Consider the following 57,671-nt stretch of genomic DNA (forward strand, 5'->3'; position numbering starts at 1 on the left):
ACCGTTCTTATCAAGACCGACTTGAACTGTGTGTGTGCCATTGTTATTGTCGATAACTTTAGCTAGTGGAGATTTTCCATCCTTACCGTCTTTAACGATGGTAGATGAGGTTACTTCATCTGGATCCAACTGACCGTTGCCATTCTTATCAAGTCCAACTTTAACAGTATGAGTACCGTCGTTGTTGTCTACGACTTGAGCCAATGATGGCTTACCATCTTCTCCTTTTGCTCCGGTCGCGCCTGTAGCACCAGTGGCACCGGTTGCGCCAGCTTTTCCATCCTTACCGTCTTTAACGATGGTAGATGAGGTTACTTCGTCTGGATCAAGCTCACCATTACCGTTCTTATCGAGACCGACTTGAACTGTGTGTGTGCCATTATTATTGTCGACAACTTTAGCTAGTGGAGATTTTCCATCCTTACCGTCTTTAACNATGGTAGATGAGGTTACTTCATCTGGATCCAACTGACCGTTGCCATTCTTATCAAGTCCAACTTTAACAGTATGAGTACCGTCGTTGTTGTCTACGACTTGAGCCAATGATGGCTTACCATCTTCTCCTTTTGCGCCTGTAGCTCCAGTTTCACCTTTATCGCCTTTGGCTCCGGTCGCGCCTGTTGCTCCAGTAGCTCCAGTAGCACCGGTTGCGCCAGCTTTTCCATCCTTACCATCTTTGATGATTGTAGATGATGTTACTTCGTCTGGATCAAGCTCACCGTTACCGTTCTTATCAAGACCGACTTGAACTGTGTGTGTGCCATTGTTATTGTCGATAACTTTAGCTAGTGGAGATTTTCCATCCTTACCGTCTTTAACGATGGTAGATGAGGTTACTTCATCTGGATCCAACTGACCGTTGCCATTCTTATCAAGTCCAACTTTAACAGTATGAGTACCGTCGTTGTTGTCTACGACTTGAGCCAATGATGGCTTACCATCTTCTCCTTTTGCTCCTGTAGCTCCAGTTTCACCTTTATCGCCTTTAGCTCCGGCCGCACCTGTAGCACCAGTGGCACCTTTGTCACCTTTTGGTCCTGCTGCGCCTGTAGCTCCGGTGGCACCGGTTGCGCCAGTTTCACCTTTATCGCCTTTTGGTCCTGCTGCACCGGTGGCTCCCTTATCACCTTTCGGTCCTACTGCGCCTGTGGCTCCTGTAGCTCCAGTTTCACCTTTGTCGCCTTTAGCTCCGGTTGCACCGGTTGCGCCTGTTTCACCTTTATCGCCTTTTGGTCCTGCTGCACCGGTGGCTCCGGTTGCGCCAGTTGCGCCCTTATCGCCTTTTGGTCCTGCTGCGCCTGTGGCTCCAGTTGCTCCAGTTGCACCTTTATCGCCTTTTGGTCCTGTTGCGCCAGTAGCGCCCTTATCACCTTTTGGTCCTGCTGCACCGGTGGCTCCGGTTGCGCCTGTAGCACCCTTATCACCTTTTGGTCCTGCTGCACCGGTGGCTCCGGTTGCGCCAGTTGCGCCCTTATCACCTTTTGGTCCTGCTGCGCCTGTGGCTCCGGTTGCGCCTGTAGCACCCTTATCACCTTTTGGTCCTGCTGCACCGGTGGCTCCGGTTGCACCAGTTGCGCCTGTTGCACCTTTATCACCCTTAGGTCCAGTTGGTCCCGCATTACGTTTGACAACCATGATGGTATCTACAGGATCAACGTAATTGTGTCCTTTAAATCCTCTTACAGTTCCACCATTTTTAAGTGTCTCAAGTTCTTGAGCTGTAAACTTAGGATTCGGTACGTCATTTAGGTTTTCTGGTTTTGGTCCTACAACAATAACTTGTCCGTCTTTACCTTGTTGGTAAACAATCTGAGAACCAGTTTGATTGTCGAAGGCGCGTTTTTGATCTGGAGTGGCATTCTCATAATCTACGACTCTGACATTATGTGGAATATCCATGACAAATCTGTCATAAGATTTTTCTGGTTCTGGTGCTGGAACTTCATTGACATATGCTGCAGGAGTATAAGTCAAATTAGGGTTAGTTACGACGTTATTCGCTTTTACGTTGGTATTAAATGAGAACCATTGGCGAATTGGGCGTGGCCAGTGCTGACCAGGGTTAGTTGTAGCAATATCAAAGCTCAATGATGTCCCACTTGTAACTTTTGCAGCACCCGCTCCCCAGAATTCATTTGGATTACCTTGTTGGTCCCATTGATATTCAGTTTGGCCTTTATAAGAGTTGTTCTTACCATTTGCATAGTACCAACCATTTGCCTGTGGAACGATAGAAGAACCTACAATTTGTACATTCTGCATATTTGAGCTCAAATTACCATAAATTTCAGCGTAAATATCATTCCCGTGGTGATTACGTGAAGCGAAAGAAACAACACCAGGTGTTCTGCCAAAGTCTACCTTAGTGCCATCCGCATAATAGAATTCCCATTCCATATGCAATTGGTTACCAGTTCCTTTACGATCATAGCTGGATCCATTCCAAACTGTCATAGTTGGGTCTTTATGGATAGCCATTACCATACTATCATCATAAGCAGAACTCTTCTTAGGCGTATATCGAGCAATAGCTTTCGTAATAGGTCGACCACCTGCAAATGAGTTGTGCAAGGTGTACTCTACTGTTGTAGTTCTACCAACTTGCGTATGAACCATGTAGTAAGCATCTGTTTGATCCTTGATGATTCGCTCTGCTGCCGGTTGGCTTGTATCGGCTCTAGTGATAACTGCATTCGGTTGAGTAGTTGTCCCGTCTCGCCACTCAGTGTAGCTTCGACTATCCAAAGCTTCACGAACATATTGATTTCGAGATGTGAGCGTACTGTCTTTGACAAACCAGTCTCCTTGTGCCAGCCTAATCTTAGCTGTTGCATTTGGCTCATCAGAGAAAACGAGGTTTTGAGGAGCAATTTGTTGCAAGCTTCCTTCTCTACCTGTTAATTGTTGAGCTCTTTGTTTAGCCGTCAAGTAATCAGAGATTTTTTTATTCATTGCCTGAGCTTCAGCATTTTGAAGATCAGCTGCTTGACGTTCTAATCTGCGTCTTTCTTCGTCAGTTGTTGCGGTTCCAAAATTTCTAAGCTGGTTCGGTGTAACTGGCAAGTTCTCTGACGCTGCTCTATCCAACTGAGTTTTCAAGGCATTAGCTTGAACTGTAGCTAGATTACCGTCTTGGGTAACAGTATAGTCAGATCCTTGACGAGTAGCACCAGTATTTCGGAATCCTGATGTACCGCTAACACTTCTGAATCCTGATGTGCCTGAACGCTTAGGTTGTGCGGCTGCACTAGTTTCAGAACTTGCAGTTTTTGGCTCTGATTTTTCTTCTTTTGGCTCAGCCTTTTCTTCCGCTTTAGCTTCTTTCGGAGCACTTGTTTCTTCTGACTTCTCGTCTTTTGAAACAGCAGCTTCTTCTGCTTTAGCTACTTCTTCAGTACTCGGTGCAGCTTGTTCCTTAGCTTCAGTTGCTTGAACATCTGCACTTACTGACGCAGCATTCTTTTCGGGTTCAGCTTGTGCTTCAGTCACCTGTTTCTCAGACTCTTTTTCATCTGAAACTCTAGCAGCTTCTGCTACTTGAGTTGCTTGGTCTTGTGCAGAAGGACTAACTTCTTGCGCACTTGCAACTCCCCCTCCTAGAAAGAAAATACTTGATCCTAGAAAAACTGAACATGCACCCCATGCTCTCGTCTTACGAATTGTAAAACGTTGCCTTTCTATTTTCTTCCAGTCTTGTCCCATGTATTGGAACCCTCCTTATTATTCTAAAATTGTCACTCTCTCAAGTGTACCATATAAGTAAGATTTAAGCAATTTTACAGCCCTTTAATTAATTAATCATTTTTAGCATAACTGTCTAATTTTTAAGTTTTACTATTTCAAAATTCACAGTAAATTTTATAAGTGTTTCTGATCTATTCGGATAGAATTTTTATTCGTTTTTAGCTTGTAGATTTGATTAATTATTCTAGGCATATAAAAAATCCTGAAAATAAATTTCAGGACTCTGATATTTTCATATGATCAAAGAAAAACTTTTTTAGGTTTATAAGATTCTTCTCTTTTTTCTAAGATGGCGATAAGCTTACCTTTATGAAAACCAGCCAAGATTGTTGCCGCATTTTCAATGAAAATAAAGCGACCAAAGCGGACTTCCTCTAGCTGCTCTACCGTTAGTTCAATCTTGGGTAGATCACCTGTCCCCAACTCCAAAGGCTGAAGAAATGTAAAATCCTCCACTGCTACTCGCTCCGCTATTTCATCCAAGGTCAAAGCATCATCCAAGCTCATACCTGCTGAAGAAGTCCTTGTCAGCTGGGACATGTGACTGGCAAAGCCCAGCTTCGCTCCTAAATCAACAGACAGGGTTCGAACATAGGTTCCCTTGCTGCACTTGACTCGAAAACGAAAACGAGCTTGCTCATCTTCATAGGAAATCGGACTTGTGCGCTCGAAACTATAGATGGTCACCTGCCGCTCTGGGCGCTCCACTTCTTGACCTGCACGCGCATACTCATAAAGCTTACGGCCATTTACCTTGACTGCTGAGTACATGGGCGGTATCTGGCGAATCTCACCAGTCATGGACTCCATGGCTTCATTGATGAGAGCTTCTTCTAAAAGATCCGTCACTGGCGTCCGCTCAAGAATGTCTCCGCTGGCATCCTCTGTCGTCGTTGAGCAGCCCAGAGTAATCTCCCCCTCGTAGATCTTTCCTTCCTCCTGCATAAACTCGACCAAGCGTGTCGCCTTTCCCACAGCAATCGGAAGTACTCCAACTACATCTGGATCCAAGGTGCCCCCGTGACCAATTTTCTTCGTTCCTAAAATTTTGCGCAGCTTAAATACCGCATCATGCGAAGTCATTCCCGCTTCTTTTCTTAAGTTGATAATTCCGTTCATTGTCTTGTTTTCTTACTTCTCCTTTAAAGCTTCAAACTTCGCTTTCATAGTAGGATTTTTGCGTGTCAATTTTTTGACAGAGACGTCGTCCAGTTTATTATTAGCCAAGCGCAGCTGGTTTTCAGAGGTCGTCAGGAATTTCTTGATTTCTTCCATCCGACGGATGGCCTTGTCAATCTCATCGATGGCCTTGCCGAAATTGGTCGAAGCAGACTGATAGTTCTTGGCAAAAGCAACTTTAAAGGCATCCAAATCTTCCTCAAAATGCGTAATATCAATGTTCTGCTCCCGCACCAAGGCCAGTTCCTGCTTATACTGGAGCGAGTTGAGCGCAGCATTACGCAAGAGGGTAATCATAGGCAGAAAGAACTGAGGCCGGATGACATACATCTTCTCATAGGCATAAGACACATCGACAATACCTGAATTGTAGAGCTCGCTGTCAGCCTCAAGAAGTGTCACAAGAATAGCATATTCACAGCTTTTCTCACGCCGATCCTTATCCAGCTCTTTGAAAAAATGCTCATTTTTCTTCTTGGTCGCCGTCTCGTCACCTTCATTTTTCATCTCAAACATGATGGAGAGGATTTCTACACCATTTTCATCCACCTCTCGATAAATGTAGTCACCCTTGCTGCCTGTTCTTGCATCATTGTCCTTGCCAAACTCCGCTCGTGGGAACATAGCCATACGGTTCTTGTTAAACTCGTACTCACAGTGCTGCTCTAGGCTTTCACCAATCATCTTAGTAGACTGCTTAGCTTTGAAATCCTTGTAGAATTCGATCGTTTCATCTTTCTGCCGCAGCTCTACCTCATAGCGCTCTTTAAGAGAGGTCTGAGCCAGCGCTGCTTCCTTTTCTTGCAAGACTAGCTGGTTCTTAACCTCGTCTCGCTCTTTTTCCAGCGCAGACAAGGTCTTTTGCAGTTGATTTTCATGCTCCAAGCGCAGAGTTGTCAGCTGACTTTCCAATTGCTGAACTTCCTTATCCTTCTCCTGCAATTGAAGACTAGCTGCCTGCTCCGCCTCTTTCTTTGCCAATTCCTGCTGGGTCTCAAACTGAGCAATCTGACTTTGAAGATTGCTAATTTCCTGCTCTTTCTGCGATAGCAGGGCTTGTTGGGCATTCTGGGATTTTTGCTCTGCTAAAGCCAGCTCCTGCTCAATTCGAGCATGGATTTCCTTGTCAAACTCCGCTGTCCGCACCTGCGACAAAAGCTCACTGTACTGGCTTTCATTGACTGTAAAAACCTCCCCGCAGTTGGGGCATTTGATTTCGTTCATGGCCACCTCATTCAAGATTTTTCTCTACTTCATTATACCATTCTTCCCTTTAAATGAAAAACAGCAAGCCGCTGGCCTGCTGTTTCAGTTTATCACTCCCCCATCTCAATCCGCCAGCTGGCGGCTGTTTTTCTTTCTTGGATAAATTTGCTGTAGATACCTTGTTTGGCCAGTAAGTCTTTGTGTTTGCCTTGCTCGACAATGCGGCCTTGATCCAGCACCAGAATCTGGTCTGCATGCTCAACCGTCTTGAGTCGGTGGGCAATCATGATAATGGTCTTATCGCGAGTCAGAGCCTGAATAGCCTGCATGAGGGCTTCTTCGTTTTCTGGATCAACATTGGCCGTTGCTTCATCCAGAATGATAATAGGCGCATCCTTGATAATTGCTCGTGCAATGGAAATTCGCTGACGCTCACCTCCAGAAAGACTGGCACCTCCTTCACCAATCTTGGTATCATAGCCATCAGGCAGCGAGAGGATAAAGTCATGACAGGCAGCTTTCTTGGCAGCCTCTATTACTTCTTCCTGACTGGCCTCCGGCTTGCCAAAACGAATGTTATTAGCAATAGTATCCTCAAAGAGATAGACGCTTTGGAAGACAAAGCTGAAATTATGAATCAGGCTGTCATAGCTGTAATCTCTAACATCATGTCCGTCCAGACTGATACTTCCCTGGTCCACATCCCAGAAGCGGGCGATGAGGTTGCAGAGCGTTGTTTTGCCTGATCCAGAAGGTCCAACCAGTGCAGTTATCGTTTTTTCTGGAATAGTGAGGGAAACTCGGTCAATGATTTTCTTATTTCCATAAGAAAAGCTAACATCTCTCAGCTCAATCAGGCTGCTCTTAGGCTCAATATCCTGACCGCTGATGTCCATCGGCTGGATAGCCAAGACTTGATTGACCATATCAACCGACAAATCAACAATGCGCAGGAGAGAAGAGAAGGACCCAACGCCGTCTAGATTTTCATAAATCATAAAACCACTGACAATCATCATAATGGTTACCAGCAGCTCCATACTGCCATTGAGATAAAAGTAGATAGAGAAAAGCCCCATAAAGAGACCGGTCAGCTTGGTCACTATTCCTTGGAGGGCAATGTAAGGTGAGGTCACGAGTGTCATTTTGGTATCTAGCTGACTCTTGCCTTCAATAGCCTTGGACAGCTTCTTGGCAGAACGGTTGACCAGATTGTAGTTCTTAACTTCAGCAATCCCTTGGCTGTACTCCAAAACGACGGCTACCAGGTCCATATCTGCCTGATACTTGTCATCAGAAACCTTGCCAACTTGCCAACGCATGAGGGTATTTGGCAGGAGAAAGAGGACGAGACCCACCAAGAGAACCAGACCAACCCGCCAGTCATAGAGAAAGACCAAAACGGTGATGAGACCGGTCGTCAGAAATCCTTGCACTGTCATCATAACCACTCGCGTAGCCACATCAGACAGTCCTTCCAGCGTATTGGTCGTAACACTGGTAATCTTGCCCAAGCTATTTTGATTAAAGTAACCCATGGGCAAATAGCGCATGTGCTCGGCAATTTCAATCCGCTTCTGAGCACAGGTATGATAGCCCGCTTCCGTCTGCAGCATGGTAATTTTCAGGGTAATCCAGACGTTTAGCACTGTGGATACCATCATGATGCCCAGAGCCAGCCAGAAAGTCTGCATTGAGAGATTCTTCTCAATCAGTCCCATAACGACTAAGCCGATCGCTGGGATACGCAGAGCGATGATAAAGGACTTGATGACGCCCAGATAAATGGATTGATAAAATTTCCTACGGTCCTCTGCCGTACAGAAATCAAAGAATTTCTTCAGTATATTAAGCATGAGTCAACCCTCCTTCCATCTCATCACTATCCCTGGTAGCAATATGGGCCTGCCACATGGAAGCATAAAGCGGACTGGCTGCCAGCAACTCTTCATGCCGGCCTCTAGCTTCAATCCGACCATCATTGACCAGGACTATCTGGTCTGCACTCATAATCGTAGACAACCTGTGGGCAATGACAATCAAGGTCCGTCCCTCAATCAGACGAGCTAGACTGGACTGAATCCGTGCTTCATTTTCCGGATCTGTATAAGCAGTCGCTTCATCCAAGATAAGAACCGGCGCATCCTTAAGCATGGCACGGGCGATGGCAATCCGCTGACGCTCCCCACCAGATAGATGACCACCGCCAGAGCCTACCTGAGTCTCAAAACCATCTTCCAAGTTCATGATAAAGTCATAACAGCCACAGCGACGGGCAATTTCGATGACCTCTTCATCAGAAGCTGCTGGATTGCCCATCCGGATATTGTCCATAATAGTCTCATCAAAGAGATAGTTATCCTGGGTCACGTAAGCAATCTGCCGACTATAATAGTCTAGCGGAAGCTGGCGAATGTCCAAGCCACCATAGGTAATCTGACCAGAACTGACATCCCAGAAAGAAGCCAGAAGCTTAGCAATTGTAGACTTACCTGAGCCTGATGGACCGACTAAAGCATTGATGCTGCCAGCCTTAATATCTAGCGAAATGTCGTGCAGTACTTCCTCTTCATCTGTATAGCCAAAGCTGACATCCGTCATGACCAGATCCCTTCCTTTTGGAAGTTCTCTCAGCTCCTGAGGCCTTTTCAAATCAGGCTTTTCCAAAATATCAATGACTTGGCCAAAAATAGTCCCGATTTTCCGTAAATCGTCCATATAACTAGCCACTAAAATCAGAGGAGTCAGCAGACTGAGCGACAGAATAATCATCAGAATGAAATTGCCAGCAGACAAACTGCCTTGCAGATAGAAATAACAGCCAGCCGGCAGCAGAAAGAGCAAGCCTGATGGCAGAAAAGCAGTCACAATGCCCATCTCTAGATTGAACTTGCGCATCCATTCAATAAAGCAGTCTGCTCCTTCTCTAGCAGCCGTCACAAACTTATCGTAAGAAAATTTTTCTTTGCCAAAAACCTTGATAACCTCAATCCCATTGATATATTCCACTGCTGTATCATTGAGTTTTTTGGTCTTGGCCAGAGTATTTTGATAGTCTGCTTCGCTATTGGCAACCATCCGCATATAGGCCAGTACCACAATGGGAATAGTCAGGAGAGACAGCAAGGTCAGCCGCCAATCTATAACTAGCATAGCAATGAGGACAATAATCGGACCAAAAATCCCAGCAGTAAACTCTGGAATCAGGTGAGCCAAGGTTGTTTCGGTCGCATCCACCCGCTCGACAATGATGTTTTTATAACTGCCTGATGACTGACTAAGCACTGTACCTAAAGGCAGCCTAGCCAGCTTATCTGTCAGGCGGCGCCGCATTTCCGCTAAAATTTTAAAAGTAGCCGTATGTGACAGCATGGTGGAAATACCGTGAAATCCCCAGTATCCAATCCAGGCCAGACCTGCCCAAGCTGACTGCTGCAAGTAGAAATTCCAGTTTTTATTGCCATCCAAGAGCTGATTAATCATTCCACCAATAAAGAAATAAGGCAGAAATCCTGAAAGCACAGAGACAAAAGCAAAGATCAGACTGAGCACAAAATACATCTTATGAAGGGAAACAAAGTCCCAGATCCAAGCAAGAACAGATTTTTTCTTCATAAAATTTCCTTCTTTCTATCAAAAACCGAGCAAACCTCCCCAGTCAAACAAGTCCATGATGGAATGGCAAAATTCCAGCGCCTGCTCTTGGGGCCAGTCTTGAGCCAAGGGCTCAAATACAGCTGTGTAATAAGCTGTCATGCACGATCGCAGAAACTCGTGTTTGACCAAATGATTGATCTTACCCTCTTTGTATGCCAGCTCCAAATAGCGATAAGTCTCGTCTGCAGCCAAATGAGGCAGACGCATCCTAAAGTCCGCTTGCGAAGAACCCTGAGATTTAAAGAGCAAAAGCTGCATAATATCCTTATGCTCATAGAGAATCCTCATCAGGGACTGGAGATCTTCCAAGCGATGGGCCCACATGTCAGACAGGTGTCCCTCTTCTAGGAAAGCATAGTCACGTCGCTTCTGCTCTTGTCCATACTGATCTGAGGCTGTCAGTGTAGGCTCAAGCAGAGCTGTAAAGAGACTGTCCTTACCCTCATAGCGCTTATAAAGAGCCCCGGTCGTCAAGCCAGCAGCGCGACAAATTCTCCGCAGTGAAGCATCCTGATAGCCATAAGCCAAGAACTCACTCCTCGCGCTTTCCAAGATTTTTTCGTTTAACTCATCTGTTTCTTTTTTCATAGTTTCAATTCGATAACACTGTTATCACCTTTCTTCTTTTATTATAAATTCTGATAATTTAACTGTCAAGGAAAAACTAGAGAAAAACGGGCTAAGCTGTTGATTTTTAAATCTACTTCTTCTTAGAGCAAAGTCTCCATCTATATCATCCACAGGTTTACTTTCACTTGACTTAGTAAGGATAAGTTTTTTGAAAAATAAAAAGACACTCGTACTGGCTTTAAATAAGCCATCTACGAGTGTCTCTCTGCACTACTTAAATGATGATGTATCATATCGCTTTACGATTCTATTTTTTTCAAAAGAAGCAAAATGACAATCACCCTACTTACCAAGTTCCTGCGTCCGTTGATATGCTGCTTGAACGGCGGCCATGACTGTTCCTCGAAAGGCATTTTCTTCCAAACTAGCCACCCCGGCAATGGTCGAACCGGCCGGACTGCAGACCTGATCTTTGAGCTGAGCCGGATGTTGGCCACTGATCTGACTTAATTTAGCAGCGCCTAAAAGGGTCTGATTAGCTAGCTGAAGCGATATGTCGCGACTGAGTCCTGCTCGGACACCTGCATCCGCTAAAGCCTCTATAAAGAGATAGACGAAGGCTGGTCCACAGCCAGCAAGAGCTGTCGCCGCATCCAACTGCTTTTCCTCTAGTTTGACTAGAAGGCCAGCAGATGACAGAAGCTCCCGCAACAAATCTTCATCCGCTTGATTCGCCTGCTGGGATAAAGCATAGGTAATAACGCCCTCGCCAACAGCTACTGGTGTATTAGGCATGATCCGAATCCAACGATGGTGGTGAGGTGTCAATTTTTCCAATCTTTCCAAGGGCAGACCAGCAGCCATGGAAACCAGCAAAAGAGACTCCCGCTTTTCTAGAATTTCCTGATACTCAGCCAACAAGTCAGCAAATTGAGCTGGCTTTATGCCCAGAAAAATCACCTCTGCCTGAGCAAAAACTTCTGCATTACTGACCGGCTGGCCACCAACTTCCGCAGCAATCTTTTCAGCCTTTTCAAGACTGCGATTAGCCAGTAGTAAATCGTTTCTGTATCTTTCATCTTGGGCAACTAGGCGAGTAAGACTGCCGCCCATATTTCCCAGACCGATAAATCCAATTTTCATCTTTATTTCCTCACTTGACCAGTTCCTTGGATGACGTATTTATAGCTGGTCAATTCTTTTAGTCCCATAGGACCTCTGGCATGCAGTTTCTGTGTGGAAATCCCCATTTCGCAGCCGAGTCCAAATTGACCGCCATCTGTAAAGCGGGTTGAAGCATTGACATAAACCGCTGCGCTATCCACCTGCTCTGAGAAGTAAGCTGCCGCTGCATCGTTCTCCGTCACAATGGCATCCGAGTGATGAGTGCTGTGAGCCTCAATATGCTCCACCGCTTCTTCCAGCGAGGAAACCAGCTTGACCGCTAAGACATAGTCCAAGAATTCGGTATCAAAATCTTCCGATTTAGCTTGTATTCCCGAGATATACTGAGCCGTTTTCTCATCCAAACGTAATTCAACAGACTTCTCTTGTACAGCATCACGATCAGTCACCAAGATCTTCTGCAAACGTGGCAAAAATTCAGCTGCAATTTCTTCATGAACCAGCAGTACTTCCATGGCATTGCAGACAGAAGGGCGACTGGTCTTAGCATTCTCAATAATCGCCAAAGCCTTGTCCTGATCAGCATCCTTATCTACATAGACATGGACAATTCCAGTACCTGTCTCAATAACCGGCACAGTCGCATTCTCCACGACTGCCTGAATCAATCCCGCGCCACCACGAGGAATGAGCAAATCCAGATAACCTTTGGCCTTCATCATTGCCTGAGCTGAAGCCCGACTGGTATCAGAAACCAACTGGATACAACCCGGCGCAATCTTGGTCTGAGTCAAACCTTCTTTCAAAGCTGTGACAATAGCTTGCGCAGTCTGATAGGCATCCTTGCCACTTCTGAGAACGACTGCACTGCCACTTTTTAGGGCAAGAGCCGCAGCGTCAGAGGTGACGTTAGGCCGACTTTCGTAGATAATGCCAATCACGCCCATAGCCACTCGCTGTTTACTGATGACGAGGCCGTTATCAAGCTCGGTACTTTCCAAGACTTGACCTACAGGATCCTCCAAATCAATCAGCTGGCGAATACCTTCTGCCATGGCGGCAATCCGCTCCTCATCCAGATAGAGGCGATCCAGAATTACATCTGAAATTTTACCTTTTGCCGCTGCCATATCCAGTTTATTGGCTGCTAAAATATCAGCTCGAGAAAGCCAGAGCTGCTTTGCCATTTCCTCTAATGCTTGATTTTTCTCAGCAGTCGTAGCCGTGTTGATTAATTTTTTTGACTTTTTAACAATTTCAAATAATTCTTGTGTCGAAGTCATAGCGCCTCCTTTCGTAAGATACAATAATTTCTTTTTTCTATTGGCGAAGATGTTGGAGAGTTCGGGTAAAGGAAATAAGTAAGCTCCTATTTCCTCTTAAAATTCAGAAAAGAGCAGTTGGAGCTCTGGAGTAATAGAAATCCAATCGTCCCGATGAATCACGACTCCCTTTGGCTTGCTAGATCGCAGCATGTCCTTGAGGGCAGGTTTACCAAAGCGCACGCGCCCCTTTCCTAAAATCGCACCAGTCTCCTCTTCGTACACTGTCACCGTATCCTGGTAGGAAAAATGCCCCTCTAACCTAACAATTCCTGATGCCAGAAGGCTTTTACCATCGTAGCGCATAGCCTGTGCCGCTCCCTGGTCTACATAGATGGCGCCTTGGCTCTTAGCATAGAAGGCTAGCCACTGCTTTTGCGTCTTCAAGCCCTTAACCTGCGCTGAGAAAAAGCTCCCGTCTCGAGTCTGGCTCGCCGCCTCCAATAAAGCATTGCTTTTTAGCGACGAGCAAATATAAACTGGTACACCAGACATGGTCGCCAAAGTTGCTGCCTTGATCTTGGTCAGCATGCCACCAGTACCATTGCTGGAGCCTGCCCCGCCTGCCATGTCAATCAAATCGCTCGAGATCGCCTCAATTCTTTCAAGACGTTGGGCAGTTGGATCTGAAGCTGGGTTGGCCGTGTACAGCCCATCAACATCTGTCAAAAGTACTAAAAGATCCGCCTGAACCATGGCTGCCACCTGAGCACTAAGCGTGTCATTATCACCCACTTTTAGCTCCTCGATAGAAACTGTGTCATTTTCATTGATAATGGGAATGGCACCCCGATTAAGGAGGACTGACAAAGCTTGGTGGGCATTTTTGTAACGCCGTTTATCCGCAAAATCATCCTGCGTCAGCAAAATCTGGGCAGATACAATCTTCTTCAAGAGCAGATTGGTGGTGTACTCCTCTAGGAGAAGCCCCTGACCAACAGCAGCCGAAGCCTGTTTGTCGGCTACTTTAGTTGGGCGTTTTTTAAAGCCCAGAGACGAAAAACCTGCCGCAATGGCTCCAGACGATACCAAAATCAACTCATGTCCTGCTTCATGCAAGACCGATAATTGATGGGTAATTTCCCGCACCTTTGCCCGCGACAGACTGCCGTCAGGATTTGTCAATGAGCTCGTTCCAACTTTAAATACGATTCGCTTTGCTTTCATAGATTCTCTTTTCCTTACTAGATTTTCTTATTATACCACAAGGCTTGAAAAATGAAAAAAACAAGCTTTTTCCATTTCTGCTCTCCTAGCAATAGAAAATATGCTATAATATTCACAAATACTATTGGAGAAAAACTATGATTAAACTTATTGCCCTTGATATGGACGGAACCTTGCTAACTGAGGACAAAAAGATTCCTAAAGCTCATATTGATGCCATTCACCAAGCTATCCAAGCTGGAGTCAAGCTGGTCCTCTGTACAGGTAGACCGCTCGTGGGTGTCAAGCCTTACTTTCAGGAGCTGGGCTTGGAGAATGAAAATGAATATGAATATGAATATGTCATCGTAGACAATGGCTGCGCTATCCATCAGACTAGCGATTGGCAGCTTGTTGATTGGCAAGAATTAAATCCAGATGACATTCGCTACCTCTACAGTTTAGCGGAACAGAGCCAAGTGCAGTTGACCTTATTTGATGAAGAGCATTACTTCGTCGTAGGAGAAAAAGCCAGCAAAATTGTGACAGATGATGCTGCCCTCGTCTTTACGACTCCTACTGAAATCAGCCTTGAGGAAGCTTGCGGTGGCCAGCATCGAATGTTTCAAGCTATGTTCCTAGGAAATCCTGAGCAGGTCGATGATTTTGAGAACAAGTTCGCTCAAGAACTCTGCCAGCGATTCAGTGGCGTCCGCTCCCAGCTTGTCATCTACGAGGCGATGCCAAAAGGTGTTACCAAAGCCTTTGCCCTAGAGCGTCTGGCGCAACGTCTAGAAATCAAGCCTGAGGAAATCATGGCACTGGGCGATGCGAATAATGATATTGAAATGCTGCAATTTGCTGGCTTGGGTGTTGCCATGGGGAATGCTAGCCAACATGTCAAAGACTTGGCCGACTATGTAACAGATAGCAATGAAGAAAATGGTGTCGCCACAGCCATTGCTAAGTTTATTTTAGAGCACTAATCCTGTACGACCATCCCATTTCCATAAATTAAAAAGACAGTTGTAGGAGAGAGCAACTGTCTTTTTTTGATATAAATCAACTAAGTTTAGAGAGTGAACTGTTTTCCTTTAGCTTAAAACAATTCTTTGTATAAAGCAATGGTTTCTTCCAAAGTCGGCATGAAAGGATTGCCAGGTGCGCAAGCATCAATCAAGGCATTCTTAGAAAGGTATTCAAAGTCAAAGTCCTTTTCTTCAATACCAAGCTCGGTCAATTTCTTAGGAATACCGACCGTTTCGGACAAGGTTTCGATTTCAGAAATGGCATATGCCGCACATTCTTCATCAGTCTTGCCTTCGGTATGCAAGCCCAAAGCTTTAGCTACATTTCTAAAGGCTGCTGGTACACGTTTGGCATTTTCACGCTCGACTACTGGCAGGAGCATAGCACAGCAAACGCCATGCGGCAAATGATAGACCGCACCAAGCTGGTGAGCCATCGAATGCACGTAACCCAGACCTGCATTGTTAAAGGACATGCCACCGAGGAAAATAGCATTGACCATAGCTTCACGCGCTTCTATATCATGGCCATTAGCAACTGCTCGCGGCAAATATTCCTTGATCAACTCAATGGCACCGATAGACAACTTCTTGGTCACGCCATAAGCACCAGGAGTTACCAAGGCCTCAACAGCATGAGTCAAAGCATCCATCCCAGTTGCTGCCGTTAAATTAGCTGGTTTGGAAACCATGAGCTCTGGGTCATTGACAGAGATGAGAGCCAGACTGTTTTTATCAACCATCACCATCTTAACCTTACGTTCTTCATCCGTGATAACATAGTTGATAGTGATTTCAGCAGAAGTCCCTGCCGTGGTGTTGATGGCTACAACTGGCAGACCCTTTTCTTTAGACTTGTGGAGCCCTTCATAATCTTGCGGCTTGCCTCCATTTGTCGCCATGATGGAAATACAGCTAGCAGCATCCTGCGGAGAACCACCACCAACACTGATGATAAAATCACAGTCATTTTCCTGAAGAGTAGCTAAGCCATCGTAGACATTCTTACAAGAAGGATTTGGGTCTACATCTTCAAAAACCACATATTCAATGCCTTCTGCTTCTAGCGGCTTGATGACTTTTGGTAAAATGTCACTGGATGCAATGTAGTGGTCTGTAACGATGAGAGCTTTCTTGAAGCCCAGCTCTTTGACATGACCGCCAAATTCATTGATGACACCCTTACCAATCAAATTGACTGATGGAACGTAGAAAACTGACATAATGATTTCCTCCTTAATTGAGCACAAGACTCTGTTCTATATGTTAATATAATTTTACTACTTTCTATTCTACTTTTCAAATAATTATAACAAGTCAAAATAGAAAAAAGAGAGTGGGACAGAAATCGGTAATTCGTTAGAATTCGATTTCGTCGTCCCACCTCCGCACAGTTGAGTAGGGCTGTAAAAGCTGATGAAATCAGCGTAGTAGAGCCCACTCAACCACTGCGCCTTGCTCGATAATCCAAAGACAATTGAGAGGCTAGGACTTTTGTCCCAGCCTCTTCTTTGGCTACTTGCGATACATTTTGACTTGAAGATAGAGGTCGTTGTAGGTTCCAAGCCATTTTGGACCTAATTGCTGATAGACTTCCAGATGCTTCATGGTCTCTTCGGTTGGATAAAAGGCCTCATCTTCCTGCACTTCTTCTGGTAGCATAGCCTTAGCAGGAAGATTTGGTGTTGAGTAGCCAACATAAAGGGCGTTTTTATAAGCATTTTCTGGTCTCAGCATGAAATTGATAAACTGATAGGCGGCTTTTTTATTTTTGACCGTCTTTGGAATAACGATATTGTCAAACCAAAGGTTGCTGGCTTCTGTAGGCACAACATAGCGCAGATCTTCATTGGCCTCCAGCATTTGACGAGCTTCACCAGAGAAGGTAACGCCGATAGCCGCGTTATTCTGAATCATGTAGCCTTTCATCTCATCAGCGACGATGGCTTTGATATTGGGCGTCAGGGTGTAGAGTTTATCGACAGCCTCCTGCAGCTGGTCAGCATCTTTGGAGTTAAGACTATGACCATTCGAGTTCAGACCAACCCCCATGACTTCACGAGCACCGTCAATCATCATGATGGAGTTTCTGTATTCTGGCTTCCAGAGATCGTTCCAGTGCTCAGGCGCGTGCTCGACCATTTTAGTATTGTAAACAATGCCCAGCGTTCCCCAGAAATAAGGAATGGAATACTGATTTCCTGGATCAAATGGCTGATCCAAAAAGTCTGAACCAATATTTTCCAAGCCTTTGATCTGGCTATGGTCCAATTTCTCTACCAAGTTTTCCTTCATCATTTTGGCAATCATGTACTCGCTTGGGATTGCGATATCGTAGGTTGTACCACCTTGTTTGATTTTCGTGTACATGGCTTCGTTAGAGTCGAAGGTTTCGTACTGCACCTGCACACCTGTTTCCTTGGTAAACTCAGTCAGTAATTCCGGATCAATGTAATCTCCCCAGTTATAAACAACCAATTTATCACTGCCCTTGCTATTGGCTTTACTCTCAATCCGATAGCTAATTCCCCACAAGATCAGGATAATCGCAAAAATCCCTACTAAAAACGAATAGAGTTTTTTCATGCTGCTTCCTCCTTCTCACGCGTGATAAAGTAATAGCCAATGACTAAAACGATACTAAAGAGAAAGACCAGAGCAGACAGAGCATTGATTTCCAAGGAAATTCCTTGCCGTGCACGGGAATAAATTTCAACTGAGAGAGTCGAGAAGCCGTTTCCTGTCACAAAGAAGGTCACAGCAAAGTCATCGAGTGAGTAGGTGAAAGCCATAAAGTAGCCGGCAATGATCGCTGGTGTCAGATAAGGCAGCATGATTTCCTTGAGCATCTGGACTTGACTAGCTCCCAAATCATAGGCAGCCTTAATCATGTCATCATTCATTTCTTTCAGCCTTGGCAAAATCATCAGCACAACAATGGGAATTGAAAAAGCGACGTGGCTGGCCAAAACGGACACAAAGCCCAGCTGGAATTTAGCCGTGGTAAAGAGAATCAGGAAGCTAGCCCCAATCATAACGTCAGGCGCCACCATCAAAATATTATTGATGGATAGGAAGGCATCTTGATACTTCTTGCGGGCTTGGTAAATATAAATAGCACCGAAAGTTCCGATAATGGTAGCAATGAGGGAAGAAAGAAAGGCTAAGAAGAAAGTCTGCGCCAAAATTAAAATCAAGCGCGAATCTTCAAATAACTTTTGAAAATGAACCAAATCAAAGCCAGTAAATTTATTCATATCATCGCCAGCATTGAAAGCATAGGCAATCAAATAAAAGATCGGAAGATAAAGGATTAGAAATACGATCGCTAAATAGAGATTAGCAAATTTTTTCATCGTTCTCTCCTTTCCTTGGTTGCCCACATGGTGAAGAGCATGGCAATAATCAGAACCACTCCGATGGTTGAGCCCATTCCCCAGTTTTGCGTTGTCAAGAAATGCTGTTCAATGGCTGTTCCCAGCGTAATAACACGGTTTCCACCGATCAAACGCGTCAGCATGAAGAGACTGAGACTAGGAATGAAGACGGACTGCACGCCACTTCTCACGCCATTCATTGAAAGCGGAAAGACGACATTGCGGAAAGTCTGCCAACGATTGGCACCCAAGTCATAGCTGGCATTGATGAGGTTGGGATCCAAATCATCCAAGACGTTGAAAATCGGCAAAATCATAAAGGGCAGCTCAATGTAGCTGGCAACAAAAATAAAAGAAAAGTCAGTGAAAAGAATCTGCTTGGGACCGATACCGATAAAGGTCAGAAATTCATTCACCGAACCATTTTGTCCAAAAATGCCGATAAAGGCGTAAGCCTTAAGCAAAAGATTGATCCAAGTCGGCAGGACAATCAGCATGAGCCAGAGCTGGCGATGCTTGAGCTGGGTCAAAAAATAAGCAGTCGGATAGGAAATGAGCAAGGTCAACAAGGTGATGATGCCTGCGTAAAACACCGAGTTAAAGCTCATTTTCAGATAGGTCAAATTCTGCGAAGTGAAATAAATCCGATAGTTTTCCAGCGTGAACTGACCTTCGATATTAAAGAATGATTTCCAGATAATCATCATCACTGGAGCTAGGACAAAGAGCAGAATCCAAAGAAAATATGGAACCAGAAAAAGGTTAGAGGTTGTTTTCTTCATCTCTTTCCTCCTCAATGGCATTGATCAGCCCTGCTTCTTGCTCTTCGATTTCTACGTACTCCTCAATCCGAGCATCGAATTCTTCTTCGGTTTCATTGAGGCGCATAATATGGATATCCTCTGGTTCAAAGTCCAGACCGATTTCTTCTCCGACGATGGCCTTGCGGGTTGAGTGGATCATCCACTCATTGCCAAGCTCATCGTAGGCGATAATTTCATAATGAACCCCGCGGAAAAGCTGGGTATCCACTTTAACCTGCAGTTTTCCTTCTTCAGGCAAGGTAATGCGCAAATCTTCTGGACGAATCACTACTTCAACGGATTCGTTTGGTCGCATTCCTCCGTCAACTGCTTCAAAACGCTTGCCATTGAACTCGACCAAGTAGTCTTCGATCATCTTACCTGGCAAGATATTAGATTCTCCGATAAAGGTCGCAACAAAGTGGTTAATTGGCTCATCATAGATATCCACTGGCGTTCCTGACTGGACAATCTCCCCTTCGTTCATGACAAAAATCCAGTCACTCATAGCTAGGGCTTCTTCCTGGTCGTGGGTGACAAAGACGAAAGTGATCCCGAGACGCTGTTGGAGTTCACGGAGCTCATATTGCATATCCGTCCGCAATTTCAAATCCAGCGCAGAAAGAGGCTCGTCTAGTAGGACAACCCGCGGCCGATTGATGATGGCACGGGCAATGGCTACCCGCTGGCGTTGACCGCCTGAAAGTCTCCGAATTGAACGGCGCTCATATCCTTCCAGTTGAACCATTTTCAGAACTTCAGTAACCCGTTCTTCAATTTCTTTTTTGTCTACCTTCCGCAACCGCAACGGAAAGGCTACATTCTCAAAAACATTCATATGCGGGAATAGGGCGTAGGACTGAAATACGGTGTGAACATCCCGCTTATTAGTAGGAATGTCATTGATGCGGACACCATCCAAAAAGATGTCTCCCGTGGTCGCATCCAGCAGTCCTGCAATAATATTAAGAATGGTTGATTTCCCAGAGCCAGAAGCTCCTAGAAGCGTATAAAATTTTCCTTCTTCTAATTCAAAGTTAATATCTTTGAGAACAACGGTGTTACTGTCTTCAAAAACCTTTGAAACGTTTTTGAACTCAATAATTGGTTTTTTCAATTGGCATAAATTCCTTCTTTTCCATGTATTAACAGATTTTTGGCTCTGTCAGACCAAAAAAACCTCTCGAGGGCTACTATGGCCCTGCATACTTGCGATATCGATAGGCTTTCACCCCCTTTACTAATGACACATGGATATTGGCTATCCCAAATACTGGACAAACTTAGAAACTAGAAATTATCAGAAAGCAGTCAGACATTTATATATCGGACTCTTATGCTTCTCCAATAATTCGAACTTCTCTTTCCAGAGTGACACCTGAATGCTCTTTGACGGTTTTAATGACATGAGCAATCAACTTTTCATAATCGCTAGCTGTACCATGATCGACGTTAATCATGAAACCAGCATGCTTTTCTGAAACCTCTACACCACCGATTCGATAGCCTTTTAAACCGGCCTCACTGATGAGCTGACCAGCAAAATGTCCCAGAGGACGCTTAAAGACAGACCCACATGATGGGTATTCCAAAGGCTGCTTGAGTTCACGCAGATAGGTCAGACGTTCCATTTCCTGATGAATGTTTTGGTGGACACCTGGTGCGAGACCAAACTTAGCTGAAATAACAATGTCGCCAGTTTCTTGAATAAGTGAATGACGATAGCCAAAGCGCATATCACGCGCATCCAAGGTCTTAATTTCGCCTTCAGGTGTCAAGACCTTGCAAGAAACAAGCACATGGCCGATTTCACCGCCATAAGCGCCAGCATTCATAAAGACAGCACCGCCGACACTACCCGGGATGCCACAGGCAAATTCAAAGCCAGTCAAACTATGATGCAGAGCAATACGAGTGGTCTGAGTCAAGTTTGCACCAGCCTCTGCCTCAATCGTATAGCCATCTACTGTTACATTATTTAGCTTGTCAAACATGATGACAAAGCCTCGAATACCGCCATCTCGAACAATAATGTTACTTGAATTCCCAAGCACCAACCAAGGAATATTTTCACGATTGGCCAACTTGACAATCCGAGCCAATTCATAACGGTTGCGTGGAAAAACTAAGAAATCGGCAGCTCCGCCCACCTTCGTATAAGTGTATTGACTCAAAGGCTCATTGAAACGGATGTCGATTCCTTCTAATTCCACAAAATATTTTTCTAGGTTTTGCATGACTTACTCTCTTCTTTACAAATTACACTCTATTATATCAAAATTAAATGATATTTACGATAGACTGAGGGAAATAAAGATTCTTTTTCAAAACAAAAAGAAAGAGGAGAACGAAGATTGTAGACCAACACTGCGTCCACAAGTTCGTCATCCTCAAATTCTCTTCTATTTTTCTACACGTACACCCTGAGTATCGACTTGCAACTGGAAGACTTGTCCATCAAAACCTTGTTCCTTGATTTGCTGATAAATCTGCTCAGCCTTGTCTTTCGGAGATAAAACCATAACAGTCGGCCCAGCTCCAGAGATATAAGTCGCAAAGGCGCCCTGTTTTCTGGCTAAGAATTTGATGTCAGAAAATTCTTTGATAAGCGGTTGGCGATATCTCTCATGGAAACGATCAGATTCAATTGCACGACCAGCTGTTTTCATATCGCCCTTTAAGAGAGCCGCAACAGCGACATTGGCTACAGAGCTTGCTGCAACAGCTTCCTTGTATGAAAGGCGATTAGGCAAAACACGGCGGCTTTCAACAGTTCTCAACTCATAATCGGGAATAAAAGCGATAAAGCTGACCTCTGGGAAATCTGACACAACAGCTGAAACTTGATTTTGAAAAGAGCTTGCAATCACTAGATTTCCATAAATTGCTGGTGCCACATTGTCAGGATGGCCTTCGATTTTTGTCGCAATCTTCAGCTTCTCATGATCAGATAAGTTCAGATTTGCTAACTGATTGGCCAGTTCAATCCCAGCAACAATAACGGAGCTAGAAGAGCCAAGACCGCGAGCCAAAGGAACATCGCTGGTCATTTTTAAGCGATGTGGCTGAAGGTCCGGGGCTAATTGCAGGGCAATTTTGATTAGTAAATTCCGTTTATCCGTTGGAATTCGAGGATTGAGGTCATGCTCAATAACCCACTCCTGACTTTCTTCCAAGACTTCGATTTCTAAATATTTGGAGACTGCAACACCAACTGAGTCAAAACCAGGCCCGATATTGGCACTGGTTGCTGGTACAATAATTTTCATCTTATTCTCCTAATACTTTAAAGGTATTGAGCAATTCGAACTCTGGTACTTCACGGAGCTTAGCCACTACATTTTCTAGCTGAGTTTTGCTTACAGCATGCGTGATGATAACTACACGAGCTGTTTCACCATCTGTACCTTCTTGCAGAATTTGCTTGAAGGAAACTTCTTCAGCATTAAAGATTTCAGCCAAATGCAAGACTTGACCCTTGGCATCTGGAGCCAAGATAGAGAAATAATAGTTGCTCTTAACATCCTCAGGTTTAGCCAGGACAAGTTCGCGACTAAATTCATTGAAGGCTTTGCCAATCGTGCCTTCATTTAAGCGACGAACAATACGGACGATATCCGCAACGACACTGGTCGCAGTTGGTTTTTGGCCTGCTCCTGGACCGTAGTACATAGATTCTCCAATACCGATTGACTCGACAAAGACCGCATTCATTACGCCGTTTACGCTAGCTAGCGGATGCGCTTTTGGCAAGAAAGTCGGTGTCACTTCCGCAGCGATTCCTGATGGCGTTTCCTCAATCGAACCAACTAATTTCACTACATAGCCCAAATCTTGAGCAACAGCAACGTCTTCAGGAGTGATGTTGCGAATGCCTTGGTGGCTGACATCTTCAAACTTGATATTCATACCGAAAGCAAATTGGCTGAGGATGACCATTTTATAGGCTGCGTCAATTCCATCAACGTCGTTAGTCGGGTCACTTTCAGCAAAACCTAAACGTTGCGCTTCCGCAAGAGCATCCTCGTAAGACCAACCTTCTTCTACCATCTTGGTCATCATGAAGTTAGACGTTCCATTGACCACGCCCAAAACGCGGGTTATCTTATCAGATGCCAATGAATTGACCAAGGTACGCAAAATTGGGATACCGCCCGCAACAGCTGCTTCATAATAGAGAGCAACGCCATTTTTCTTCGCAATATCTAACAATTCAGAACCATGAACAGCCAGCAAGTCTTTGTTAGCAGTTACCACATGTTTACCTGCTTCAAGTGCACGTGTGATAAAGGTTTTAGCTGGTTCAATCCGTCCCATCAGCTCCACTACGATCGCAATTTCGCCGTCATTTAAGATTTCATCTACATTAGTTACAAAATTGTAATCATTTCCAGCAGCCAAAAGACGTTCTTTTTCAGCATCATCCTTGACCAAGACTTTAGCAACTTCAATCTCAGAATGAGCAGCCTGAACAATCTTTTCTCCATTTTCTTTCAACAAGAAAGGAACACCACTAGCAACTGTTCCAAAACCAAGTAAAGCAATTTTAATAGACATGAGGAACTCCTTGAATATTTCTTATATAAAAAACATTATAACAAAAATATATAGAAATGCCTACAAATCTATTTGTATATTTGTTATAATGTAAGTAAAAATTTTAAACTCATGAGATTAGAAGGAGATACCATGACAGATAAACACATTGGAAGACGCATGCAAAGACATAAAGCTAAGAAAAAGGCATTCCTTTTTTCTATTATCAATCTTTTCTTGCTCCTTGCCCTAATCGTAGGCGGAATTTATCTTTGGAAGACTCAGTTCTCTCCTAGCAAACAATCCTCTGCAGGCAACCAAACTGTGCAATCCACCTCGAAGCCAGACTCTACCTCAACAAATGAAGAAGCTTCAAAAATCAAGTGGGTAAAACAAGACGAGCCTGTTAAGATTCCAATTTTGATGTACCATGCGATCCATGTAATGGATCCCTCTGAGGCAGCCAATGCTGGTTTGATTGTAGATCCAACTACTTTTGAAAGTCATTTGCAGGCCCTGAAAGAGGCTGGTTATTATACTTTAACCCCAGATGAAGCTTACAAAGCTTTGACAGAGAATGTCCTGCCTGAAAATAAAAAAGTAGTCTGGCTGACCTTTGATGATAGTTTGAAAGACTTTTACACCAATGCCTTTCCACTACTTCAAAAGTACCAGATGAAGGCAACCAACAATGTCATTACTGGATTTGTCCAAGCTGGCCGTGAAGATATGCTGACGCTTGATGAGATCAAAAAAATGAAGGAAAAAGGAATGTCCTTTGAAGACCATACCGTCAACCACCCTGATCTATCAACTGCTACTGCTGATCAACAAACCCTTGAACTACGTGATTCTAAAGCTTTTTTAGATGACAATCTATCACAGAAGACGACGACTGTTGCCTATCCATCTGGCCGCTATAGTGATGCGACCTTGCAGATTGCTGAAAGTTTGGGCTATAAGATGGGATTGACGACCAACAACGGCCTGGCTTCACTGTCTAACGGTTTACTCTCACTCAATCGTGTTCGAGTGAACCCAACTACTACTGCAGAAGATTTATTAAACGAAATCGCTACAAATTAATCTTAGAAAGCTTGCTTCAGACGAAGCAGGCTTTTTCTATTTCCGATAGCAACTTTTTCCAATCACAAAAAAACGAGAGTGGGACAGAAATCGGTAATTCGTTAGAATTCGATTTCGTCGTCCCACCTCCGCACAGTTGAGTAGGGCTGTAAAAGCTGATGAAATCAGCGTAGTAGAGCCCACTCAACCACTGCGTCTTGCTCGACAATCCAAAGACAATTGAAAGGCTAGGACTTTTGTCCCAGCCTCGTAAAAGGTTATTTAGACTTGATATAGTTGATACCGTCTGCTTTCGGAGCAACAGCTTTACCAAAGAAGGCTGCAAGAACCACAATCGTCAAGACATATGGCGCAATCTGTAGATAAACCGTTGGCACTTTTGAAAGAAGAGGCAACTGTTTTCCAATAACGGCTAAACTTTGAGAAGCTCCAAAGAAGAGACTCGCCAACATAGCACCGATAGGGCTCCATTTACCAAAGATCATAGCTGCCAAGGCGATAAATCCTGGACCTATGATAGTTGTCACGGCAAAGTTAACGGAGATCGACTGAGCATAAATAGCTCCACCAATACCACCGAGTAGACCAGAAATCATAACACCACAGTAGCGCATGAGGTAAACATTGATTCCTAATGTATCTGCTGCCTGCGGATGTTCTCCAACTGAGCGAAGACGCAATCCAAATTTTGTCTTAAACATGATAAACCAAGCAAGGAAAGAGAAGGCGATGGCCAAATATCCCATCAGACTTGTATGTTTGAAGAATATATCTCCTATGACCGGAATATCAGACAAAATAGGAAAATTAAATTTGCCAAATGAACGCTGAATGTTGTCTGTTTGCCCCTTGTTGTAGATAGCTTTAACAAGGAAGACTGCCAAGGCTGGTGCTAATAAGTTTAGAACCGTACCACTAACAACGTGGTCCGCACGGAAGTTAATGGTTGCTACAGCATGGATAAGGGAGAAGAGCACTCCGACTAAACCAGCAGCAATCAAGGAGAGCCACGGAGTCAAGCTGCCAAAACTACTTTCGAAAGTCAGGTTAAAGAGAACGCCTGTAAATGCTCCCATTACCATGATCCCTTCCAAGCCGACATTGACGACTCCGGCATGCTCCGAATAAGCTCCACCGATACTTGTGAAAATCAGGGGAGCCGCATAAATCAGCATAGATGATACTAATAAACTTAATACCGTTACAATATTCATCCTAGTTTCCCCCTCTCACTTTACCAGCTTCTTGCTTACGATTTTTAAATAATTCAAAAACTGTCTTACCAGTCAGACGCTCAATCAAGTAATGGGCGCTAACAAAGAAGATAATCGAAGCTGTCACAATATTGACCAATTCTGTCGGAATCTGAGCCACGTTCATACCTGGCGCACCGACACTTAAAACTGCAAAGAGGAAAGCCGCAAAAAGGATACCAACTGGAGAATTGGCTGCNAAAAGGCTAACCGCCATACCATTGAAACCAACGCTCAATGAGCTTCCTTGTACAAAGACATTCTGATAAGTACCTAGTCCTTCTACTACCCCTCCAAGTCCTGCAAGGGCTCCAGAAATAATCATGGACAAAATAATAGTCCGTTTAGAGGACATCCCTGCGTATTCAGCTGCATTTGGGTTAAGACCAACAGCACGAATCTCAAAGCCAAGCGTTGTTTTCTTCAGCATATACCAGATCAGCACAACTGCAATCAAAGCAAAGAAAATACCGATATTCATACGAGAGTTGGCTGTTAGACTTCTCAACCATTCTGTTTGATAAATCGCATTAGCACCAACACGTTTACTAGAGTCAACACTCTGCATCACAGATTTTGGAAAGCTGCGGATAAAAGCATTTCCAACGAAGAGGACGATATAGTTCATCATAATCGTAACGATGACCTCACTCGTTCCTAAATAGGCACGCAGAACTCCTGGAATAGCACCAATAATCCCACCAGCTACTGCAGCAATGACTACAGTTGCTAACAACATCAGAGGGCGAGGTAGGTCAGGGAAGGAAAGGGCAAACCAACCAGCCAGAATCCAACCAGCCAAGGCCTGACCTGGAAGTCCGACATTGAAAAATCCAGCCCGACTAGCAACGGCAAAACCCAGACCAATGAGAACTAGAGGTCCCATCGCCCGAGAAATTTCACCCAAACTTCTCAAAGAACCGAATGCTGTTTTAAAGAGGGATTCATATCCCCAGATGGCATCATAGCCAAAGATAGCCATGACAATCGCTCCCAATAAAATCCCCAAAAGAACTGAGATTAAGGGAACTGCAATCTGCTGTGTTTTCTTAGACATTTGAATCTCCCTTCTAAATCTTACCACCAGCCATGAGAATACCAAGTTCTTGCTTATTGGTTTTCTCTGGAGTCACAATTCCTTGAATCTTGCCATCATGGATAACGGCGATTCTGTCAGAAAGATTGAGTATTTCATCTAGCTCAAAGCTGACAACAAGTACTGCCTTACCTTGAGTACGCTCCTCAATCAAGCGTTTATGGATGTACTCAATTGCTCCGACATCAAGTCCACGAGTAGGCTGACTGACAATCAACAAATCTGGATCACGATCCACTTCCCGAGCAATGATAGCCTTCTGCTGGTTTCCTCCTGAGAGGGCTGAAGCAGGTACATACTCGCTAGCCGCCCGCACGTCAAACTCTTTCATCAGATTGCACGCGTAAGAGTAAATATTATTGTAATTCAAGATGCCGTTTTTGCTAAGTGGTTCCTTGTAGTAAGTCTGCAAAGCAATATTTTCAGAAATGGACATCTGCAGCACCAAACCATCGCGATGGCGGTCTTCAGGGACGTGGCTGACCTTCATCTCTGTAATCTGACGTGGTTTCTTACCAATCACGGACTGGTTCTTGATCAAAATTTCACCCGAGCTTGCTTTTCTAAGTCCTGTGATAGCTTGAATCAACTCAGTCTGACCATTTCCATCAATTCCTGCAATCCCAACGATTTCACCAGCACGAACATCCAGTGAAAGCCCCTTAACAGCTGGAACGCCTCGATTCTCTTCAACGACAAGATTCTTGATTGAAAGAACTGTTTCTTGCGGATTAGAAGGTTTCTTCTCCGTCTTGAAAGAAACAGCACGTCCAACCATCATTTCCGCCAAGTCTTGGTTGGTCGCACCTGCAATTTCAACTGTTTCGATCGATTTTCCTCGACGAATAACGGTCACTCGGTCAGAAACTGCACGAATTTCATCTAACTTATGGGTAATGAGAATGATAGATTTGCCTTCCTTGACCAAGTTTTTCATGATTTTCATCAATTCCTCAATCTCAGCTGGCGTCAAAACGGCTGTCGGCTCGTCAAAAATGAGAATGTCTGCACCACGGTAAAGGGTCTTCAAAATTTCAACACGTTGTTGGGCTCCAACAGAAATATCCTCAATCTTGGCAGATGGATCAACCGACAAACCATATTTCTTAGATAAACGCGTAATTTCTTGCGTAGCGCGTTTCAAGTCTAAGATACCATTTTTTGTAATCTCACTTCCAAGAATAATATTTTCAGCAACAGTGAAGGCTTCCACAAGCATAAAGTGCTGATGCACCATCCCGATACCAAGTGAGGCCGCCTTTGATGGAGAGTCCAGCTTAACTGGCTTTCCGTTTACTACAATCTCACCACTAGTCGGCTCAAGTAGGCCGGCCAACATATTCATCAAGGTTGACTTCCCGGCACCATTTTCTCCTAAAAGAGCGTGAATTTCACCTTTTCGGAGTTCCAAATTGATTTTATCATTGGCCACAAATTCACCAAAAATCTTGGTAATTTCTCGCATTTCAATGACATTTTCATGTGTCATGGCTCTTTCCTTTCCAGAATTTCATTTTATGTCGATACAACCTCCTCGGACTCCTATCCTAGTAGGCTTAATCGATGCAAAGGCGTCAGAATTTAAAAATGAGCGACCCTAGTAGGTCGGATCGCTCAACATTCAATTATTTATCAGGAACTGTGATGCTACCATCAAGGATTTTAGCTTTCGCTTCTTCAACAGCTTTTTTAGCATCCTCAGAAAGGTTGGTTGTTGTCAAATCAACACCGCCGTCTTTCAAACCAAAGGTTGTAGTTTTACCACCTGGGAATTTACCTTTAGCAGTTTGATTAGCAATGTCTTGGACAGTCTTACCAACTTGTTTCAAGCTTGATGCCAAAACAAAGTTAGACTCTTTACCATCTTTAGATTTGTATTTACCTTCTTCAGTTTGGTCACGGTCAACACCAAGTACCCAAACTTTTTCATTTTCATTTCTTGTTTCGTTGATTGACTTAGCTTCGTTAAATACTCCAGCACCAGTACCACCAGCTACTTGGTAAACAACATCCGCACCACCAGCATAGTGAGCAGCTGCAATTGTTTTACCTTTAGCTGCATCGCCGAATGAACCAGCATAGTCCACTTTAATCTTGATAGATGGGTCAACTGATTTCACACCAGCTTCGAAACCTTTTTCAAAACGTGTGATAACTGCACCTTCTATACCACCTATGAAACCAACTTGTTTTGTCTTAGTAGTTTTTGCAGCTGCAACACCAGCAAGGTAAGCTGCTTCATTATCTGCAAAGACTGCTGAAGCAACATTCTTTTGACCTTCAATTACATCGTCAATAATAACGTAGTTAATACTTGAATTATCTTTTGCAGCAGATTCAACGGCATCACGAAGGGCAAAACCGATACCAAATACTAAGTTGTAACCATCCGTAGCAGCTTGGTTTAGGTTGTTCGCGTATTGTGACTCGTCTGTTGATTGGAAGTAAGTATAGCCGTTATCTTTTGAAAGGCCATTTTCTTTCCCCCAAGCTTGCAAACCTTCCCATGCAGATTGGTTAAATGACTTATCATCAACACCACCTGTATCGGTTACGATAGCAGCTTTTAAATCAGTTTTAGCGTTAGAGCTATCTGATTTAGACGCACGATTCCCACATGCAGCAAGTCCGATTGCTGCGACAGACACTAGACCAAGACCTAGCCATTGTTTCTTGTTCATTTCTGAACCTCCTATATAAGATGTGCAACTTAGTTGCAAGTTTAATTTTGGTCAGTTGACCAGCAACAGACTCAAGTTAAGTCTGTAAAAGAGTATGGAAGTAACTCCTTGACCGTCATCACGACCGTCGATTTATCTTTAGCGACCAAGGTCACTGGTAAATCCTGATTAAAAAACTCTGCCATTACTTGGCGGCAGGCACCACACGGAGAGATCGGTTTTTCCGTTTCTCCGTAAACAATTAATTCCTCAAAGTCCAAGAAACCTTCAGAAACAGCTTTAAAAATGGCTGTTCGCTCTGCACAATTGGTTAAGCCGAAACTAGCATTTTCGATATTGACACCTGTGAAAACTTGTCCATTTTTAGCTACTAAAATGGCTCCGACAGGGAAATGAGAGTATGGAACATAGGCATTCTTCGTGGTTTCTACAACTAAATCAATCAAATTAGTAGTCGCCATTAGCCACGTCTCCCTCCATAATCGCTACACCAGAGGATGCTCCAATGCGAGTCGCACCAGCTTTGATAAAGGCAAGTGCATCTTCGTAAGAACGGGCACCGCCAGAAGCCTTGACTCCCATATCTGGCCCAACGGTCTTACGCATCAAAGCTACATCCGCAACGGTTGCACCACCAGTTGAGAAACCAGTAGATGTCTTGACAAAATCCGCCCCAGCTTTCTGAGCAATTTGACAAGCTCTCACTTTCTCATCATCTGTCAAGAGGCAGGTCTCAATAATGACCTTGACCAAGGTTCCTTTAGCAGCTTCCACAACAGCTCGAATGTCTCTTTCAACTAAGTCAAAGTTTCGAGACTTTAGAGCACCGATATTGATGACCATATCAACTTCATTCGCTCCGTTTTGGATGGCATCACTCGTTTCAAAAGCTTTGAGCTCCGGAGTATTTGCTCCCAGAGGAAAACCAATGACCGTACAGACTTTTACATCCGTAGCTTTTAGTGCTTGCGCAGCAAAATTCACCCAAGTCGGATTGACACAGACGCTCGCAAAGTCGTATTTCTTTGCTTCCTCAATTAAGGTTTCAATCTGCTCCTGACTTGCATCAGGTTTCAAAAGCGTATGGTCAATGTATTTGTTTAATTTCATGTTGGATTCTCCTAGAATTAAGCGATCACTTCGACAATCTCGCTTACTGCAACGCTTTCACTACCTATTCTAACATTTTTTTGGAATTCTGTAACTAGTTCTTGAGAAATTTTTTCATTTGCGTAAATTTTTGCGACAATTTCCCCAATTTCGACTGTTTCGCCAACCTTCTTTTCAAACACGATTCCAGTTTCATAATCTAGTTTATCAGATTTGACGGCTCGACCTGCTCCTAATCTCATCGCAAACAAGCCAAATTCCATAGCTGGAAGCTCTGTGATATAACCAGATTGGTCTGCTCTCACTTCGGCCACATAAGCCGTCTGGGATGGTCGATACAAGTCCTCTAGATCACCACCTTGAGCCGCAATCATCTCTTCAAATTTTTTCAAAGCCGCTCCGTTTGTCAAATGTTCTCTGATTTCAGAAACAGATTTCTCAACATTTGCCAAACCAAGCATAATCCGAGCGAGCTCATAGATAAACTCTGTAATATCCTCGCGTCCTTGTCCTTGAAGGATTTCCAGTGCTTCTAAGATTTCCAAACGATTGCCAATGCTAGTGCCCAAAGGCTGACTCATGTCCGTAATAACTGCAACCGTCCTGCGTCCGACTGCCTTGCCCAAGTCTACCATAGTACGGGCTAGGACACGGGCATCCTCTAGATTTTTCATAAAGGCACCTTCACCGACGGTCACATCCAGCAAGATGCTGTCTGCACCAGCGGCGATTTTCTTGCTCATAACCGAACTGGCAATCAAAGGAATCGTATCAACTGTAGCGGTCACATCACGTAGAGCATAGAGAAGCTTGTCTGCCTTGACCAGCTGGTCTGACTGACCGATGACGGATACACCAATATCCTGAACCTGCTTGATGAAATCTTCCTGACTGCGCTCTACTTGGTAGCCCTTGACAGACTCGAGCTTGTCTATGGTACCACCCGTATGCCCCAAGCCTCGACCGCTCATCTTAGCAACGGGCACGCCAAAGCTAGCTACTAGAGGAGCCAAGATTAAGGTAACCTTATCTCCCACTCCACCAGTCGAATGCTTATCTACCTTAATCCCTGAAATGGCTGACAAATCAAACTGCTGGCCTGTTCCCACCATGGCCATGGTCAAATCAGAAATTTCCCGAGTGGTCATCCCTTTAAAGTAAACAGCCATAGCAAAGGCTGACATCTGGTAATCTGGCACTGTTCCGGCTACATAGCCCTCAATCAGCCATTCAATCTCTTGACTGGACAATTCTAGTCCATCTCGTTTCTTTTGAATAATATCAACTGCCCGCATCGTTATTTCACACTCCTTAGGATATAATAGCCTTTGTCCTTCTTGAGAGTCTCACAGTTGCCAAATACTTCTTCCATCTTGGTTTTAGCGCTGGGAGCTCCTTGTTTCTTTTGGATAACAATCGTCAAATCCCCATCCGCTAGCAAGTGATCATAGCTACCTGAAATAACCTCGTGCACCACCTGCTTACCGGCGCGAATCGGTGGATTGCTGATAATATGATGAAATTGTCCGGTCACATTTTCGTAAACATTGGACTGGAAAATATCTGCAGATACTTGGTTCGCATCCGCATTCTTTCTAGCCAAGTCTAGCGCTCGCTGATTGATATCCACGAGAGTGACTTCCAGCTCTTGCGCTTTAGCCAGAGTCAAGCCCAGCGTTCCATAACCACAGCCGACATCCAGCAGCGTTTCTTTTTTGTTAAATTCTAAGGCAGACAACAACACTCGACTGCCGTAATCGATCATTTTTTTGCTAAAGACACCAGCATCCGTTAAAAAGGTCATCTGTTGTCCTAATAATTCCACTTTTAATTCATGAATGTCATGTTTGGCATCCGGATTTTCTGCAAAATACATTTTAGTCATAAAACCATTTTATCATAAATTTTCTAGATTTGTAAATCGTTTTCATTTCTCCAAAAGTATGTTATACTAAAATCCATCATAGTAGGAGTAACTTATGACTAACGAATTTCTTCATTTTGAAAAAATCAGCCGCCAAACTTGGCAGAATCTGCATCGAAAGAAAAATCCACCGCTCACTGAGTCCGAACTCAATTCTATCAAGAGTTTCAATGACAAAATCAGTCTACAGGATGTGACAGATGTTTATCTGCCTCTGACAAATCTCATTCAGATTTATAAACGTTCCAAAGAAGATCTCGCTTTTTCAAAAGGTATTTTTCTACAAAAGGAGAGCAAAAGGCAGCCCTTTATTATCGGAGTATCTGGCAGTGTTGCCGTTGGAAAATCAACGATTAGCCGCCTATTGCAAATCCTCCTATCACGGACTTTTACAAATGCCACCGTTGAATTAGTGACGACAGATGGCTTTCTCTATCCTAATCAAACTTTGATTGAAACGGGGATTTTAAATCGCAAGGGCTTCCCCGAAAGCTATAATATGGAACTCTTGCTAGACTTTTTAGACCGCATTAAAAATGGTCAAAACTATGAAATTCCCGTCTACTCACACGAAATTTATGATATTGTTCCAAATGAAAAGCAGGAAATTAAAGCAGCTGACTTTGTCATCGTAGAAGGCATCAACGTCTTCCAAAATCCGCAAAATGAACGCCTTTACATGACTGATTTCTTTGACTTCTCCATCTATGTAGATGCCGAAGTTGAAAATATCGAGTCTTGGTATCTAGATCGCTTTAAAAAATTATTGGCACTAGCCAAGCACGACACGGACAACTACTACCATCGCTTTACGACTCAACCTGAAGAAGAAGTCATGGCGCTGGCCCATAATATCTGGGAAACAATCAATCTGGTGAATCTATTAGACTATATTGAGCCAACTCGTAATAGGGCCGAAGTGATTTTGCACAAGGCTAGAAATCATGAAATTGACGAAATCTATCTAAAAAAATAATTTAGACTTGTCAAATCACAACTTTTCATATATAATTAGATAGTTAGTATTTTCAATGGAGGTGAATAACTTGGCAAACATTAAGTCAGCTATCAAACGCGCTGAATTGAACGTTAAACAAAACGAAAAAAACTCAGCTCAAAAATCAGCTATGCGTACTGCAATCAAAGCATTTGAAGCAAACCCGTCTGAAGAACTTTTCCGTGCTGCTAGCTCAGCTATTGATAAAGCAGAAACAAAAGGTTTGATCCACAAAAACAAAGCAAGCCGCGATAAAGCACGTCTTTCAGCTAAACTTGCTAAATAATGCATCGCGCATACAAAGGAGCTCCACGGAGCTTTTTTTGTTGCTCACTGTAATTAGGAGAATGTATATGAAGATTGCTATCATCGGCTACTCAGGCTCTGGCAAGTCAACCTTAGCCCAGCAGTTAGGCCACTTTCACCATATTCCTGTGCTTCATCTGGACACGATTCGGTTTGAAGAAAACTGGCAGACTCGTAGTCAAGACCAAGTCAAGGCTGATTTAGCGGATTTCCTCAAGCGAGAACAATCCTGGGTCATCGATGGCAACTACTCTTTTGCCTACTTTGAGGAGCGCATGGCGCAGGCTGATCAGATTATCTTTATGAACTTTTCTCGCTGGAACTGCCTCTATCGCGCCTTCAATCGCTACCTCAAATATCGAAATCAGGTGCGAGAGAGTATGGCTTCTGGCTGTACTGAAAAACTGGATTGGGAATTCATCCGCTGGATCCTTTGGGATGGTCGGACAAGAGAGACTAAAAATCTCTATCAAAAAGTTCGCCAGACCTATCCTAAGAAATTCATCGAATTGCAGAATCAAAAGCAATTATCAGACTATGTAAAAGAATCTGGGACAAAAGTCTAACCTTAAATATAAAAAGCGAACAAAACGGAGTTATCTGACACTCAGAATTCTGTCTTGTTCACTTTTTTGTCTAATCTATCAATTTTAAAAATTTATAATAAAGAATCCCTAAAATCAAAATCTTTTTGTCCCAGCCTCGTTCAGTCTTATTTGTCAAGAAAAATCAGAAGTATTCATCGATGAGGTAAAAAGGTGAAATTCCAACTTACAAAATTGTAAGAAAAATGAGAGAAATGTAAGCTAAAGAAATGGAAAGAAGAAACTCTTTCTTGTATCATAGGAAAGGAAAAAGGAGTATCCTATGAAAAAAATGATTGACAATAGCAGTTTGAAACTGCTTGCTATGCTTGCAATGCTGATTGACCATATCGCCTGGGTATCTTTTCCACTGGCTACCAATATGAATATTCTCTCTCCTAACTGGCTGGCCAATAGTATGCACATAATAGGCCGCCTGGCTTTTCCAGTCTTTGCCTTTTGTATTGCAGAAGGCTATCGGCACAGTCATGATGTGAGCAAGTACATGAGACGATTGGGGCTGCTGGCTCTTATCAGTATCATCCCTTTCTCTCTGATGGGCTGGGTTACTGGTCTTGGCTTTATCATGCAAAATACGGTTGTTACTCTCTTTTTGGGGCTCTGTGCTCTTTATTACAGTGATCAGCAAACAGCAACCTGGAGAAAAGTTCTAATTATTCTACTCTGTTTTACTCTGTCCATTATCGCTGACGGCGGACTGACGGGAGGAGTTTTTGGTATCTATTCCTTTGCAAAGATTAAAGACCCAATCTTCCGAAAAATTGGCGGTGTCTTGGCATTGAACAGTGTGCAAATCCTAATTTTGGCCTTCAATTTCTCCTATGATGGTCTGGCTGATCTGGCTGCCACCTGTCTTCTGTTTCTCCTCGTGACCTCTTTCTACAACGGTCAAAAAGGGGCCAATATTGGAAAAGTATTTTACTGGTTTTATCCCCTTCATTTGCTCGCCCTGTCTCTGTTTCGAATTGCCTTTCTCTTATTTCTAATGTAGTTAATGAATGTATTAAAAGTTGCAGTAGAATACCTGTTAAGTTAATTTTTCTTTTGGTAAGTCTAAATAATAGAGTAAAAGAGTCTGGGACAATAGTCTCTTTGCTACAAAAAAGAGTTTGGGACAAAAATATTTCAATTTTTAAAAATCTTAATTATTAAGCCCTTCAAATCTACAATTAAATGCGAAAAGCGAACAAAGTAGAATTCTGATTACCAGAAAACTAGTTTTGTTCGCTTTCTATATTTGAGGTCGGACTTTTGTCCCAGCCTCCTTTTCTTATTCTTCTTTTACAAAAACCAATTCTTTAGCATCTGAAAGATCTGCTCGATAGGTAAAACCTGCAAAAGAAACCTGTTTTATTTGGTCAAGATGATCGGCCTGAGCTTCCATCAAAGCAGTCAAAAACTGCCCACGCGCCTTTTTGGAAATGGTAGAATGACTTTTGAGTTTGCCAGCCTTTTCCTCTAAGAATTTAAAACGAAGCATCTTCTCTCTGACGGATTTATCAAAAACATCCTCAAATTCACTGGACAAGAGAGAAAGCAGCATATCTTCGTCCGCTACTGCTTTTGTATACTCTTCCCGCCAAAATTTTTTCAGCGTTTGACCATTTGGCTTCAGCCCCACCAAAAAGTCCAGCCGATGAGGGGCAATCGGACTCAAGGCAGGAATGACCCCATATAGACTAGACGTTAACAGCAAATGCTCTTGAATGTAGGATTCCTCCTCTTGTGTCCAATCTTTTCGCTTGATATTGCGATACATGAGCCCATCAAATAAATGCAAGGCTGGATAGGTCTCCGCTTCATTTTTGCTCAGATTTTGAATTCGCTGGTATTCTATTTCAGCCATTTGCGGACTGATTTTGTATAATTTTTCCAGCTCCTTGGCTGAGTGTTTTAATAGCTCTTCTATTATGATTTTGCTGTTCGGCGTCAACTGGGAGCGCCCCAGCGAGCTCTGATTTTCATTCATTTCTTTGGCGGTCGGAATTAAAATCTTCATATTTTCCCTTTCTCATCTTGGATTCAGAGTCCATTTTCCTGTTTTCCTTACTCATGATTATAGCAAATTTTGGACAAATTGGATTTATTCTTGACTTTAATTTTCAAAAATGATATTATCTAGTTATCGAAACTAGATAATAGAAAGTTTAAAATTTGGAAACGAAAAATATGTTCCCGAGATGGGATGAATTACCTGTTATTGACCTGTATCTTGACCAAGTCCTGCTCTATGTCAACAAGGTCTGTAAGCCAGCCTTTACCGCATCTGACAAATGCTTGACGGCATCCATGATCAATAATTATGTCAAGCATGCCTACCTTGAAAAGCCTCTAAAGAAAAAATACAATCGCCAGCAAGTTGCCCGCTTGATTGCCATTACAAGTTTGAAAACTGTTTTTTCTATTCAAGATATTGCGGCTACTTTAGATATGCTCAACGCTGAGACCCAGTCTGAAGAGCTTTACAATGACTTTGTAGATTATATGAACGGACGGAAGCTTGAAGTGACGCCCATCATTGCCAGTGCTTGTCAGACCTTAAAACTCTACCAGCAAACCCTTGCTTTTATCCAAGTACCCGAAAAGGAGGTCGATAACGATGAACTACGCGCTTAAACTCAGTAAACAACTCTCTTTTGGAGAAGAGATTGCCAATGCTGTCACCCATGCCATCGGAGCTGTTTTGATGCTGATTCTTCTGCCCATCTCTGCTATTTACAGTTATGAAGAGCATGGTCTCGTTTCTGCTGTTGGCACTTCTATCTTTGTCATAAGCCTTTTTCTTATGTTTCTTTCTTCTACCATTTACCACTCCATGTCCTATGGCTCTACCCACAAATATATCCTGCGGATTATTGACCACTCCATGATCTACATCGCTATCGCAGGCAGCTATACTCCCGTCGTCCTTTCACTCATGAATGACTGGCGGGGCTATCTGATTATTGCGATTCAGTGGGGCACGACCATCTTCGGTATTCTCTACAAAATCTTTGCCAAGAAGGTTAATGAGAAATTCAGCCTGGCTCTCTATCTAATTATGGGCTGGCTAGTGATTTTTATCATTCCGCAAATCATCGGACAAACTGGACCAGTGTTTTGGGGACTTATGCTAGCAGGCGGTCTTTGCTACACAGTCGGTGCTGGTTTTTATGCCAAAAAGAAGCCCTACTTCCACATGATTTGGCACCTCTTCATCCTAGCCGCTTCTGCTCTCCAGTACCTAGCAATTGTTTATTTCATGTAAAACTGCTTTTCAAGCAGTTTTTTCTATAGCATAAGGCAGCTCTTCAACCAAGCCTTCAACAGGTCTGCACTAACCACCTCTCAAAAGTAAGAGCTTTGAAATAATATAAATTTAAGCTTTCCCTGCTAAGATAAGGATAGAAAAGATGATCTCTGGCATTTAAATCAGCCAGTTATGGAAGGGAAATGAATGACTATTTTATCAAAAATCCGGCCATCACAGCCTCTGAAAGAACTGAAATGGTTTGACATTCTTGTGATTACTCTGCTCATGTTTGGTCAGTTCATCTACACATCAACCGAACTTTATCTAGCTAGCTTTGCAACAACAGCGACGACAGCGGCAACTGAAACGGTCAGCAATACAGCTAGCGAAGGCGCAGCATTCTCAAGCAATTTCAATCTTCAGCTCCTGATGCTGGTCTTGACCATTCTATACCTATTGCTTCGGCGCTTCGACTTTAAGCAGCTTCCTATCCGTCTGAGCTGGTCAGTTCTCCTTTGGACTCCTCTTATTTTTGTAGTGGTAGGGTTCTTTGGTGACATTGTGACGACACTGAGTGGCGAGTATAATTACTTTGATTCAACCCTCTGGTCCTATATAGATTTACTGGAAATCTTCCGGAAATTTGCTGATCTGACACCAATGGCCATCCTCTACGGACTGCTCAATGGCTTCTATGAAGAATTCTTCTTTCTGGGTCTTATGACCTCGGTCAAGGATAAGTATAAGTGGTGGGCGCTGGCCTATTCTACCATCATTCGGATTTCTTTCCATACTTATCAAGGAATGCTCTGGGCCTTGGTTATCGGAGTGGTCTATGGACTCTTTTACTATTTCCTTTACAAGTACAAGGTCAAGAACCTCCTTCCTTTCTTTCTCATGCACGCCTTGGCGGATATGTTTGGCTCCAGCTTAATGTATGTCTTGATTAACTGGCGTTCTTAAAAGGATAAAAATCAGCTGACATACAGTTTATATCGGAAAACTATAAAATAAATCGCAACTAAAAAGCTTAGAAGTAGGTAATCAAATCACCATGCTACTAAGCTTTTTTATTATTGTCAATTAGGAATTGAAACTAGCAATTTCGCTATCAAGTCTTTTCATATAGTAGCGATAGATCAGATAAGAAACAAGTCCACAAATCAAAATCAGCAGAACTGAAAGGAGATAGAGAACTGCGAGAGTCAGGAAGTATGAAATCGCATAGAGAACGCCAATCACGATCATCACTCCAATGGTAAAGGCTAGTGCCAATAGGGTCTTACCCATACTGTTATCTCGACTCATCAGCTCGTTGACATTGGACCAGTTGGTCACCAGATGCTTATAATCCCGATGATAGCCCCAAGCGCTCCAAGCTAGACTGGCCATAAACCAAACCAGCAGCATAACGAGAAACGTCACCAAATGAACATGAAAGATAAGACTAGTCACCAAAAGAAGAATCACTGGTAGAATGGACTGAATAGCAAAGAGATACCAAAATTTGAGACGAACGTATTTTCTTAGCTCAAAAGGTAAGACCTTCAGATAATCAAAATTTTCCCGCTCCAAGGATAAACCAATAGAGGTCAGATTATTCCCGCCCGAATTGAGGGTAGCGATAAACATAGATAGGAAGCTAAGCGGAAGTAAAAATCGCGGAATCAAGAACGGGCTAACATCTAGATCTGCTTTGACTGCCCCCATGGCCATACTAAAAATGATGATATAAGGAATCAGTGCCGACATAAAGAGAGCCTGCAAGATGACCGAACCTTCACTCAGCAGCCGAATGTGATAGCGCCAGACGAACTTCTTAAAATTCTTGGCCTCATCCATATTGATATCGTGCACTCGCTCACGTTTGCCACTTGCTGCACCTGTCATCAAGGCTGCTTCATAAAATTCTGGTATGACCTTGAACTTAACCACCAAAAAGAGTAGAACCCCCACGGCAAGCCAAGCTAGAATCCCTAAAATTGCAGACAAGCTAAGAGGATTGATGATAAAGTCGTAAAAGGCTACAACGGGCGGGAAATAAGGTGTGGCTATTGTATTGCTGGCGATACTACGACTGTTCATTTGATTGATAAAGATATAGAGTCCTACCGAACCAAGGGAAACCAGCCCTAGAATCACATTGGATAGAATAGTCTTATACTTTCTAAAGAAAGCTGTCTTGGTGATAAAGTGCACCAAAATCAAAATGATAAAGGTTATAACCGAGCTTAAAATGACAATCGAAATCAAGGCCATAGGCAGACCGACTAAAGGATTTCCGCCTTGAAGACCTAGCACGATGAAATAGCTATACATGGGCAGAATCGCAATCAAGAGAGTCAGGACAACAGAGATGCTCTTTCCGACAATGATTTCTGATTCACTAAAGGCATAGGGCCGATAGGACTGCAAGTCCTTACTTTCATAGAAGACATTATAGAAAACGAGGAAGCCCTGCGACATGGAGAATACAGCAAATATGGAGACCATATTGGCAAAATGTCCCGGATTGCCCACCATGTGATTGAAGGCACTCATGATACCAAAGAAGAACAGGTAGACCAACCCCAAAATCAAGTACATTCGAATAGCCTGCAGGGAGACATTGACTTTTACCTCTGGATTTTTTTCCTGCTTCTTGCGGTATTGCTGCAACTGCGAAGCTTGGATAGCATAGAGAATATTGATATCAACTAATTTTTTAATCGCTTTAAGGCGCATCTGAACTCACCTCTTCTCTGCGGCCAGCCAGACCTAGATAGATGGTTTCGAGGGACTGGTCTGGATGCTGGGCTTTTAGGTCTTCAACCGTTCCGTAGAATATCAGCTCTCCTTTTTTGAGAATGGCAATCTTGTCGCATAGCTGCTCAGCCACTTCTAACACGTGGGTTGAAAACAGAACTGTATTTCCCTTGTTAGCATGCTCGCGCATCATCTGCTTGAGATCAAAAGCTGCCTGAGGATCCAAGCCTGTCAAAGGCTCATCCAAGACCCAGATATCTGGATCGGACAAAAGGGCACCAATGACAAAGACCTTCTGACGCATACCGTGTGAAAACGACTCAATTACTTCATAGCGATGGCTAGCAAAGTCAAAGATAGCCAGCAATTCACCCAAACGAGCTTCTACTTCTGCCGTGGTCATATCGTAGGAAGTCGCCACTAGCTCCCAAAACTCATTGGCTGTCAGGCGCAAGAAAAGATCAGGAGAATCAGCTACATAGCCGATTTTTTTCTTGATTTCTAGGCGATTACTGGATAGCTCTTTGCCGTCCACAAAAATTTGTCCCTGGGTCGGATTAATGACGCTGACCAAGGATTTAATGGTCGTTGACTTACCCGCTCCATTGTGACCGATCAGACCGACAATCTCACCGCTTTCCAAGGTCAGATTCAGATGGTTAAGCGCCAGCTTGCCATCATAGTCTTTTGTAACATTTCTAAATTCAATCATGGGAATCTCCTTTGCTATGTTTTGAGGTTATTATACTATCCCAAAAGTCATTTGTCTAGAAACTAGCGAAAAAGTTCGGATTTTGCTTTGAAACAAGGAAGAACCATCCTTTAAACCTTGAAAGATTGAGCATTCTCCAGCAAATAGAGCAAGAAATTGGGAATGGTTTCCAACATGTCCTGTTCATAGACACGCTCAGTCAGCTGATGCAAATCCTTGCCCCATGGACCGAGATTGATACCGGGGATATGATTGGCTGCAATTTCTGGGAAATCCAGATGATAGAGATTCTCAGGTACAGGCATACTGGCAATCAGGTCTTGGTATTCAGCGGCAGGCTTCTCTAAGGCACAGTAACTAAGGTCACAGATTCCCATGAAAAATTCGTCCACTTGGAGTTGACAGCTGGCTTCCTTGTCCAGATAATCTTGATAGAGTTGAACGACCTCATCAATCCTAATCGGACTGTCCGACAGACGACGACAATTCATGGATGGATAGTAAGGTGGCGCGATCGCTAAGACAACCAAAGCTTCCTTACGGTCGTAGAAATCTAACACTTTCTGGATATTTTGAATACTGATTTCCTGATAAGAAGCGCCCTCTTGCAGAGCCTGCTGGGCTTCTTCATAAATTTTCTCCAAAGTGGCTTCAAAACCGATTTTTTCTTGGCATTCTTGCAGTAATTCTTGATAGGTCAGCACGCGCGGTTTCGGTACAAGCTTGCTTTCTTGATAAACCTTCTGCAACTGACAGTAGTTTTGATAAAAGTCCTCCACTGCTTCCTGACTGAGATTCTTTATGGTCGCCAGCAGCTCACTTGGACTCTTTTCTAGATAAAGGACGCTGAAATAGCCTGCAGCACGAAGCACAGTTGACACATCATAATTTTCCTTCAAATCGCGCAGATAAGACCAAGATGGCAAGGGCGAGCGTTCTCCGTAGGCCATGTCGGATAGAGCCGGATTGAGGTCAATTTTTTCAGCAACCTTGGCCAGCAAGGACAGGGCATTGACCCCCTTGAGTGGCTCTTTCATGTGCGAAAGGATGCCCTGAGTCACGACAACTGGCATCAACTTGCCGACTGTTCCTATATGAAGAACCTTTTCCTCCGCTGACTGGCTTTCAAAAGGCTCAGAATCCACAGCCAGAAGGTAATGAAGTTGGAAGCGCTCCTTCAATTCAGCAAGCAAGGCTGTCGCTGCCCGCATTCCTTGGGAATAGGACTCCTCATCTCCGACCGACAGATAGAGCAAATTGACCTGACTAGACTGTATCTGACTGTATCTTTCCACCACTCCCAGCTGCAAGGCCAGAGCCGCTTTCATGTCGCAAGAGCCCCGACCGAACTGCCATTTGTCCGACGCAATATCCGCTAAAAGATCTGAATCTGAAGAAATGGAGGGTAATTTTTCTTTTAGAGCCTGATTATCAAAAGCCCAGTCTTTGAGACTGCCAAAATCCTCAATATCCACTGTATCATGATGATGAAAAATAATCACGGTGTCAGCCGTATCTCGCTTGACCAGAGCCCAGTTGACACTACGGTTATAAAAATCATTTGGAATCTGATAGCAGCCAAACAGCTCAGGATGTTCCTGAAAATAAGGAATCTCCCCTATCCGCTCCTGAAGAAATGCTTCAATCTTCCGCTCAGAACTAGTATGGGTAAAACTTTCAATCGCCATACTTTGGTCAAAAATATCTTGAATATACTGTTTCATTCTTTCTACCTCTATATTGCTGGCACTTCTGACTTGCAAGCCAAGTCCAGCTGAAAGACGATAAGGCAAAAGCAGCCAATCTTTACCTAGTCAGGAATGTTTGGCTGCTTTTATCTTGTAATGGCTAACGATGAGAATATTTCTTAGCGAGGCCAGACATGCTGAATGTGCTGACAAGAAGCACCAATCCTAGATAGAACATTCCTTTTTCTGAATGGCTTCCAGTTTTTGGCAAGGAAGCTGGAGCTTGTTGAACAGCTACCTGCTCCACCTGAGACGCTTCTGGTTGACTAGCTAATTGCTGCAACTGAAGCACCGCTTTCTGACTGCCTAATTGCTGCACATGGTCAGTCACACCTTTCTCATCTTCTTTACGTCCAACCCTCGAATCGACTGACGGAGCTTCTTGTTGTGGCTCCTGTCTATCAAAGATATATTCTGGAACTTCTCTGATTTCTGGTGCAACTAGCTTTTTACCAAGAATTTCAGGTAAGTTAGCATATTCCGTATCAAAGGCACTTGCTACATAATCAGCTTTTTGAGAACGACTAGCTTCCACAGTCGGTACTAGCGCACTAATAGAATCCGTCTTGAAAGTCACCGCATACTGACGCTTAATCGTCAGGTCGCTAGGATCATAAGTATTGAAGACTAGAGCCAGCTTGTGGCCTTTTTTCACCGTGTAAAGATTCGGCTGCAAATACATGGTATAATCATGGAATTGGCCAACTTTTGGCTTAATACTTTTTTCTGAACTAGACGGTATATAGCCTGATTCTGGATTGGCTAAGTTTAGCCAGCCCTTAGCAATGACCTTGTATTTTGTTTTGGTTGTCGCAAAGTTTTTAACATCCAGATTGTTGAGAGTGCTACCCATCCAGAAGTCACCAGCCTTGCTGTCATCACTAGCAGCACCATTTCCAACAACATCAAACTCTTGGTCTGACACATCTACCAGGAGCGCATTGACCTGCAGATTTCTGCCACTGCCCTTAGCCAAAGCGGCCTTGAAGTGAACCGGAATATGGCCTTTGATAGTCGTATCTTCTTTGACTTCTGTCATAAAGGTCATGTTAGCCTTAGAAGATCCTTGACTGACAGTTTCATCTCGCTTGCTAGTGTCAATCCCAGCAGCCGCATAGTCACTGGAAATGGTTTCTTCTAGACGTTTGGACTTAGCTGTCAAAATCAAACGATTAGTGCTTTTCCAATTGTCATAGCTCGTCCATTTATTTGGATCGTAGTTGTTTTGTGCCAAAACAGCAGGAAGCTTGCTAACATCGTTCTTGACATCGTAAAGATAATGAGAGAACCAAGTATTGAGCAAGTCGTAGAAATCTTGATTGTTGGCTTTGATACCATAACCTCGAGAGATAGCTGCTGGATGGACATGGTCTCCTTGGTGGAGGTAGAGTTTTACGTTTTGTCCCGCTTTTTTCAAGACATCGTACATGAGCTCAAACTGTTTGGTTTTGACATTGTCATCATTTAAGCCATGTACCAGCAGGGCGCTAGTCTTTATCTTTCCTGAATTTAGGGTATAATCGCGTTCCCGCCAAACTTGGCTATAATTGCGACCGTGAGCTTTTTGGTCCTTGTTTAGCTGATTGATGTAGTCAGCATACTTGTTCCAGATTGAAGCCCAATCGTCTTGGTCGAGCATCCGAGTAGAAACGTAGAGTGACAGCCAAGACAGATCACTGTATGGCGGATTGCTGTAGGCTGTTCCTTGACTATTAAAATAATCATACCAGCTAGCAATTCCTGCGGCTGGAACGATGGTTCTCAGGCCTTCTACACCTGTTGTTGCCACACCGAAAGTTGTCGTACCGGCCCAAGATAGGCCAGTCATGCCGACTTTGCCATTGGCCCAGTCAGCCTTGATTTCAATATTGCTAGTTCTGTCCGTGTAGGCTGTTCGTTTACCGTTGATCCATTCGACAATATTTTTAAAGGCTTCTACTTCCAAATCAGATCCAGTTGTATTGAAGCCTTCTGAGCCTTTAGTTCCCAGACCAGCACTGGAAACAAAGGCATAGCCGCGCACTAGGAAATAATCATACCAGTTCAAATTCTCGTAATCATAAATCCCTTCATAAGGACTATAATAGTACCAATCTGACGCTTTGGCCTTCTTTGCCGCATCAATACTGCTCATGCTAGAAACCGGTTGGCGCTTAGCGGGCTTATTGTGCAAACTCTTCATATCATAAGAACCGTTTGTCGGCAGATTGAGGCTTTCTAAGGTTACATAGTTTTCATCCAAAGTCCCTGCGACGTAAGGACGAGCTTCTAAAATTGTCGAAGCCTTAAAATCACCTTGGGCTACTGCTTTCGGAAGTTGTACGATAGCCTTGACGAGGTCACGCTTTCCGTCCCCATCCGTGTCATGATCCGTCTCAACATAGACAGGAAAACGAACGATATCACTTTTCTCGTATGAATAGTCTTTATCTTCCTTAGCTCCACTGCTGTATGGGAAAATTGGCTGCGCCCGACCATTCAAAAAGAGCGGTGCTTTCTTTTCAGCACGATAGGCATCATGCAGGCGCTTGGCAACTGCATACATAGTCTGCAGATTGCTTCCCTGTACACTGGCTGTCAAATCAGCCTCTTTGTCAATCATTCCCATGCTCTTGGCTAGATTCACCCTATCTTGAGCACTGGTGCCTAGCTGAGATTCATTGACGGCTGCCCATTTCAGTAGCTCATCGACTGCTTCTTGTAGGGTCAATTCCTTATCAGCCAAGGCTAGATTTGAAAGGCTTCCAGTATAAGCAGACAGGTCTTGGCCTTTGGCAGTAGCAGGCACAGCAGAAGGCACTAAGCTAGCATCTTGAGCCAAAGCTAAAGGTGGCGACTCCAATGATGAAGCAGACTTTTCAGAGTCCACAACTGATTTTTCAGCAGTGACCGATTCCTCTTCTTGCTTTTCTGGTCTTTCAGTAGCCGACGATTCCTTGCTTTCAACCTCTAAAACTGCTGGTTGCTGGACTGAAGACACCGGTTCAGACGGCTTTGCAATAGCTTCTGTTTGAAGAATTTCCTTGCTTTCGACATTCGCCTGACTCGCCTCATCGGCTTGAACAACCCGGCCTAGGACCAAAGGTGCAAATAACGAGACTGATAAGAGTAACCTCACTAGTCCTCTCTTTTTCATAAAGAACCCCTTTCTTTTTATAAATTTTATTACTTGTCCATTATACTATGTAAGCGTTTCAATTTCAATGCTAGTTTTGGCTTATCATCAAAAAATATAAAATTAACTTGTATAAACGTTTGTATCATCATTCTTCTTTTGGTAAAATAGACCCATCCCAAGAATGTGAGGTATCTCGTATGGAAAATCAAACATTAATGCAATATTTTGAATGGTACTTACCAAATGATGGACAACATTGGAATCGCTTGGCGGAGGATGCTCCTCATCTAGCATCAAAAGGCATCCGCAAGGTTTGGATGCCACCAGCTTTCAAAGCAACAGGCTCAAATGATGTCGGCTATGGAGTTTATGATCTCTTCGACCTAGGTGAGTTTGACCAAAAAGGAACCGTCCGCACCAAATATGGTTTTAAGGAAGACTACCTAAAAGCTATCCAAACTCTCAAAGCCAATGGCATTGAACCCATGGCTGATGTAGTCCTCAATCACAAAGCAGCTGCGGACTACAAGGAGCGTTTTACTGTCGTTGAAGTGGATCCTAACGACCGAACTAAGGTCTTGTCAGAACCTTTCGAAATCAAAGGCTGGACTAAATTTGTCTTCCCAGGCCGCAATAAAACCTACAATGACTTTGAATGGCATTGGTACCACTTTACCGGTACAGACTATGATGCCAAAAACAACAAGTCAGGCATTTTCCTTATCCAAGGAGACAATAAAGGCTGGGCGGATGATGAGCTTGTGGACAATGAAAACGGCAACTATGACTATCTCATGTATGCTGATATTGACTTCAAGCATCCAGAGGTTATTCAAAACCTCTACGACTGGGTTTACTGGTTTATCGAAACAACAGGCGTTCAAGGATTTCGTTTAGATGCTGTCAAGCACATTGACTCCTTCTTTATGAGAAATTTTATCCGCGATATAACTGCAAAATACGGTGAGGATTTCTATGTTTTTGGGGAATTTTGGAACAGCGATGAGACAGCTAATAACGACTATCTAAAAAATATTGAATACCGCTTTGATCTTGTTGACGTCAAGCTCCACCATAATTTCTTTGACGCCAGCATAGCTGGGGCAGACTTTGACCTACGGACGATTTTTGATCAGACGCTTGCCAAGAATCATCCTGAATCAGCTGTGACCTTCGTGGACAATCACGACACCCAGCGAGGTCAAGCTCTGGAGTCCACCGTCGAAGAATGGTTCAAGCCAGCAGCCTATGCTCTCATCCTGCTACGAGAAGAAGGGCTGCCTTGCGTCTTTTATGGCGACTACTATGGTATTAGTGGGGAATTTGCCCAGGACAGCTTCCAAAACGTACTGGACAAGCTTTTGGATATTCGCCTCAACCTAGCTTACGGTGAGCAGACTGACTACTTTGACGATGCCAACTGTATCGGCTGGACTCGTCAAGGCAAGGACGGTGAGCAGCCAATCGCTGTCCTTGTCAGCAATGACCAAGCCAGCAGCAAACGTATGCTGGTCGGTTCAGAATGGGCAGGTAGAGAATTCAGCGATTATCTGGGCAATAGTTCTCAAATCGTGACCATTGACGAAGAAGGCTGGGGAGAATTTCCAGTGGAGGAAAAGTCAGTCAGTGTCTGGTCTGTAAAATAATCTGTATATTCAAAAACGAGAGGGAATCTTTCCTTCTCGTTTTTCTAGTATTCAAGCTCATATAAAACTTGCTATTTTAAAAATTGCTTTATTTTTTCTGCCAACTCATCACTGGCGTAATCATGCACATAGTGAGGGCAGTCCAATAGAATCAGCTCTGTCTGTGGATGCTGCGCTGCAAAATCCTTCTGGAAACCCTGCCACTCTTCCTGACTGTAGCCAGTCCCTTGGCCATTTGAAGAAAAGAGCAAGATCGGTAGTTCAGGAAGCTTTTCTCTAGAAACTGCCTCAGCATTTTGCTTGACCTGAGTGACCTCTTCATAAACAGCATTTGACAATGGACGACGATAAAACAGCGCTTTATATACCTGCTTTTCTTTTGCTGTCAAATCACCAGACGCAATAGCGGGAACCTGCTTGTCAGCATCATAAAATATCCGACTTAAGCCTAGATTAGCAGCCACTTGTAAGCCTTTATAAACCCATGGATAGAGGTTCAAATCGTTGTAAGAACTTGGCAAGGCCATATCCAGTCCTATAATGCCTTGGACTTCTTCTGGATATGTTGCAACCCAATGAAGCGCTTCTAGCCCAGCCATAGAGTGTGCTACCAAAGTATATGGGCCTGTGATTTCAACCTTTTTTAAAGCCTGCCTCGTCTGGGCAAGTACCGTGTCAATATCTCTGCTATCCCCTTGGCTGTCATCACTGAAACCATAGCCTAAGCGTTCAACAATAACAACCCGATAGTCTTTTTCCAATTTAGAATAGAGGGTCTTAAAGTCAAGAATAGGCGACGTTGTGCCACCACCCGCCAAAAAGACCAGCGTCTGCTCTCCCTGACCAGTTACATAGACATTCATATTCTTGCCGTCTACTTGAACCTGGCGACCTGCGGGTTTATCCAGCAATTTCTGCTCTTTAGTCAGGCAGATTCGATGATAAGTAAAGATTAAGACCAGAGCACTTATGATTGTAAAAAGCAAACACAGAAAGAATTTCTTCAAATACCTGAACATCATAACTTTCCAAATATTTTTAAGCATCTACGAAAATTTAACCAATTGAACAAGAACAGCCATTCTGATTTCCCATAGGATACTCAGATTTCTGCCTTTTATTCAAGGCTAGATGCCCTACTATTACTTCACCAAGCCACTTCTTAGATAAGCATCCACCATGCGCTCTGTCGCTACGACTGAATCGATATGCGTACGCTCATAAGAGTGACTGGATTCGATACCAGCGCCTAGCAGAGCATGCTTGACTTCTGCTCCTGCGCTCATTGCTGCAGAGGCGTCTGACCCGTAAAATGGATAGATGTCCAGTTTATAAGGAATGTCCTGATCCTTGGCCAAATTTACCAAATGCTGGCGGAAGCCATAGTGATAAGGTCCTGAAGCATCCTTGACACAGATGGAAACTGTGTATTCATCTGTCTGCTGGTCGTCACCCATCGCACCCATATCAACGGCCAGATACTCTACCGCTTGCGTCGGCAGGCTGGAATTAGCTCCGTGGCCGACTTCCTCAAAGACACTGAAGGCAAAATGAGTCGTCACTGGCAGCTGAATGTTTTCCTCTTTGTAGACGCGCAAAAGATTGAGCAAAATGGCTGCGCTGACCTTGTCGTCGAGAAAGCGGGACTTGATGAAACCTGTCTCGGTAACTGTAGTACGAGGGTCGAAGGAAATAAAATCACCGACTTCGATTCCTAAATCACGCGTTTCTTTCTCACTTGTCACCTTTTCATCCAAACGAACTTCCATATTGTCCTGAGTTCGCTCAACCGTCCCAGCATTCTTATAGACATGGCAGGATGTCTGGTGAACTAGGATAGTCCCACTGATAGTCTTGCCACTGCTGGCCACATGGACTAGACAGTTTTCTCCTTCAATCATGTTCCAAGGGAAACCGCCAATCCGATCCAGTTTGAGACGACCATCTGGCTTGATTGCACGCACAATTGCCCCCAGTGTATCCACATGGGCTGTCACGACCCGATGCTGGGCATCATTTTCGCCCTTAACCACGACATGGACACCGCCTTTATTAGTCCGGACAGGCTCATAGCCCAAGTCTTCGAGTGTCTTCACCAGATAATCTGCCACCTCAGCCGTAAAGCCTGTTGGAGAAGGGATAGCCGTTAATTCTTGTAAATATTGAACAGTTTGATTCATCATAACTCCTTTAGATCATTTATACTGTCAATTATAGCATAAATCTGCTGTCAAATATCGTCCTGACTGGCTCTTTTCTCCTGATTTTAGATTGATTTAGCAAGGTCTTCGATAAAATTGGAAAATCTATACAAAAATACTCTTCTCCAAGCATGTATCAATCTCAGAGAAGAGTATTGCTTTATTTTAGTCTAAAATAGGGAGAAGACTGCTACTGCAAGGACGGCACCAATGATTGGTCCAACAACTGGAATCCAAGCATAGTTCCAATCACCATTTCCTTTTTTGGGAATCGGAAGGAGGCTGTGCATGATGCGAGGTCCTAAGTCACGAGCAGGGTTGAGGGCATAGCCTGTTGTTCCACCAAGTGAGAGACCAATCCCGACAATCAATGTTCCGACTGCAAAAGTGCCAATGCCTGCTTGCAGCTTATAAAGTCCAAGAGCGAAGATAGTCAGTACAAGGACAAAAGTTCCAAGAATTTCGCTAATCAGGTTCGAGAAGGTATCTTTGATAGCTGGGCCTGTGCTGAATGTACCCAAGATGTTGGCTGGATTTTCTTCAGCTAGATAGTGAGGTTTGAACTGCAGGAAGACGAGGAATTGTCCGACCATAGCACCTGCAAACTGAGCGAGGATATACGGAAGAACAGATGCCCAAGGCAAATCACCTTTCAGAGCTACTCCGATAGTTAGGGCAGGATTCAGATGGGCTGGTCCAAGGTTGCCGGATACAAAAGCAGCGATGGCAACGGCAATCCCCCATCCCATGGTAATCACAATCCAACCTGAATTGTGGCTCTTAGTTTTGGGAAGAACCACGCCTGCAACTACACCATTACCCAGAAGGAGCAAGAGCAGTGTTCCTAAAAATTCGCCAAATATTTCTTTCATCATTTATGTTACTCCATTTAAAAGAAGGGGAGGCTAGACAGGAGAACTGGTCCGCCACCTCTTCTTCTATTTTCTATTTTTTCAATTCTGCTAAATCATTATTTGCAAGGGCAGCTTCTAGGTCATTTCGATAAGCTGCTTTTTCTTCTTCTGTCCACTCGTAGAATCGTCCCATTTCATCCAGAACAGGCTCTACAATAGCGTCTAAGCTATCCCGCATAAAGAGCATGTGGTTTGTCCGGCGAAGCAGGAAGTCCACTGGGCTGAGTGCCAATTCATTGCGCATCGCATAGTGGAGCGACAAGGTATCCGCTAGGCTAAGTCCTGGTGCTTGCTCGATGCTGTGAGCGAGGGCAAAGACTTTAGGAGCATTGGAACCATAAAGTTTTGCAAGATAGAATGCTTCTTTGCTGTCCAATCCACGTGAAACACCAAGTTGCGCAAAGGCCTCGATTTCGGAATCCACATTTGCTGGATTGAGCTCTCCGCCTGAAACAGGGTAGGTCTTCGAGTTGATGAGCTTGAAGCTGCGGTCAAATTCTGCCTTGAGGATTTCAACGACACGCTCCATAGCGCCTTCCGCCATCTTACGATAGTCTGTGATTTTACCGCCAGCAAGGGTCAAAAGACCATTGTTATCACGGTCCAAACTAGAGCCACGAGATACAGCAGATGGATCCAAGTGTTTTTCAGACGTGCTGCTTTCAAGCTTAGTAACAGCCGCTTCAACATCTTCACGGGATTTTTCTTTAGCCAGATAGCTCTCAACAGTCGCAATCAGGGCATTGAAGCTTTCATCACTGATAGTACCGTTGTTTCCGCCGTTGTAGTCAGAAGCACTGTTTCCTGCAATCAGAGGACGCAGACCTGCCCAGCTACTTTCGATGTCGTCAATTGAGATCTTTGCTTCTGGGAAGCGATTATTGACAATGCCCAAGAGGTAATCCACATCTTCTTGTGTTACTTTTGGATGCTCTAGGTCGCCAGTGTAGTCAGTGTCTGTCGTACCAAAGTAGGTTTTATTTTCACGTGGAAGGACAAAGACCATCCGGCCGTCTCCCAAGCCTGTGTCAAAGTAGACTGGCTGAGAAACTTTGATTTTGCTAGAGTCAACTACCAAGTGAACTCCCTTGGTTGGACGCATTTGAGAATATTTCTCACCGTCATTTGACAGATTGCGCACGCTGTCGCTCCAAGGTCCAGTTGTGTTGATGACCAAGCGAGCCTTGATTTCAAAGACTTCATCCGTCAAGAGGTCACGCGCAACAACGCTTGTAATCTTTCCAGATTCATCAAAGAGGAAGCCTTCTGCCTTTACATGGTTGGCAATCAGGGCGCCGTCTTGGTTGGCGCGTTTGATATTTTCAATTACGAGTCGAGCGTCGTTGTTGCGGAAGTCAAGATAGACACCACCGCCGACTAAGCCTTCCTTCTTGAGTTCAGGTTCCCGTTCTAAGACTTCCTCCTTGCTCAAGACCTTGTTGGCAGCAGGAGTGTTGTTGACACCAGCCAAGAGGTCGTAGAGGTCCATAGCTACTTTGAGGCGGAAGAGGCTGAAGGTAGCGCCGTCTTCTTCATAGACAGGAAGCAGCATAGGATCTGGTTTTGGAATATGGGGGGCAATTTGCTGTACCACAGCACGCTCAGAAACTGTATCTGAGACCACCTCTACGTCGAATTGCTTAAGGTAACGAAGGCCACCATGGACCAATTTGGTAGAACGGCTAGAAGTCCCTTCTGCAAAGTCCTGCATTTCAATCAGACCGGTCTCCAGTCCACTAGCTGCCGCTTGCAAGGCTACCCCAGCACCGGTAATCCCACCACCAATAATCAGGAGGTCCAAGGTGCGTTCCTGCATTTTTTTTATCGATAATTCACGTGTTTTCTTTGAAAATTCCATATTTACACACTTTCTAACTTAGTCGTTTCATGCTTCTACTGACTTGATTATCAAAATATGAATCAGTATTAGTCGTCGATTTCTGCAAAGACTTGAGTTGCCTTAACTGCTTTTTTCCATCCTTTGTAGAGTTGTTCCTTGCGCGATTCGTTCATAGACGGCTCAAAGAGTTCTCCTGTTTCATTGAGAGTGCGGAGTTCGTCTAAGTCTTTCCAGTAGCCTACGGACAGTCCTGCCAAGAAGGCTGCACCGAGAGCCGTTGTTTCTAAGTTCTTAGCACGGGCAATGTCAATTCCCAAAATGTCAGCCTGGAACTGCATGAGGAAGTTGTTCATAGCAGCACCGCCGTCGACTTTCAGCACTTGAATGGCAGTATTGGCGTCTACTTGCATAGTATCGATGATATCTCGTACTTGGTAAGCGATGGATTGCAGAGTAGCCTTGATAAAGTCTTCCTTGCTGGTTCCGCGTGTCAAGCCAAAGACAGATCCACGTGCATTTTGATCCCAGTAGGGAGCGCCCAGACCTGTAAAGGCAGGTACGACATAGACTTCGTCATTGTTGTGAGAATCGAGGGCATATTTTTCAGATTCTGGTGAATTTTCAACCATTCGAAGACCGTCGCGTAGCCATTGAATAGCACTTCCAGCGATGAAGATAGAACCTTCTAAGGCATAATAAACCTTGCCATTAATTCCATAGCCAATGGTTGTCAAGAGGTTGTTTTCAGACAGCTGCATCTCTTCACCAGTGTTCATGATGATGAAGGAACCAGTTCCGTAAGTATTCTTGACCATGCCAGGCTCAAAAGCCAACTGTCCAAAGAGAGCTGCCTGCTGGTCACCAGCCATACCAGAGATTGGAACTTCTCCACCGTAGAAATGGAATGGAGCTGTCTTACCATAAATTTCTGAGTTAGAACGAACTTCTGGAAGCATAGCCTTTGGAATGTTGAGGATTTCCAAAATCTCATCGTCCCATTTGAGTTCCTTGATGTTATAGAGCATGGTACGGGCTGCATTTGAGTAGTCAGTCACGTGAGCCGCGCCGTCAGTCAATTTCCAAACCAGCCAAGTATCAATAGTACCAAAGAGCAATTCGCCCTTTTCAGCTCTTTCTTGCGCTCCCTCTACATGGTCCAAAATCCAGCGAACCTTGGTAGCAGAGAAGTAAGCGTCAATAATCAAACCAGTCTTTTCATGGAACTTCTCCACATAGCCTTGGCTTTTCAGCTGTTCAGCCAGAGGAGCAGTCTGGCGAGATTGCCAAACGATAGCATTATAGATAGGAAGACCAGTATTCTTATCCCAGACAACAGTTGTTTCACGCTGGTTGGTGATTCCGATGGCTTCGATTTGGTTAGGTTTTACCCCACTTTCGATGAAGGCACCGGCTATAACGGACTGCACTGAGTTCCAAATCTCATTGGCATTATGCTCAACCCATCCAGCTTGAGGGAAAATCTGAGTAAATTCTTTTTGACTGGAGCTAACTTTTTCTCCTTTTTTGTTAAAGATGATGGCGCGGGAACTAGTAGTTCCTTGGTCAATGGCCATGATGTATTTTTCTTGTGACATGTACTGTCCTCCTGGTAAAAATCTTGAGGATGTTTCCTCTACAGTAACTAGTATATAAAATAAAACGCTTTCTTGTTCGTCAATTTTTTTAAAATTTTAAAAAATTTTGAGGAGATTGTGTAAAAATCACAAAAAAACCTAGATTTCTCTAGGTTTCTTAATGAAATATCATGTGACGGATTTGAGCCAAATCTTCCAAATCCAAGTCATTTTTTAAATAATAGACGGGAATCTGCTGGGTTTGATGAATGGGATTGTTGGTGATGATGAGGTCATAATTTTTAGCTGGGTCGTAGGATTCAATCGTAATAAAGCGATTGTACTCTAAATAGCGTCTTAAAATGGCCGTCATCCTGGAAACAACGATAAAGCTATCTGTCAAGTCCATTCCTATCTTGATGACTTGACCGTCGTTTTCAGCAATGTACTCCATCAGCTGGAGCCATTCCCACAACACCTTTTTATCCAGAGATGTTCCCTGCTGAAAAATAGGCAGTTTGCTAAAAATAGTGTCTGCCACTTGTCGATAATCGTATTCGCTCCATAAATATGGGTGGCGAAGTTCCAAGTCATGCTTGTATTTGTCTTGCAAGAGGTAGGCTCGGAAAAGAAAAACGCGGGCGCAGAGCTGGCTGAGTTCGTAGGTCACCTGGTCTTCAATGTAGTCACCTAGCAAGTCCTGAGATTTCATCTCTTGAATCAGTTGCGTAGTCAGACTGGCAATTTCACCGCCAAAGCCCAGTATATACTCCATGGTGTGCAGGGGCAGAATCCGATGGGAAATTAGAAATGAAAAGAAAATCATCATTTCGCCATCTTCGAGACTCAGGGTGATGTGCTGTCCGGCAAAGAAATCATTTGTCCTGCGATGCAAGCGCTGGTAGAAGATATTTTCAAAATAGCCCTGCATTTTCTGTTCAATATTTTGGAATTGACAGGCATTGACTCTTAGGCGCTGTTGGGTAATATGCGCCCAAAGGGCTAAGTCCAATCGCTGCCCTTGAGAGAGCTGGGCTCCACAGAGTTCTTCTAAAACGGCAACTTCCTGCCTTCTTTCTGGTTTTTGAAGTTCTTTTTCCCAATCTTGACTAGACCAAACCTTGCGAAAGAGGCAGAAATAAAAATAGCGGATCTGGTGCTCAGGCCCTTTTAAGCGGCCATTTTGGATAGATAGGTCAAACTCTGATAAAATCTGATTTAAACCGGATATATGACGGCCGAGTGTTGCTTCACTGATCATCAGCTCTTGGGCTAATTGATGGGCTAAAAACTGCTGATGATAGAGCAGGTAGTTTAAAATCTGGTATTTGACAGCATTGTCCAAAAAGAGTCTGCGAATGTCCCGTCCCTTGGTATCAGATCCGATAGACAGACTGAGCGTTTCGTCCTGAAGCTGGATGGATAAGGCCGCATGATGGTCCGCGGCCTTGTCGTTAATCAAGCTAATATACTTGGTCAAGGTTGCTTTCGAGAAGCCGGTTTCAGATATAACGTCCTTCAAACTGGATGTAGAATGCTGCTGTAAATAAGACAGGACAATAAACTGCCCCGCTTCACTCTTTTCCATTAAGTCTGCTAGATACATTCGAAAACCCTTTCAATTTGCTAATCTTAGCTTAACACAAAAAGAAAAAAAGACGAAGCAATCTGCTTCATCTGCCACATCCTTTTAAGCATAAGCGAAAAAAGGAAACCTGACCAGCGGAATGATTTCCCCAGCCGTCTCAGGCTTCCTTTATATCATCAGGCTTGGTTCACCTTTTTAAGCATAATATTTACATATTCTTTGCAAAATCAAAACGGAACCCAACCTTTTGACCTAATTGAGTCAGTTCAGTCAAAGTCTCTCTGCGGCAGACAAACATGACATAGCTGTCGCTATCAATGTCTATTGCTCCGACGCAGTAGCCTGCTTCCTCCCATTTTTCATCCAAGACCTTGCACCATGATAGAATGTCTCCATCTTCATCTAGCCACTCATCTTGCAGCGGGAGATTCTTTTGATCTGCTAATTCTTTCATGAAATAGGTGAAGTCTTCTAACTCAGCCTTCCAATCCAGCTCAATAGCATTACCACTCTCAATTAACTCATCCGTAATCCCGATCCAAACGATGGTATCTTCTGATTCATCGTCCTCTATCCCACGATCGTCATAGCGATCGATATTTCCATCAAAGTAGTCCCACGGTGAGGTAAGACAAGCTTCTATAGCAGAACGGACAGAGCTGTCCTCTGTAAGCAGTTCAACCATGCTGGTAAAAATTTCTTTGTTCAGTTCATTTGTCATAACTGACTCCTTTCTTGTCCATAAGGACATATTTTTAACTTTATTGAAAAGAATTTTATCTATAATCCCGACTAATCTCAGTCACGGGATTGATCGTTTAGGGAATTATCGCTTATTCGTTTAAGAATGTTTCATCATCCATAGTGTTCAGAACCTTCAACATCTCGGTAGTGGAATTCTAAATCTGAAATCAATTTTTCGCCATATTCCAATAATTGAGCTTTAGTGAGAGAATTTACATTCTTGTCAGAAAAAGCAAGCTCTGCTTTCAAGTCAACTTGACAACTTCCAACAAGAGTCGCTTGGATATAGGCTGCATAGTCATTGCTAGCAGATGTCCAGCCCATTAGTTGAACGTCCATTTCAAAGCGAATGAACAATTCTCTATCATTCTGCTGCAAGTCTAAGATAGTAAGACCGTCGCTATCATGAATTTCGGATGAATCAACCATATCTAGCTTTTCTCTATTAAGATAGGGCAAATTCGCAGATAAGGCTTTGAATACGGACAATTCCTCTAATTGATGACCAATAAATTCCCATAAAATAATGTCTAAATCTTTTATTTGTAAGTACTGCTCTTTAATCATTATGCCTCTTAGTCTTTGCTAATAAGATGATGACACCTAGTAAAATAAGAATTCCGATTACAAAAACAGCTATTTCTAATTCTTTTAAGCCTTCAATATAGGGTACGATATAGATGCTTGATTCCACTAGTAAAAAACCGATAAGAATAAGGGTAATCAAAAAATATGTCTGTTTTTTATCCATTTTTATGTCCCTCCCTTAACTAGAGTTTACATTAAACTTAACTAGCTCGAAATTCTATTTCCCCTCTACCCACTTATCATTGTCCATGATAAAAGGTTTGGCCAGTC

General features: G+C 43.7%; 50 protein-coding genes (1 of these 50 running past the window's edge). 10 read left to right on the forward strand and 40 right to left on the reverse strand.

What is annotated here, in order from left to right:
* The 9 genes from D8791_RS06475 to proB form a co-directional block, all read right to left on the reverse strand.
* Positions 1–3,702, reverse strand: a 3,702-nt coding sequence (locus D8791_RS06475; RefSeq protein ID WP_376739480.1) for a GbpC/Spa domain-containing protein, incomplete at its 3' end; no start/stop codon positions are given.
* Between the two features lie 282 nt (positions 3,703–3,984).
* A complete protein-coding gene (gene truB / locus D8791_RS06480; RefSeq protein ID WP_125446791.1) occupies positions 3,985–4,863 on the reverse strand; it encodes a tRNA pseudouridine(55) synthase TruB in 879 nt (292 codons plus the stop codon).
* Between the two features lie 12 nt (positions 4,864–4,875).
* On the reverse strand, positions 4,876–6,147 hold the full coding sequence (locus D8791_RS06485) for a DUF2130 domain-containing protein (RefSeq protein ID WP_125446793.1): 1,272 nt from the start codon (positions 6,145–6,147) through the stop codon (positions 4,876–4,878).
* A 92-nt stretch (positions 6,148–6,239) separates the two neighbouring features.
* Entirely contained in the window at positions 6,240–7,985 is a 1,746-nt protein-coding gene (locus tag D8791_RS06490) for an ABC transporter ATP-binding protein (protein ID WP_125446795.1), read from the reverse strand.
* A complete protein-coding gene (locus tag D8791_RS06495; RefSeq protein ID WP_125446797.1) occupies positions 7,978–9,744 on the reverse strand; it encodes an ABC transporter ATP-binding protein in 1,767 nt (588 codons plus the stop codon). Before D8791_RS06495 ends, D8791_RS06490 begins: the two co-directional genes overlap by 8 nt.
* 18 nt (positions 9,745–9,762) lie before the next feature.
* Complete coding sequence (locus D8791_RS06500) at positions 9,763–10,374, reverse strand: TetR/AcrR family transcriptional regulator (protein ID WP_125446799.1); 612 nt, start codon at positions 10,372–10,374, stop codon at positions 9,763–9,765.
* A gap of 324 nt (positions 10,375–10,698) precedes the next feature.
* Positions 10,699–11,499, reverse strand: coding sequence for a pyrroline-5-carboxylate reductase (gene proC / locus D8791_RS06505; protein ID WP_125446801.1), 801 nt, complete (start codon positions 11,497–11,499; stop codon positions 10,699–10,701).
* Between the two features lie 2 nt (positions 11,500–11,501).
* Positions 11,502–12,764: a glutamate-5-semialdehyde dehydrogenase gene (locus tag D8791_RS06510; RefSeq protein ID WP_125446803.1), complete on the reverse strand. Its 1,263-nt coding sequence runs from the start codon at positions 12,762–12,764 to the stop codon at positions 11,502–11,504.
* Positions 12,765–12,860: 96 nt separating this feature from the next.
* Positions 12,861–13,970: a glutamate 5-kinase gene (gene proB, locus D8791_RS06515; RefSeq protein ID WP_125446805.1), complete on the reverse strand. Its 1,110-nt coding sequence runs from the start codon at positions 13,968–13,970 to the stop codon at positions 12,861–12,863.
* A gap of 137 nt (positions 13,971–14,107) precedes the next feature.
* Here proB and D8791_RS06520 point away from each other — a divergent pair, with 137 nt between their 5' ends.
* On the forward strand, positions 14,108–14,935 hold the full coding sequence (locus D8791_RS06520; RefSeq protein WP_125446807.1) for a Cof-type HAD-IIB family hydrolase: 828 nt from the start codon (positions 14,108–14,110) through the stop codon (positions 14,933–14,935).
* A 113-nt stretch (positions 14,936–15,048) separates the two neighbouring features.
* Here D8791_RS06520 and D8791_RS06525 read toward each other — a convergent pair whose 3' ends face one another.
* From D8791_RS06525 to D8791_RS06565, 8 genes are all read right to left on the reverse strand, one after another.
* Entirely contained in the window at positions 15,049–16,200 is a 1,152-nt protein-coding gene (locus tag D8791_RS06525; RefSeq protein WP_061910708.1) for an iron-containing alcohol dehydrogenase, read from the reverse strand.
* A gap of 292 nt (positions 16,201–16,492) precedes the next feature.
* A complete protein-coding gene (locus tag D8791_RS06535) occupies positions 16,493–17,563 on the reverse strand; it encodes an ABC transporter substrate-binding protein (RefSeq protein ID WP_125446809.1) in 1,071 nt (356 codons plus the stop codon).
* Complete coding sequence (locus D8791_RS06540) at positions 17,560–18,333, reverse strand: ABC transporter permease (protein ID WP_005590157.1); 774 nt, start codon at positions 18,331–18,333, stop codon at positions 17,560–17,562. The genes D8791_RS06535 and D8791_RS06540 overlap by 4 nt, the downstream gene beginning before the upstream one ends.
* Positions 18,330–19,136: an ABC transporter permease gene (locus D8791_RS06545; RefSeq protein ID WP_125446811.1), complete on the reverse strand. Its 807-nt coding sequence runs from the start codon at positions 19,134–19,136 to the stop codon at positions 18,330–18,332. The genes D8791_RS06540 and D8791_RS06545 overlap by 4 nt, the downstream gene beginning before the upstream one ends.
* Positions 19,117–20,274, reverse strand: a complete 1,158-nt coding sequence (locus D8791_RS06550; protein ID WP_048763121.1) for an ABC transporter ATP-binding protein — start codon at positions 20,272–20,274, stop codon at positions 19,117–19,119. Before D8791_RS06550 ends, D8791_RS06545 begins: the two co-directional genes overlap by 20 nt.
* A gap of 217 nt (positions 20,275–20,491) precedes the next feature.
* The gene (murB, locus tag D8791_RS06555; protein WP_125446813.1) at positions 20,492–21,394 is read right to left on the reverse strand and encodes a UDP-N-acetylmuramate dehydrogenase; all 903 of its coding nucleotides are present in this window, start codon (positions 21,392–21,394) and stop codon (positions 20,492–20,494) included.
* Between the two features lie 165 nt (positions 21,395–21,559).
* Positions 21,560–22,426: a homoserine kinase gene (thrB, locus tag D8791_RS06560; RefSeq protein WP_061422952.1), complete on the reverse strand. Its 867-nt coding sequence runs from the start codon at positions 22,424–22,426 to the stop codon at positions 21,560–21,562.
* Between the two features lies 1 nt (position 22,427).
* Complete coding sequence (locus tag D8791_RS06565; protein ID WP_125390584.1) at positions 22,428–23,714, reverse strand: homoserine dehydrogenase; 1,287 nt, start codon at positions 23,712–23,714, stop codon at positions 22,428–22,430.
* Between the two features lie 132 nt (positions 23,715–23,846).
* On the opposite strand from D8791_RS06565, the gene D8791_RS06570 reads away from it, so the two are divergent.
* A complete protein-coding gene (locus tag D8791_RS06570) occupies positions 23,847–24,779 on the forward strand; it encodes a polysaccharide deacetylase family protein (protein ID WP_125446815.1) in 933 nt (310 codons plus the stop codon).
* A gap of 257 nt (positions 24,780–25,036) precedes the next feature.
* On the opposite strand, the gene D8791_RS06580 is transcribed toward D8791_RS06570, so the two are convergent.
* The 8 genes from D8791_RS06580 to D8791_RS06615 all read right to left on the reverse strand — a co-directional run bounded on the left by D8791_RS06580 (position 25,037) and on the right by D8791_RS06615 (position 32,804).
* Positions 25,037–25,993: an ABC transporter permease gene (locus D8791_RS06580; protein WP_125446817.1), complete on the reverse strand. Its 957-nt coding sequence runs from the start codon at positions 25,991–25,993 to the stop codon at positions 25,037–25,039.
* Between the two features lies 1 nt (position 25,994).
* A complete protein-coding gene (locus D8791_RS06585) occupies positions 25,995–27,089 on the reverse strand; it encodes an ABC transporter permease (protein ID WP_125446819.1) in 1,095 nt (364 codons plus the stop codon).
* Between the two features lie 13 nt (positions 27,090–27,102).
* Positions 27,103–28,617 carry an ABC transporter ATP-binding protein gene (locus tag D8791_RS06590; protein ID WP_125446821.1) on the reverse strand — a complete coding sequence of 505 codons (1,515 nt, stop codon included), beginning with the start codon at positions 28,615–28,617 and terminating at the stop codon, positions 27,103–27,105.
* A 136-nt stretch (positions 28,618–28,753) separates the two neighbouring features.
* Positions 28,754–29,809, reverse strand: a complete 1,056-nt coding sequence (locus tag D8791_RS06595) for a BMP family lipoprotein (RefSeq protein WP_061911253.1) — start codon at positions 29,807–29,809, stop codon at positions 28,754–28,756.
* Between the two features lie 71 nt (positions 29,810–29,880).
* Complete coding sequence (locus tag D8791_RS06600; protein WP_125371773.1) at positions 29,881–30,270, reverse strand: cytidine deaminase; 390 nt, start codon at positions 30,268–30,270, stop codon at positions 29,881–29,883.
* Positions 30,257–30,919, reverse strand: coding sequence for a deoxyribose-phosphate aldolase (gene deoC / locus D8791_RS06605; RefSeq protein WP_125371774.1), 663 nt, complete (start codon positions 30,917–30,919; stop codon positions 30,257–30,259). The genes D8791_RS06600 and deoC overlap by 14 nt, the downstream gene beginning before the upstream one ends.
* Positions 30,920–30,936: 17 nt before the next feature.
* Positions 30,937–32,214, reverse strand: a complete 1,278-nt coding sequence (locus tag D8791_RS06610) for a pyrimidine-nucleoside phosphorylase (RefSeq protein WP_125446823.1) — start codon at positions 32,212–32,214, stop codon at positions 30,937–30,939.
* Positions 32,215–32,216: 2 nt separating this feature from the next.
* A complete protein-coding gene (locus D8791_RS06615; protein WP_125446825.1) occupies positions 32,217–32,804 on the reverse strand; it encodes a class I SAM-dependent methyltransferase in 588 nt (195 codons plus the stop codon).
* Between the two features lie 94 nt (positions 32,805–32,898).
* Between D8791_RS06615 and coaA the strand changes: the two genes are divergently transcribed.
* The 4 genes from coaA (at position 32,899) to D8791_RS06635 (ending at position 35,742) form a co-directional block, all read left to right on the forward strand.
* Positions 32,899–33,819, forward strand: a complete 921-nt coding sequence (gene coaA, locus D8791_RS06620) for a type I pantothenate kinase (RefSeq protein WP_125446827.1) — start codon at positions 32,899–32,901, stop codon at positions 33,817–33,819.
* 70 nt (positions 33,820–33,889) lie between these two features.
* Positions 33,890–34,126: a 30S ribosomal protein S20 gene (gene rpsT, locus D8791_RS06625; RefSeq protein ID WP_001274000.1), complete on the forward strand. Its 237-nt coding sequence runs from the start codon at positions 33,890–33,892 to the stop codon at positions 34,124–34,126.
* A 67-nt stretch (positions 34,127–34,193) separates the two neighbouring features.
* Positions 34,194–34,712 (forward strand): DNA topology modulation protein, encoded by a 519-nt coding sequence (locus D8791_RS06630; RefSeq protein ID WP_125446829.1) that lies wholly within the window; start codon positions 34,194–34,196, stop codon positions 34,710–34,712.
* 301 nt (positions 34,713–35,013) lie between these two features.
* Entirely contained in the window at positions 35,014–35,742 is a 729-nt protein-coding gene (locus D8791_RS06635; RefSeq protein WP_005590134.1) for a TraX family protein, read from the forward strand.
* Positions 35,743–36,021: 279 nt separating this feature from the next.
* Here the strand turns inward: D8791_RS06635 and yaaA are convergent, their stop codons facing one another.
* On the reverse strand, positions 36,022–36,750 hold the full coding sequence (gene yaaA, locus D8791_RS06640; RefSeq protein WP_125381762.1) for a peroxide stress protein YaaA: 729 nt from the start codon (positions 36,748–36,750) through the stop codon (positions 36,022–36,024).
* A gap of 170 nt (positions 36,751–36,920) precedes the next feature.
* On the opposite strand from yaaA, the gene D8791_RS06645 reads away from it, so the two are divergent.
* The 3 genes from D8791_RS06645 to D8791_RS06655 all read left to right on the forward strand — a co-directional run bounded on the left by D8791_RS06645 (position 36,921) and on the right by D8791_RS06655 (position 38,946).
* Positions 36,921–37,367, forward strand: coding sequence for a DUF1836 domain-containing protein (locus D8791_RS06645; RefSeq protein WP_125446831.1), 447 nt, complete (start codon positions 36,921–36,923; stop codon positions 37,365–37,367).
* Positions 37,351–37,998 (forward strand): PAQR family membrane homeostasis protein TrhA, encoded by a 648-nt coding sequence (trhA, locus tag D8791_RS06650; RefSeq protein ID WP_125446833.1) that lies wholly within the window; start codon positions 37,351–37,353, stop codon positions 37,996–37,998. The genes D8791_RS06645 and trhA overlap by 17 nt, the downstream gene beginning before the upstream one ends.
* A gap of 189 nt (positions 37,999–38,187) precedes the next feature.
* Positions 38,188–38,946, forward strand: a complete 759-nt coding sequence (locus tag D8791_RS06655) for a CPBP family intramembrane glutamic endopeptidase (protein WP_125446835.1) — start codon at positions 38,188–38,190, stop codon at positions 38,944–38,946.
* 120 nt (positions 38,947–39,066) lie between these two features.
* On the opposite strand, the gene D8791_RS06660 is transcribed toward D8791_RS06655, so the two are convergent.
* The 4 genes from D8791_RS06660 to D8791_RS06675 form a co-directional block, all read right to left on the reverse strand.
* A complete protein-coding gene (locus D8791_RS06660) occupies positions 39,067–40,707 on the reverse strand; it encodes a hypothetical protein (RefSeq protein ID WP_125446838.1) in 1,641 nt (546 codons plus the stop codon).
* Positions 40,697–41,440: an ABC transporter ATP-binding protein gene (locus tag D8791_RS06665; protein ID WP_125446840.1), complete on the reverse strand. Its 744-nt coding sequence runs from the start codon at positions 41,438–41,440 to the stop codon at positions 40,697–40,699. Before D8791_RS06665 ends, D8791_RS06660 begins: the two co-directional genes overlap by 11 nt.
* 110 nt (positions 41,441–41,550) lie before the next feature.
* A complete protein-coding gene (locus D8791_RS06670) occupies positions 41,551–43,164 on the reverse strand; it encodes a M20/M25/M40 family metallo-hydrolase (protein ID WP_125446842.1) in 1,614 nt (537 codons plus the stop codon).
* 124 nt (positions 43,165–43,288) lie between these two features.
* Entirely contained in the window at positions 43,289–46,324 is a 3,036-nt protein-coding gene (locus tag D8791_RS06675; protein WP_125446844.1) for a CocE/NonD family hydrolase, read from the reverse strand.
* Positions 46,325–46,503: 179 nt separating this feature from the next.
* Between D8791_RS06675 and D8791_RS06680 the strand changes: the two genes are divergently transcribed.
* Positions 46,504–47,952, forward strand: a complete 1,449-nt coding sequence (locus tag D8791_RS06680; RefSeq protein ID WP_125446846.1) for an alpha-amylase — start codon at positions 46,504–46,506, stop codon at positions 47,950–47,952.
* Positions 47,953–48,023: 71 nt separating this feature from the next.
* Here D8791_RS06680 and D8791_RS06685 read toward each other — a convergent pair whose 3' ends face one another.
* The 10 genes from D8791_RS06685 to D8791_RS06730 form a co-directional block, all read right to left on the reverse strand.
* Positions 48,024–48,938: an alpha/beta fold hydrolase gene (locus D8791_RS06685; protein WP_260473513.1), complete on the reverse strand. Its 915-nt coding sequence runs from the start codon at positions 48,936–48,938 to the stop codon at positions 48,024–48,026.
* Positions 48,939–49,094: 156 nt separating this feature from the next.
* Positions 49,095–50,132: a M42 family metallopeptidase gene (locus tag D8791_RS06690; protein ID WP_125446850.1), complete on the reverse strand. Its 1,038-nt coding sequence runs from the start codon at positions 50,130–50,132 to the stop codon at positions 49,095–49,097.
* Positions 50,133–50,323: 191 nt separating this feature from the next.
* Positions 50,324–51,028 carry an MIP/aquaporin family protein gene (locus tag D8791_RS06695; RefSeq protein ID WP_125446852.1) on the reverse strand — a complete coding sequence of 235 codons (705 nt, stop codon included), beginning with the start codon at positions 51,026–51,028 and terminating at the stop codon, positions 50,324–50,326.
* Positions 51,029–51,098: 70 nt separating this feature from the next.
* A complete protein-coding gene (glpO, locus tag D8791_RS06700) occupies positions 51,099–52,925 on the reverse strand; it encodes a type 1 glycerol-3-phosphate oxidase (RefSeq protein WP_125446854.1) in 1,827 nt (608 codons plus the stop codon).
* A 68-nt stretch (positions 52,926–52,993) separates the two neighbouring features.
* Entirely contained in the window at positions 52,994–54,502 is a 1,509-nt protein-coding gene (gene glpK / locus D8791_RS06705; protein WP_125446856.1) for a glycerol kinase GlpK, read from the reverse strand.
* A 157-nt stretch (positions 54,503–54,659) separates the two neighbouring features.
* Positions 54,660–56,087, reverse strand: coding sequence for an AcpB/EbpR/MafR family transcriptional regulator (locus tag D8791_RS06710; RefSeq protein ID WP_125446858.1), 1,428 nt, complete (start codon positions 56,085–56,087; stop codon positions 54,660–54,662).
* Between the two features lie 190 nt (positions 56,088–56,277).
* Complete coding sequence (locus tag D8791_RS10310; RefSeq protein ID WP_185760570.1) at positions 56,278–56,790, reverse strand: DUF6630 family protein; 513 nt, start codon at positions 56,788–56,790, stop codon at positions 56,278–56,280.
* A 134-nt stretch (positions 56,791–56,924) separates the two neighbouring features.
* Positions 56,925–57,380: a hypothetical protein gene (locus D8791_RS06720; protein ID WP_125446860.1), complete on the reverse strand. Its 456-nt coding sequence runs from the start codon at positions 57,378–57,380 to the stop codon at positions 56,925–56,927.
* Positions 57,373–57,564, reverse strand: a complete 192-nt coding sequence (locus tag D8791_RS06725; protein ID WP_125446862.1) for a hypothetical protein — start codon at positions 57,562–57,564, stop codon at positions 57,373–57,375. The genes D8791_RS06720 and D8791_RS06725 overlap by 8 nt, the downstream gene beginning before the upstream one ends.
* A 54-nt stretch (positions 57,565–57,618) precedes the next feature.
* Positions 57,619–57,671: the final stretch of a DUF4300 family protein gene (locus tag D8791_RS06730; RefSeq protein ID WP_125446864.1), read on the reverse strand. Its footprint extends 835 nt past the window's final position; the window shows 53 of its 888 coding nt (coding positions 836–888); its start codon lies off the right edge, out of view — the gene reads right to left on this strand; its stop codon occupies positions 57,619–57,621.

The organism is Streptococcus cristatus, assembly GCF_003943515.1.
Lineage (GTDB): Bacteria > Bacillota > Bacilli > Lactobacillales > Streptococcaceae > Streptococcus > Streptococcus cristatus_D.

What these genes read in the sequence shown, in the direction of transcription:
- truB (WP_125446791.1), bottom strand. Translation starts at nt 4,863, where the DNA reads ATGAACGGAATTATCAACTTAAGAAAAGAAGCGGGAATGACTTCGCAT.
- D8791_RS06485 (WP_125446793.1), bottom strand. Translation starts at nt 6,147, where the DNA reads ATGAACGAAATCAAATGCCCCAACTGCGGGGAGGTTTTTACAGTCAAT.
- D8791_RS06490 (WP_125446795.1), bottom strand. Translation starts at nt 7,985, where the DNA reads ATGCTTAATATACTGAAGAAATTCTTTGATTTCTGTACGGCAGAGGAC.
- D8791_RS06495 (WP_125446797.1), bottom strand. Translation starts at nt 9,744, where the DNA reads ATGAAGAAAAAATCTGTTCTTGCTTGGATCTGGGACTTTGTTTCCCTT.
- D8791_RS06500 (WP_125446799.1), bottom strand. Translation starts at nt 10,374, where the DNA reads ATGAAAAAAGAAACAGATGAGTTAAACGAAAAAATCTTGGAAAGCGCG.
- proC (WP_125446801.1), bottom strand. Translation starts at nt 11,499, where the DNA reads ATGAAAATTGGATTTATCGGTCTGGGAAATATGGGCGGCAGTCTTACT.
- D8791_RS06510 (WP_125446803.1), bottom strand. Translation starts at nt 12,764, where the DNA reads ATGACTTCGACACAAGAATTATTTGAAATTGTTAAAAAGTCAAAAAAA.
- proB (WP_125446805.1), bottom strand. Translation starts at nt 13,970, where the DNA reads ATGAAAGCAAAGCGAATCGTATTTAAAGTTGGAACGAGCTCATTGACA.
- D8791_RS06520 (WP_125446807.1), top strand. Translation starts at nt 14,108, where the DNA reads ATGATTAAACTTATTGCCCTTGATATGGACGGAACCTTGCTAACTGAG.
- D8791_RS06525 (WP_061910708.1), bottom strand. Translation starts at nt 16,200, where the DNA reads ATGTCAGTTTTCTACGTTCCATCAGTCAATTTGATTGGTAAGGGTGTC.
- D8791_RS06535 (WP_125446809.1), bottom strand. Translation starts at nt 17,563, where the DNA reads ATGAAAAAACTCTATTCGTTTTTAGTAGGGATTTTTGCGATTATCCTG.
- D8791_RS06540 (WP_005590157.1), bottom strand. Translation starts at nt 18,333, where the DNA reads ATGAAAAAATTTGCTAATCTCTATTTAGCGATCGTATTTCTAATCCTT.
- D8791_RS06545 (WP_125446811.1), bottom strand. Translation starts at nt 19,136, where the DNA reads ATGAAGAAAACAACCTCTAACCTTTTTCTGGTTCCATATTTTCTTTGG.
- murB (WP_125446813.1), bottom strand. Translation starts at nt 21,394, where the DNA reads ATGCAAAACCTAGAAAAATATTTTGTGGAATTAGAAGGAATCGACATC.
- thrB (WP_061422952.1), bottom strand. Translation starts at nt 22,426, where the DNA reads ATGAAAATTATTGTACCAGCAACCAGTGCCAATATCGGGCCTGGTTTT.
- D8791_RS06565 (WP_125390584.1), bottom strand. Translation starts at nt 23,714, where the DNA reads ATGTCTATTAAAATTGCTTTACTTGGTTTTGGAACAGTTGCTAGTGGT.
- D8791_RS06570 (WP_125446815.1), top strand. Translation starts at nt 23,847, where the DNA reads ATGACAGATAAACACATTGGAAGACGCATGCAAAGACATAAAGCTAAG.
- D8791_RS06580 (WP_125446817.1), bottom strand. Translation starts at nt 25,993, where the DNA reads ATGAATATTGTAACGGTATTAAGTTTATTAGTATCATCTATGCTGATT.
- D8791_RS06590 (WP_125446821.1), bottom strand. Translation starts at nt 28,617, where the DNA reads ATGACACATGAAAATGTCATTGAAATGCGAGAAATTACCAAGATTTTT.
- D8791_RS06595 (WP_061911253.1), bottom strand. Translation starts at nt 29,809, where the DNA reads ATGAACAAGAAACAATGGCTAGGTCTTGGTCTAGTGTCTGTCGCAGCA.
- D8791_RS06600 (WP_125371773.1), bottom strand. Translation starts at nt 30,270, where the DNA reads ATGGCGACTACTAATTTGATTGATTTAGTTGTAGAAACCACGAAGAAT.
- deoC (WP_125371774.1), bottom strand. Translation starts at nt 30,919, where the DNA reads ATGAAATTAAACAAATACATTGACCATACGCTTTTGAAACCTGATGCA.
- D8791_RS06610 (WP_125446823.1), bottom strand. Translation starts at nt 32,214, where the DNA reads ATGCGGGCAGTTGATATTATTCAAAAGAAACGAGATGGACTAGAATTG.
- D8791_RS06615 (WP_125446825.1), bottom strand. Translation starts at nt 32,804, where the DNA reads ATGACTAAAATGTATTTTGCAGAAAATCCGGATGCCAAACATGACATT.
- coaA (WP_125446827.1), top strand. Translation starts at nt 32,899, where the DNA reads ATGACTAACGAATTTCTTCATTTTGAAAAAATCAGCCGCCAAACTTGG.
- D8791_RS06630 (WP_125446829.1), top strand. Translation starts at nt 34,194, where the DNA reads ATGAAGATTGCTATCATCGGCTACTCAGGCTCTGGCAAGTCAACCTTA.
- D8791_RS06635 (WP_005590134.1), top strand. Translation starts at nt 35,014, where the DNA reads ATGAAAAAAATGATTGACAATAGCAGTTTGAAACTGCTTGCTATGCTT.
- yaaA (WP_125381762.1), bottom strand. Translation starts at nt 36,750, where the DNA reads ATGAAGATTTTAATTCCGACCGCCAAAGAAATGAATGAAAATCAGAGC.
- D8791_RS06645 (WP_125446831.1), top strand. Translation starts at nt 36,921, where the DNA reads ATGTTCCCGAGATGGGATGAATTACCTGTTATTGACCTGTATCTTGAC.
- trhA (WP_125446833.1), top strand. Translation starts at nt 37,351, where the DNA reads ATGAACTACGCGCTTAAACTCAGTAAACAACTCTCTTTTGGAGAAGAG.
- D8791_RS06655 (WP_125446835.1), top strand. Translation starts at nt 38,188, where the DNA reads ATGACTATTTTATCAAAAATCCGGCCATCACAGCCTCTGAAAGAACTG.
- D8791_RS06660 (WP_125446838.1), bottom strand. Translation starts at nt 40,707, where the DNA reads ATGCGCCTTAAAGCGATTAAAAAATTAGTTGATATCAATATTCTCTAT.
- D8791_RS06665 (WP_125446840.1), bottom strand. Translation starts at nt 41,440, where the DNA reads ATGATTGAATTTAGAAATGTTACAAAAGACTATGATGGCAAGCTGGCG.
- D8791_RS06670 (WP_125446842.1), bottom strand. Translation starts at nt 43,164, where the DNA reads ATGAAACAGTATATTCAAGATATTTTTGACCAAAGTATGGCGATTGAA.
- D8791_RS06675 (WP_125446844.1), bottom strand. Translation starts at nt 46,324, where the DNA reads ATGAAAAAGAGAGGACTAGTGAGGTTACTCTTATCAGTCTCGTTATTT.
- D8791_RS06680 (WP_125446846.1), top strand. Translation starts at nt 46,504, where the DNA reads ATGGAAAATCAAACATTAATGCAATATTTTGAATGGTACTTACCAAAT.
- D8791_RS06690 (WP_125446850.1), bottom strand. Translation starts at nt 50,132, where the DNA reads ATGAATCAAACTGTTCAATATTTACAAGAATTAACGGCTATCCCTTCT.
- D8791_RS06695 (WP_125446852.1), bottom strand. Translation starts at nt 51,028, where the DNA reads ATGATGAAAGAAATATTTGGCGAATTTTTAGGAACACTGCTCTTGCTC.
- glpO (WP_125446854.1), bottom strand. Translation starts at nt 52,925, where the DNA reads ATGGAATTTTCAAAGAAAACACGTGAATTATCGATAAAAAAAATGCAG.
- glpK (WP_125446856.1), bottom strand. Translation starts at nt 54,502, where the DNA reads ATGTCACAAGAAAAATACATCATGGCCATTGACCAAGGAACTACTAGT.
- D8791_RS06710 (WP_125446858.1), bottom strand. Translation starts at nt 56,087, where the DNA reads ATGTATCTAGCAGACTTAATGGAAAAGAGTGAAGCGGGGCAGTTTATT.
- D8791_RS10310 (WP_185760570.1), bottom strand. Translation starts at nt 56,790, where the DNA reads ATGACAAATGAACTGAACAAAGAAATTTTTACCAGCATGGTTGAACTG.
- D8791_RS06720 (WP_125446860.1), bottom strand. Translation starts at nt 57,380, where the DNA reads ATGATTAAAGAGCAGTACTTACAAATAAAAGATTTAGACATTATTTTA.
- D8791_RS06725 (WP_125446862.1), bottom strand. Translation starts at nt 57,564, where the DNA reads ATGGATAAAAAACAGACATATTTTTTGATTACCCTTATTCTTATCGGT.